Annotated in this window: 58 protein-coding genes and 2 pseudogenes (2 of these 60 only partly in view); 30 read left to right on the top strand and 30 right to left on the bottom strand. The window is 66.9% G+C overall.

The window, feature by feature from the left end:
- Window positions 1-322 carry the 5' portion of an SDR family NAD(P)-dependent oxidoreductase gene (locus tag BST28_RS09345; protein WP_019736491.1) on the bottom strand. It extends 503 nt beyond the left edge of the window, so 322 of the gene's 825 nt are visible here — the first part of the coding sequence; it begins with the start codon at window positions 320-322; the stop codon falls past the left edge of the window.
- A 113-nt stretch (window positions 323-435) separates the two neighbouring features.
- Window positions 436-1,356, bottom strand: coding sequence for a TIGR03619 family F420-dependent LLM class oxidoreductase (locus BST28_RS09340; RefSeq protein WP_083080761.1), 921 nt, complete (start codon window positions 1,354-1,356; stop codon window positions 436-438).
- A gap of 52 nt (window positions 1,357-1,408) precedes the next feature.
- Here BST28_RS09340 and BST28_RS09335 point away from each other — a divergent pair, with 52 nt between their 5' ends.
- From BST28_RS09335 to BST28_RS09325, 3 genes are read left to right on the top strand one after another with little or no spacing between them, the layout of a single operon-like run.
- On the top strand, window positions 1,409-2,020 hold the full coding sequence (locus tag BST28_RS09335; RefSeq protein ID WP_019736493.1) for a TetR/AcrR family transcriptional regulator: 612 nt from the start codon (window positions 1,409-1,411) through the stop codon (window positions 2,018-2,020).
- 36 nt (window positions 2,021-2,056) lie between these two features.
- The gene (locus BST28_RS09330; RefSeq protein WP_029249090.1) at window positions 2,057-3,541 is read left to right on the top strand and encodes an aldehyde dehydrogenase family protein; all 1,485 of its coding nucleotides are present in this window, start codon (window positions 2,057-2,059) and stop codon (window positions 3,539-3,541) included.
- Window positions 3,538-3,972 carry a nuclear transport factor 2 family protein gene (locus BST28_RS09325; protein ID WP_019736495.1) on the top strand — a complete coding sequence of 145 codons (435 nt, stop codon included), beginning with the start codon at window positions 3,538-3,540 and terminating at the stop codon, window positions 3,970-3,972. Before BST28_RS09330 ends, BST28_RS09325 begins: the two co-directional genes overlap by 4 nt.
- 182 nt (window positions 3,973-4,154) lie before the next feature.
- Here BST28_RS09325 and BST28_RS09320 read toward each other — a convergent pair whose 3' ends face one another.
- The 9 genes from BST28_RS09320 to BST28_RS09280 are packed head-to-tail and all read right to left on the bottom strand — an operon-like array spanning window position 4,155 to window position 14,047.
- On the bottom strand, window positions 4,155-4,979 hold the full coding sequence (locus tag BST28_RS09320) for an alpha/beta fold hydrolase (RefSeq protein WP_019736496.1): 825 nt from the start codon (window positions 4,977-4,979) through the stop codon (window positions 4,155-4,157).
- A gap of 11 nt (window positions 4,980-4,990) precedes the next feature.
- A complete protein-coding gene (locus tag BST28_RS09315) occupies window positions 4,991-5,749 on the bottom strand; it encodes an alpha/beta fold hydrolase (RefSeq protein ID WP_019736497.1) in 759 nt (252 codons plus the stop codon).
- 20 nt (window positions 5,750-5,769) lie between these two features.
- The gene (locus BST28_RS09310; protein WP_019736498.1) at window positions 5,770-6,759 is read right to left on the bottom strand and encodes a cyclase family protein; all 990 of its coding nucleotides are present in this window, start codon (window positions 6,757-6,759) and stop codon (window positions 5,770-5,772) included.
- Entirely contained in the window at window positions 6,747-7,577 is an 831-nt protein-coding gene (locus BST28_RS09305) for a coniferyl-alcohol dehydrogenase (protein ID WP_019736499.1), read from the bottom strand. The genes BST28_RS09310 and BST28_RS09305 overlap by 13 nt, the downstream gene beginning before the upstream one ends.
- Window positions 7,574-8,884, bottom strand: coding sequence for an LLM class flavin-dependent oxidoreductase (locus BST28_RS09300; RefSeq protein WP_019736500.1), 1,311 nt, complete (start codon window positions 8,882-8,884; stop codon window positions 7,574-7,576). The genes BST28_RS09305 and BST28_RS09300 overlap by 4 nt, the downstream gene beginning before the upstream one ends.
- Entirely contained in the window at window positions 8,881-10,617 is a 1,737-nt protein-coding gene (locus BST28_RS09295) for an FAD-binding protein (RefSeq protein WP_019736501.1), read from the bottom strand. Before BST28_RS09295 ends, BST28_RS09300 begins: the two co-directional genes overlap by 4 nt.
- The gene (locus BST28_RS09290) at window positions 10,614-11,564 is read right to left on the bottom strand and encodes a 3-carboxyethylcatechol 2,3-dioxygenase (protein ID WP_043336169.1); all 951 of its coding nucleotides are present in this window, start codon (window positions 11,562-11,564) and stop codon (window positions 10,614-10,616) included. The genes BST28_RS09295 and BST28_RS09290 overlap by 4 nt, the downstream gene beginning before the upstream one ends.
- Entirely contained in the window at window positions 11,500-13,182 is a 1,683-nt protein-coding gene (locus tag BST28_RS09285) for a bifunctional 3-(3-hydroxy-phenyl)propionate/3-hydroxycinnamic acid hydroxylase (protein ID WP_019736503.1), read from the bottom strand. Before BST28_RS09285 ends, BST28_RS09290 begins: the two co-directional genes overlap by 65 nt.
- A gap of 1 nt (window position 13,183) precedes the next feature.
- A complete protein-coding gene (locus BST28_RS09280; RefSeq protein ID WP_019736504.1) occupies window positions 13,184-14,047 on the bottom strand; it encodes an alpha/beta fold hydrolase in 864 nt (287 codons plus the stop codon).
- A gap of 136 nt (window positions 14,048-14,183) precedes the next feature.
- Between BST28_RS09280 and BST28_RS09275 the strand changes: the two genes are divergently transcribed.
- The 5 genes from BST28_RS09275 to BST28_RS09255 all read left to right on the top strand — a co-directional run bounded on the left by BST28_RS09275 (window position 14,184) and on the right by BST28_RS09255 (window position 18,681).
- Window positions 14,184-14,885, top strand: a complete 702-nt coding sequence (locus BST28_RS09275) for an IclR family transcriptional regulator (protein WP_043336171.1) — start codon at window positions 14,184-14,186, stop codon at window positions 14,883-14,885.
- Between the two features lie 29 nt (window positions 14,886-14,914).
- Entirely contained in the window at window positions 14,915-16,537 is a 1,623-nt protein-coding gene (locus BST28_RS09270) for an FAD-dependent oxidoreductase (protein ID WP_083080758.1), read from the top strand.
- A gap of 217 nt (window positions 16,538-16,754) precedes the next feature.
- Window positions 16,755-17,180 carry an Rv2576c family protein gene (locus tag BST28_RS09265; protein WP_043335536.1) on the top strand — a complete coding sequence of 142 codons (426 nt, stop codon included), beginning with the start codon at window positions 16,755-16,757 and terminating at the stop codon, window positions 17,178-17,180.
- A gap of 86 nt (window positions 17,181-17,266) precedes the next feature.
- Window positions 17,267-18,055 (top strand): Rv1363c family protein, encoded by a 789-nt coding sequence (locus BST28_RS09260; RefSeq protein ID WP_019735737.1) that lies wholly within the window; start codon window positions 17,267-17,269, stop codon window positions 18,053-18,055.
- Window positions 18,052-18,681, top strand: coding sequence for a hypothetical protein (locus BST28_RS09255; RefSeq protein ID WP_019735738.1), 630 nt, complete (start codon window positions 18,052-18,054; stop codon window positions 18,679-18,681). The genes BST28_RS09260 and BST28_RS09255 overlap by 4 nt, the downstream gene beginning before the upstream one ends.
- A gap of 4 nt (window positions 18,682-18,685) precedes the next feature.
- Here BST28_RS09255 and BST28_RS09250 read toward each other — a convergent pair whose 3' ends face one another.
- The 12 genes and pseudogenes from BST28_RS09250 to BST28_RS09195 all read right to left on the bottom strand — a co-directional run bounded on the left by BST28_RS09250 (window position 18,686) and on the right by BST28_RS09195 (window position 30,786).
- On the bottom strand, window positions 18,686-19,153 hold the full coding sequence (locus BST28_RS09250) for a hypothetical protein (RefSeq protein WP_019735739.1): 468 nt from the start codon (window positions 19,151-19,153) through the stop codon (window positions 18,686-18,688).
- Between the two features lie 37 nt (window positions 19,154-19,190).
- Entirely contained in the window at window positions 19,191-19,601 is a 411-nt protein-coding gene (locus BST28_RS09245) for a hypothetical protein (protein ID WP_020425464.1), read from the bottom strand.
- Between the two features lie 16 nt (window positions 19,602-19,617).
- Complete coding sequence (locus BST28_RS09240; protein WP_019735741.1) at window positions 19,618-20,124, bottom strand: Rv2253/PknI dimerization domain-containing protein; 507 nt, start codon at window positions 20,122-20,124, stop codon at window positions 19,618-19,620.
- 17 nt (window positions 20,125-20,141) lie between these two features.
- Window positions 20,142-21,686 carry an MCE family protein gene (locus BST28_RS09235; protein WP_019735742.1) on the bottom strand — a complete coding sequence of 515 codons (1,545 nt, stop codon included), beginning with the start codon at window positions 21,684-21,686 and terminating at the stop codon, window positions 20,142-20,144.
- Window positions 21,687-22,850, bottom strand: coding sequence for an MCE family protein (locus BST28_RS09230; RefSeq protein ID WP_019735743.1), 1,164 nt, complete (start codon window positions 22,848-22,850; stop codon window positions 21,687-21,689).
- Window positions 22,847-24,301, bottom strand: a complete 1,455-nt coding sequence (locus tag BST28_RS09225; RefSeq protein ID WP_019735744.1) for an MCE family protein — start codon at window positions 24,299-24,301, stop codon at window positions 22,847-22,849. The genes BST28_RS09230 and BST28_RS09225 overlap by 4 nt, the downstream gene beginning before the upstream one ends.
- The gene (locus tag BST28_RS09220) at window positions 24,298-25,392 is read right to left on the bottom strand and encodes an MCE family protein (protein WP_019735745.1); all 1,095 of its coding nucleotides are present in this window, start codon (window positions 25,390-25,392) and stop codon (window positions 24,298-24,300) included. Before BST28_RS09220 ends, BST28_RS09225 begins: the two co-directional genes overlap by 4 nt.
- Window positions 25,393-25,438: 46 nt before the next feature.
- Window positions 25,439-26,467: an MCE family protein gene (locus BST28_RS09215; RefSeq protein WP_019735746.1), complete on the bottom strand. Its 1,029-nt coding sequence runs from the start codon at window positions 26,465-26,467 to the stop codon at window positions 25,439-25,441.
- The gene (locus BST28_RS09210; RefSeq protein ID WP_019735747.1) at window positions 26,464-27,765 is read right to left on the bottom strand and encodes an MCE family protein; all 1,302 of its coding nucleotides are present in this window, start codon (window positions 27,763-27,765) and stop codon (window positions 26,464-26,466) included. The genes BST28_RS09215 and BST28_RS09210 overlap by 4 nt, the downstream gene beginning before the upstream one ends.
- A gap of 21 nt (window positions 27,766-27,786) precedes the next feature.
- Window positions 27,787-28,056 (bottom strand): annotated as a pseudogene (locus BST28_RS09205) (thiolase C-terminal domain-containing protein); the annotation flags it as partial.
- 25 nt (window positions 28,057-28,081) lie between these two features.
- Window positions 28,082-29,287 carry a CaiB/BaiF CoA transferase family protein gene (locus tag BST28_RS09200; protein ID WP_019735749.1) on the bottom strand — a complete coding sequence of 402 codons (1,206 nt, stop codon included), beginning with the start codon at window positions 29,285-29,287 and terminating at the stop codon, window positions 28,082-28,084.
- On the bottom strand, window positions 29,284-30,786 hold the full coding sequence (locus BST28_RS09195; RefSeq protein ID WP_019735750.1) for an aldehyde dehydrogenase family protein: 1,503 nt from the start codon (window positions 30,784-30,786) through the stop codon (window positions 29,284-29,286). The genes BST28_RS09200 and BST28_RS09195 overlap by 4 nt, the downstream gene beginning before the upstream one ends.
- A gap of 237 nt (window positions 30,787-31,023) precedes the next feature.
- On the opposite strand from BST28_RS09195, the gene BST28_RS09190 reads away from it, so the two are divergent.
- The 4 genes and pseudogenes from BST28_RS09190 (at window position 31,024) to BST28_RS09175 (ending at window position 34,256) form a co-directional block, all read left to right on the top strand.
- A complete protein-coding gene (locus tag BST28_RS09190; RefSeq protein ID WP_029248924.1) occupies window positions 31,024-31,725 on the top strand; it encodes an SDR family NAD(P)-dependent oxidoreductase in 702 nt (233 codons plus the stop codon).
- Window positions 31,726-31,765: 40 nt separating this feature from the next.
- A complete protein-coding gene (locus BST28_RS09185; protein WP_019735752.1) occupies window positions 31,766-32,626 on the top strand; it encodes a mycofactocin-coupled SDR family oxidoreductase in 861 nt (286 codons plus the stop codon).
- Between the two features lie 41 nt (window positions 32,627-32,667).
- A pseudogene (locus BST28_RS09180) lies at window positions 32,668-32,853 on the top strand (ferredoxin); the annotation flags it as partial.
- 62 nt (window positions 32,854-32,915) lie between these two features.
- Window positions 32,916-34,256, top strand: coding sequence for a cytochrome P450 (locus tag BST28_RS09175; protein WP_019735754.1), 1,341 nt, complete (start codon window positions 32,916-32,918; stop codon window positions 34,254-34,256).
- A gap of 83 nt (window positions 34,257-34,339) precedes the next feature.
- Here BST28_RS09175 and BST28_RS09170 read toward each other — a convergent pair whose 3' ends face one another.
- Together BST28_RS09170 and BST28_RS09165 are read right to left on the bottom strand one after the other, a co-directional pair.
- A complete protein-coding gene (locus BST28_RS09170) occupies window positions 34,340-35,515 on the bottom strand; it encodes an acyl-CoA dehydrogenase family protein (RefSeq protein ID WP_019735755.1) in 1,176 nt (391 codons plus the stop codon).
- Window positions 35,499-36,506 (bottom strand): acyl-CoA dehydrogenase family protein, encoded by a 1,008-nt coding sequence (locus BST28_RS09165; RefSeq protein ID WP_083080756.1) that lies wholly within the window; start codon window positions 36,504-36,506, stop codon window positions 35,499-35,501. Before BST28_RS09165 ends, BST28_RS09170 begins: the two co-directional genes overlap by 17 nt.
- A 280-nt stretch (window positions 36,507-36,786) precedes the next feature.
- Here BST28_RS09165 and BST28_RS09160 point away from each other — a divergent pair, with 280 nt between their 5' ends.
- From BST28_RS09160 to BST28_RS09145, 4 genes are read left to right on the top strand one after another with little or no spacing between them, the layout of a single operon-like run.
- Window positions 36,787-37,884, top strand: a complete 1,098-nt coding sequence (locus BST28_RS09160; protein ID WP_019739092.1) for an amidohydrolase family protein — start codon at window positions 36,787-36,789, stop codon at window positions 37,882-37,884.
- 27 nt (window positions 37,885-37,911) lie between these two features.
- Window positions 37,912-39,054 carry an amidohydrolase family protein gene (locus BST28_RS09155; RefSeq protein ID WP_019739093.1) on the top strand — a complete coding sequence of 381 codons (1,143 nt, stop codon included), beginning with the start codon at window positions 37,912-37,914 and terminating at the stop codon, window positions 39,052-39,054.
- Window positions 39,055-39,056: 2 nt separating this feature from the next.
- The gene (locus BST28_RS09150) at window positions 39,057-39,449 is read left to right on the top strand and encodes a Rieske (2Fe-2S) protein (RefSeq protein WP_019739094.1); all 393 of its coding nucleotides are present in this window, start codon (window positions 39,057-39,059) and stop codon (window positions 39,447-39,449) included.
- A gap of 16 nt (window positions 39,450-39,465) precedes the next feature.
- Window positions 39,466-40,332 carry an alpha/beta fold hydrolase gene (locus tag BST28_RS09145; protein ID WP_019739095.1) on the top strand — a complete coding sequence of 289 codons (867 nt, stop codon included), beginning with the start codon at window positions 39,466-39,468 and terminating at the stop codon, window positions 40,330-40,332.
- A 5-nt stretch (window positions 40,333-40,337) separates the two neighbouring features.
- Here BST28_RS09145 and BST28_RS09140 read toward each other — a convergent pair whose 3' ends face one another.
- Window positions 40,338-40,808: a hypothetical protein gene (locus BST28_RS09140; RefSeq protein ID WP_080575770.1), complete on the bottom strand. Its 471-nt coding sequence runs from the start codon at window positions 40,806-40,808 to the stop codon at window positions 40,338-40,340.
- Between the two features lie 29 nt (window positions 40,809-40,837).
- Here BST28_RS09140 and BST28_RS09135 point away from each other — a divergent pair, with 29 nt between their 5' ends.
- The 7 genes from BST28_RS09135 (at window position 40,838) to BST28_RS09105 (ending at window position 47,240) form a co-directional block, all read left to right on the top strand.
- Window positions 40,838-42,136 carry an NADH-ubiquinone oxidoreductase-F iron-sulfur binding region domain-containing protein gene (locus BST28_RS09135; RefSeq protein WP_083080753.1) on the top strand — a complete coding sequence of 433 codons (1,299 nt, stop codon included), beginning with the start codon at window positions 40,838-40,840 and terminating at the stop codon, window positions 42,134-42,136.
- Window positions 42,133-42,342: a ferredoxin gene (locus BST28_RS09130; RefSeq protein ID WP_019736372.1), complete on the top strand. Its 210-nt coding sequence runs from the start codon at window positions 42,133-42,135 to the stop codon at window positions 42,340-42,342. The genes BST28_RS09135 and BST28_RS09130 overlap by 4 nt, the downstream gene beginning before the upstream one ends.
- Entirely contained in the window at window positions 42,339-44,003 is a 1,665-nt protein-coding gene (locus tag BST28_RS09125; protein WP_019736373.1) for a thiolase C-terminal domain-containing protein, read from the top strand. The genes BST28_RS09130 and BST28_RS09125 overlap by 4 nt, the downstream gene beginning before the upstream one ends.
- Window positions 44,000-44,881, top strand: a complete 882-nt coding sequence (locus BST28_RS09120) for an alpha/beta hydrolase (protein ID WP_043336063.1) — start codon at window positions 44,000-44,002, stop codon at window positions 44,879-44,881. The genes BST28_RS09125 and BST28_RS09120 overlap by 4 nt, the downstream gene beginning before the upstream one ends.
- Window positions 44,881-45,699, top strand: a complete 819-nt coding sequence (locus tag BST28_RS09115; protein ID WP_029249068.1) for an NAD(P)-dependent oxidoreductase — start codon at window positions 44,881-44,883, stop codon at window positions 45,697-45,699. Before BST28_RS09120 ends, BST28_RS09115 begins: the two co-directional genes overlap by 1 nt.
- Window positions 45,700-45,816: 117 nt before the next feature.
- Window positions 45,817-47,019, top strand: coding sequence for a cytochrome P450 (locus BST28_RS09110; RefSeq protein ID WP_019736376.1), 1,203 nt, complete (start codon window positions 45,817-45,819; stop codon window positions 47,017-47,019).
- An 11-nt stretch (window positions 47,020-47,030) separates the two neighbouring features.
- Window positions 47,031-47,240 (top strand): ferredoxin, encoded by a 210-nt coding sequence (locus BST28_RS09105; RefSeq protein WP_019736377.1) that lies wholly within the window; start codon window positions 47,031-47,033, stop codon window positions 47,238-47,240.
- Here the strand turns inward: BST28_RS09105 and BST28_RS09100 are convergent.
- The 4 genes from BST28_RS09100 to BST28_RS09085 all read right to left on the bottom strand — a co-directional run bounded on the left by BST28_RS09100 (window position 47,237) and on the right by BST28_RS09085 (window position 50,440).
- Entirely contained in the window at window positions 47,237-47,545 is a 309-nt protein-coding gene (locus tag BST28_RS09100; RefSeq protein WP_019736378.1) for a DUF1330 domain-containing protein, read from the bottom strand. The genes BST28_RS09105 and BST28_RS09100 overlap by 4 nt on opposite strands.
- Window positions 47,545-47,754, bottom strand: a complete 210-nt coding sequence (locus tag BST28_RS09095; RefSeq protein WP_019736379.1) for a ferredoxin — start codon at window positions 47,752-47,754, stop codon at window positions 47,545-47,547. The genes BST28_RS09100 and BST28_RS09095 overlap by 1 nt, the downstream gene beginning before the upstream one ends.
- Window positions 47,751-49,046, bottom strand: a complete 1,296-nt coding sequence (locus BST28_RS09090; protein ID WP_083080750.1) for a cytochrome P450 — start codon at window positions 49,044-49,046, stop codon at window positions 47,751-47,753. Before BST28_RS09090 ends, BST28_RS09095 begins: the two co-directional genes overlap by 4 nt.
- Window positions 49,047-49,159: 113 nt before the next feature.
- The gene (locus tag BST28_RS09085) at window positions 49,160-50,440 is read right to left on the bottom strand and encodes an amidohydrolase family protein (protein WP_029249069.1); all 1,281 of its coding nucleotides are present in this window, start codon (window positions 50,438-50,440) and stop codon (window positions 49,160-49,162) included.
- 262 nt (window positions 50,441-50,702) lie between these two features.
- Between BST28_RS09085 and BST28_RS09080 the strand changes: the two genes are divergently transcribed.
- The 7 genes in view from BST28_RS09080 to BST28_RS09050 are tightly spaced (at most 4 nt apart) and all read left to right on the top strand, a layout consistent with a single transcriptional unit that may run on beyond the window.
- Window positions 50,703-51,248: a carboxymuconolactone decarboxylase family protein gene (locus BST28_RS09080; protein WP_029249070.1), complete on the top strand. Its 546-nt coding sequence runs from the start codon at window positions 50,703-50,705 to the stop codon at window positions 51,246-51,248.
- A gap of 4 nt (window positions 51,249-51,252) precedes the next feature.
- Window positions 51,253-52,542 carry an aromatic ring-hydroxylating oxygenase subunit alpha gene (locus BST28_RS09075; RefSeq protein WP_083080747.1) on the top strand — a complete coding sequence of 430 codons (1,290 nt, stop codon included), beginning with the start codon at window positions 51,253-51,255 and terminating at the stop codon, window positions 52,540-52,542.
- On the top strand, window positions 52,526-52,849 hold the full coding sequence (locus BST28_RS09070; RefSeq protein WP_019736384.1) for a hypothetical protein: 324 nt from the start codon (window positions 52,526-52,528) through the stop codon (window positions 52,847-52,849). Before BST28_RS09075 ends, BST28_RS09070 begins: the two co-directional genes overlap by 17 nt.
- A 2-nt stretch (window positions 52,850-52,851) precedes the next feature.
- Window positions 52,852-54,072: a metal-dependent hydrolase family protein gene (locus BST28_RS09065; protein WP_083080744.1), complete on the top strand. Its 1,221-nt coding sequence runs from the start codon at window positions 52,852-52,854 to the stop codon at window positions 54,070-54,072.
- Window positions 54,056-54,478, top strand: coding sequence for a nuclear transport factor 2 family protein (locus BST28_RS09060; RefSeq protein WP_083080741.1), 423 nt, complete (start codon window positions 54,056-54,058; stop codon window positions 54,476-54,478). The genes BST28_RS09065 and BST28_RS09060 overlap by 17 nt, the downstream gene beginning before the upstream one ends.
- Window positions 54,475-55,563 (top strand): acyl-CoA dehydrogenase family protein, encoded by a 1,089-nt coding sequence (locus BST28_RS09055; protein WP_083080739.1) that lies wholly within the window; start codon window positions 54,475-54,477, stop codon window positions 55,561-55,563. The genes BST28_RS09060 and BST28_RS09055 overlap by 4 nt, the downstream gene beginning before the upstream one ends.
- Window positions 55,560-55,777: the start of an acyl-CoA dehydrogenase family protein gene (locus BST28_RS09050; RefSeq protein ID WP_019736388.1), read on the top strand. The gene runs 595 nt beyond the window's last position; only the first 218 of its 813 coding nucleotides appear in the window; its start codon is at window positions 55,560-55,562; the stop codon falls past the right edge of the window. Before BST28_RS09055 ends, BST28_RS09050 begins: the two co-directional genes overlap by 4 nt.

The raw sequence follows: 55,777 nt of genomic DNA, 5'->3' as shown, positions 1-55,777 counted from the left end.
GGAAATCGGCCAGGTCGTCGTCGAGGAAGCGGTTGTGCATGGTTCCCGAGACACCGGCGTTGTTGACCATGATGTCCAGCCCGCCGAACGTTTCGACGGCGAACTCGACCAGCGCGCCGGCCTGTTGCGGGTCGGCGACATCGGCGGCCCGGAACGTCGCCTCGGCACCGAGCTCCGCCGCGAGCGCCTCGCCGCGCTCGGGATCCAGATCGGCGATGACCACTCGTGCCCCCTCGGCGAGAAAACGTTCCGCGATGCCGCGGCCGAGACCCGATGCTCCCCCGGTGACGATCGCCGTCTTGCCCGCCAGCTCGTTGCCCATCGACCACCCTCCGCCCGGAACATCACAGCGGTTCGACTCAACCCGCTTCAGCTCGCTCAGTCAAGCGACTGAATTAATTCGGGACTCGCCTAACGGTTTGAGCGCTGGCGCCATCACCGGACGTTCGGTTTGATCTCCTCGATCACCCACTGGGCATAGTCGAGGTATTCGTCGACGCCGCGCACCGCCGGCAGCGGTACCGAACTCACCGTGACCCCCTGCTCGCCCAGCCAACTCAGCCGGTCGATGATCTCCTGGCCGCTCATGCCGGAGCGGGCGTGCGGGTCGTGGCGGCGGACGTGGCCTTCGCCGACGCGCGTGGTCGCCATTCCGTGCACCACGTCGAAGGCGCGCCCGTCGTACTCCGGCTGGGATTTGATGAAGTCCACCCGCTCGGCGATCTGCTCCGGCGGCGTCAGGAAACTCCACCACCCCGAGGCGAACTTGGCGGCCCGGCGCAACGCCGCATCGGCGTCGCCGCCGATCCAAATCGGAAGATGGGGCCGCTGCACCGGTTTCGGCTCGAACGCCACGTCGCTGAAGGAGACGTAGCGACCCTCGAACCGCGGCGACTCGCAGGTCCACAGCTCGATGATCGCCGCCAGATACTCATCGGCGATTCGTCCGCGCTCACCGAATGGCACGCCGAGTACCTCGAATTCGCGTTGGAGCCATCCCACCCCGAACGTCACCATCATCCGGCCGCCGCTGAGCCAGTCGGCGGTTGCGAGTGCTTTGGCGAGCACGATCGGCTGGTGCAGCGGCAGCACCGTGACGCAGGAGTTGAGCATGATCCGCTCGGTGGCACCGGCCAGGTAGGCCTGGGCGATCGTCGACTGGAAGTAGTGCGGCCCGGAGAGCTCGACGTGCTCGGCCGGGATGACGATGTGCTCGGGGACCGCGATCATGTCGTAGCCCAACTCATCGGCGCGCTTGGCCATCCGGGTCTGCTCGGCTCCGGTGACCCCGGCCTCCCAGGGCTGCATCATCGCTTTCAACCGCAGCATGTGGGGCAGGCCGAACACCAGCTTCATTCGCGCGACTCTACAACAGTAGAGAAGGCTGCAGACTAGACTCGGTCGAACCATGCGACGAAAGCCCAATCCAGATCAGCGCCGGCGGGAACTCTGCGACGCCGCCATCCGGCTGCTTGCCGATGACGGCGTGAAAGGGGTCAGCCATCTCAAGGTCGACCGCAAGGCCGGTGTTCCGGACGGGACCACCTCGTTCTACTTCCGCACCCGGTCAGCACTGCTGCAGGCGGTCGCGGTCAGGGTTTCCGAGCTGGACCTCAAAGACCTGACCGCGGCGACCCGGTCCCAGCCGTCCGCCGACACCGGCGAACCGTCCGGGTTGGCCACCCTGGTGATGCGCTCGACAACCGGTGTGCGGCTGATCCGCACCAAGGCCCGCCATGAACTCGCGCTGCAGGCCGTGCGTGATCCCTTGCTCGACGAGGCATTCCGCAGCTATGGCGACCAGTTCCACGCTCTGATCCGCGACGTGGTGCTGCGATTGCAGCCCGGCGAGCCGGACGACGCACTGGCCGACCGGCAGGCCTATGTCGTGATGATGTTCATCAGTGGCGTGCTGCAGGCGTTCGCCAGCGGGGATCGCAGGATCGGCAGCGCCGAGGAACTGGACGGGCTCATCTCGGGCATTGTCGCCGGAATCGGCTCTTCCTTCTCTCTACATTAATAGAGTAGCGTTACCCGGCATACGGAAGGATCTGCTATGACTGCGGTGCAAGGAGATTCGGGGGTGCTGGCCGGCGAGTCCCGCATGCTGGTCGACGGCGAGCTCGCCGGAACCAGCAGCGGAGCGACGTTCGACGTCGTGCATCCGGCCAGCGAAGAGGTGGTCGGAACCGCCGCCGACGGCACGGTCGACGACATGGCGCGCGCAGTCGGCGCGGCCCGGCGCGCGTTCGACACCAGCGACTGGTCCCGCGATGTGGAGTTCCGCCACCACTGCCTGATGCAGCTGCACGCCGCACTCGAGGACGAGAAGGAGCGGCTGCGCCGCATCCTGATCACCGAGGTGGGCTGCCCGGTCACCGTCACCGGCAGCCAGATCGAGAGTCCGATCGCCGAGGTGAAACACTGGGCCGATCACGCCCGCGCCTTCGACTACCTGGTGGACACCGGGCTGCACGACACCCCGCTGGGCCCGGCGCGCCGCAAGCTGCACTACGAGCCGCTCGGCGTGGTCGGCGCGATCACCCCGTGGAATGTGCCGCTGTATCTCAACATCGCCGAGACCGTGCCGGCGTTGATGGCCGGTAACACCGTCGTGCTCAAGCCGGCCCAGCTCACCCCGTGGTCGGGCAGCGAATTGGGCCGGATCGTGGCCGAACGTACCGATATTCCCGCCGGGGTGTTCAACGTCGTCACCTCGAACGCCAACGAAGTCGGTGCGGCGTTGTCGGCGGATCCCCGCGTCGACATGATCACCTTCACCGGTTCCACCGCGACCGGCCGGGCCATCCTGGCCGCGAGCGCACCGACGGTGAAGAAGACGCTGTTGGAGCTCGGCGGTAAATCCGCACACATCGTGCTCGACGACGCCGACTTCAATTCGGCGCTGCCGATGGCCGCGATGATGGCTTGTGTGATGTCGGGCCAGAGCTGTGTCCTGCCGTCGCGGATCCTGTTGCCCCGCAGCCGCTATGAGGAGGGCCTGGCGGTGCTGAAGGCGTCGATGGAGAACTTCCCGATGGGCGACCCGTGGACGCCCGGCAATATGCAGGGCCCACAGATCAGCCAGACGCAGCGGCGCAAGGTGCTGGGGCTGATCGCCTCCGGCCTGGATTCGGGCGCACGGCTGGTCACCGGCGGCGGCGTCCCGGAGCAGCTGCCCACCGGTTACTACGTGCAGCCGACCCTGCTGGCCGACGTCGATCCGGACAGCAAGATCGCGCAGGAGGAGATCTTCGGCCCGGTACTGACCGTCACGCCGTATGACACCGACGACGACGCGGTCGCGATCGCCAACAACTCGATCTACGGGCTCTCCGGTGAGGTCAGCAGCGCCGACGTGGACCGGGCGATGGCGGTGGCGACCCGGATGCGCACCGGCAACGTCAGCATCAACGGCAAGAGCCACTTCGGTATCGACAGCCCGTTCGGCGGCACCAAGCAGAGCGGCCTGGGATACCGCAACGGCACAGTCGGTTTCACCGAATACCTGCACATCAAGACCATCGGGATGCCGGCATGACGGTGCCGATCGAGGATCAGCTGGAGATCTCCGCGCTGCTGTATCGCTACGCCCGCGCCGTCGACACCAAGGACTGGGCGCTGTACCGGTCGGTGTTCACCGACGATGCCCTGATCGACTACACCTCGGCCGGCGCCATCTGCGGCACCCGCGACGAAGTGACCGATTGGTTGGCCGTCGGCTTTACCGCGATCCCGATGTCGATGCACTACATCACCAACATCGAGATCCTGGAACACGCCGGTGATTCGGCGACCGTGCGGGCCATGTTCTACAACCCGATGCAGCTGCCGAGCATGGCCGACTTGAGCTGCTGCGGCGGCTATTACCACCACGAGCTGGTGCGCACGGCCGAGGGCTGGCGTAGCCGCAACCTGCGCGAGGAGAACGTCTGGTTCACCAATCCGCCGGGCCGCCAAGCCGTCGGTTGACCAACGGCGCTGAATACCCGACCACCCAAGCGACCCCCACCTGCGGTCGAGCCCTGCCCCGGCCCCACCGGCGAACTCACCGAACACCACCGAACACCAACTAAGTGCAATGTTTCGATCGCATTGCCTGCGACAATCGGATCGAGCAAATCTACGGTCCGGCACGCACCGACGGGGGCCGGTCAACCGGCTAGGAAGTCCAGCAGTAATCCGTTGACCTGCTCGGCCTGCTCGATCTGCGGGCAGTGCCCGGCGTCGTCGACGACGACCGCCCGGCCACCCGGAATCCGGTCGGCGATCTGTTTCGCCCAGCCCCGCGGTAGCAGCTTGTCGCAGCCGCCCTCGATCACCAGCGCCGGCACCGAAATCCGGTCGTAGCGCCGGTCGCTCGACGCGGGCGGGGGCGGCTCGGCGCCAGGCCGGCGAAACCTCGCTGCGGCAACCGCCTCCCAGGCGCCGGGCGCGGTGCTGCAGGCATACCGGCGCTGCACATAGTCCTCGTCGGCGGGATAGGCCGGGTCGTGGAACAGCGCCTCGACGATGCGGCGCATCGCGGCCGGCGTGGCGTCATAGTCGTAGAGCGCGGCCATGTGCTGGTTCTGCTGGATCTCGCCGCCGCCGCAGATGGCGACCAGTCGGCGCACCGGCAACAGCGGCGCCGCCGAAGTGGTGTCGACCAGCAGCATGATCGCACCCATGGAATTGCCCACGAAGTCCGCCGATTCGACGCCGAGGGTGGCGCAGAACCGCGCGACGTGGCGGATCCGCATACCTCGGCCGTCGTTGAAGTCGATGACCTTGGCCGACTCCCCGAATCCGAGCAGGTCCGGCGCGAGCACCCGATAGCGCTGCGCCAGTGCGGTGATATTGCGTTCCCAACCGATTTCGGCGCCGGCGCCGAACTCTCCGCCGTGCAGCAGGACCACGGCAGGCCGAGCCGGATCGCCGGCTTCGAGGTAGGAGGTGCTCAGCCCGTCCACCAGGACGGTCTTGCGCGCGACCAGCAACGTCGGCTCCTTTAGTTCGGGATCAGCGGGCCGATCGGGCGGGTGGTGGTGGCGTGCACCAGCAGCTCGGCCAGTTCGGCGGGTCGGCTCAGAAACGGCGAGTGTGACGCGTCGATGGTCAGCGGTTCCACACCGAGCCGCCGGCAGACCAGGTCGGCCAGCCAGCGCGGATAGGCGCGGTCCTGTTCGCAGCGGATGAAGCTGCGGCCGATGTCGGCCGCCCAGAAGTTGCGCACCGACACCGGCGCCACCGTGGTGTCGCCGAACCGTTCCGGCCCCAGCCGTTCGAAGGCCCACCGCACGGTGTCGTCATCGCAGTCGTGGTAGAAGTACTGCCGGGCACCGTCGATGTTCGCGAAGGTCATCGCGCCGTCGTCGGCGAAGTGCAGATGCGACAGCATGTCAGCGGCGGCGGTGTCGAAGAACTCGGCTCCCTCGCTGCCCATCGTCATCGCATCGGTGTAGCTGTGCCCCTCCCGGGGCAGGGCCGCCGCCAGGTAGACGATGTGGCTCGCCAGCTCCGGTGCGCTGTCGGCGCCCAGCGTCGCATCGAAACCACCGCCGGAGTGGCCCACCAGGACGTCGCCGTGCTGCAGCACCGCCGCCACCGCCTCCCTCCGGTTGGCCAGGGTCGATTCCTCGTCGAGCCGGGCGCCATGACCGGGGAGGTCGATCGCGATGCCGGTATGGCCGATCCTCTCCAGCTCGGCGACGGTCCGGCTCCAGCACCAACCGGCGTGAAACCCACCGTGGACAAATACGAATCGCATGATGAGCTCCTCGCCCGTGGCTACTTGATCGCGATCGGGTTCACCGGCGACCCCACCCCACCGGTCACCCGCAACGGTGGCGCCACCAATTGGAATTCGTAGACCCCGTCGGCGGCGCAATCGGCGGCCAGTGCGCCCAGATCCCAGTACTCCCCCAGCATCATTCCCATGTCCCGCAGGCACAGCATGTGCAGCGGCAGGAAGGTGCCCTCGACGCCGGACACCGGGTTCTCGACCATGAGGTTGTCGGCGGCCACCGCGGCGACGTCATGGGAGTGCAGCCACACCGCACACCGCCAATCCAGCCCGGCGCCCGGTTCAGCGCCGTCACCGGTTTGGGTAAACCGTGTCCACCACCCGGTTCGGACCAACACGATGTCGCCGGGGCCGACCGTGACCTGCTGGGCGCGTGCCACCTCGTCGAGCTCGTCGGGGGTGATCGGGGTGCCCAGCGGCAGGAAGGTGTCCACACCGCGGTGGGCGACCACGTCCAGCAGCACCCCGCGAGAGGCGATGCCCTTGCCGTCGACTTTGTCGATACCGCAGTGATAGGCGCCCAGGCTGGTCACCGAACTCGCCGGGAAGCCGTTGTAGAGCTTTTCGTCGTAGTAGACGTGCGACAGCGCGTCCCACTGGGTCGCCGCCTGCAGCGGCATGACGATCATGTCGTCGTTGAAGCGGAACGGGTTGTCAGTGAAGAATTCGCTCAACTGCTGCGCCACCACGTTGCGGTGCCAGTCCGGGCCGTAGCGCGCCAGCGTGCTCACATCGCCGCCATCGACGGTCATCACGTGAATCGGATTGTGCCGGAACTGGAAGGCGCCCTGCGGGCCCGACGAGCCGAAGTCCACCCCAAGCGGGAAGACTTTGCCGTGCCGCACCAGCGCGGCGGCCTCGGCGACCTTCTCCGGCGTGATCAGGTTCAGCGTGCCCAGCTCGTCGTCGTCGCCCCAGCGCCCCCAGTTGCGCACCGCCTCGCCGACGCGGCGGAACTCGGTCAGGCCGGCCACGGACACCCTCCGTTCGCAAACATGGCGGCCGTTCGGCCGGCGAGGTTACCGCCGTCGACCCAGAGCACCTGACCGGTGACGTAGCCGGCTGCCGAGCTGTTGAGAAACACCAGCGGTGCGGCCTGTTCGCCCGGGCTGGCCACCCGCCCCAGCGGTTTGGGAATCTCATCGAGATAGCCCTGACCGTAGCTGCTGCGCAATTGGTCGAGGATCGGTGTTTCGGTGACTCCCGGTGCGGTGCAGTTGATCCGGATACCGCGACTCGCCAGCCGATCGGCGGTGAGCATGACGTAGAGGATCACCGCCTCCTTCGAGAGCCGGTAGCCGCCGTCGGCGAGCGCGTCGGGATGCGCCCGGCACCACTGCAATCCGCCAGCCACGCCTGCGGAGTTCAACAGGCCGGCCGTAGTCTGGGCATTCTCCCGGTAGGCTGCGGCCGCCAGCGACGAGACGTTGGCGATGCCCGATCCTGCCGGCATCGCCGGCAACAGTGCCTCGGTGAGGTGGCGCATGCCGAGGAAGTTGATGGCCACCACGCGTTGCGGATCCCCGATGCCCGACGACACGCCGGCGACGTTGAACAGCGCATCGACGGGCGCCCGAATAGCCTCGACTGCCTGGTCGATCGATGACGGATCAGCCAGATCCAGCGGGTGGAACTCGTCGACGTGCACCGCGGGCTCGGTCTGGTCCAGGCCGGTAACGGTCGCCCCGAGCTCACCGAGCTGTCGCACCAGCTCGGCACCGATTCCCGACGCGCAGCCGGTGACCACGGCCCGTCGACCGTCGTAGCGCCACAGCCCGGGGGATGCGGTCATTGCTGACCGCGGTTCCGCTCTTCCTTCGCGCGCTGCGCGGCCTGGACCCGACCCTCATTGATTTCGGCCATGGCCTCGGGGATCTCGGTGGCGGTGAACTTGTCGCGGCCGGTCGGCAGACCACCGAACGAGTAACCCTCATCGAACTCGGGTGCGGTGGATTTCGGCCGCCGGGCCTCCAGCTTCTCCAGCACCGGCGCAAGCCTCTTGGCCTTGTCGGCCACCGCCTTCTCGTCGCGTTCGATGAACTCCGGCAAGACCTGCCTACCCATCAGTTCGATGGCCTCCATGGTCGCTTCGTGGCTGCGCGGATTCAGCAGCAGGATAATCTCGTCGACGCCGCTCTCCTCGTAGCCGCGCAGGAATTCCCGCACCATCTCCGGAGTACCGATCGCGCCGCGGCCGGGGCCGTAAGCCAGCGTCGGGTCCTTCTCGACTTCGTCTAGGTAGCGTTCCCACACCCCGGTCCGGCCGGGCGTGTGCTGACCGGTCATGTAGTAGTGCATGATCCCGAACGAGAAGAAGCCGCCGCCCTTCCCGAGCCGGTCGAGGGCCTGTGCTTCGGTGGGAGCCACCATCATCGACAGGTCACCGCCGATCGCCAGGATGTTGGGGTTCACCTGCGGGGTGACCGGGACACCGTTCTCTTCGAGTTCTTTGTAGTAGCCATTGACCCGCTCGGCCAGCGGGCCGGGCCCGGTGTAGGCGAAACTCAGGGCGCCGATGCACTTCTCGGCGGCCATCTGGATCGATGCCGGCCGGGTGCACGCCACCCAGACCGGCGGGTGCGGCCGCTGCAGCGGTTTGGGGACGACATTGCGGGCCGGCATCTGCACGTGTTCGCCGCGAAATCCGGTGAACGGCTCCTCCGTCATGCAGCGGATCGACACCTCGAGGGCTTCCTCCCATTGGGAGCGTTTGTCGGCGGGGTCGATGCCGAAGCCGCCGAGCTCGCCGACCGAGGACGACTCACCGGTGCCGAACTCGACGCGCCCGTTGGAGAGCAGATCCAGGGTGGCGACGCGCTCGGCCACCCGCGCCGGGTGGTTCACCACCGGCGGCAGGTGCATGATGCCGAAACCGAGTCGGATGTCCTTGGTCCGCTGACTGGCGGCGGCCAGGAAGATCTCCGGCGCAGTGGAGTGGCAGTACTCCTCGAGGAAATGATGCTCGGTCAGCCACACCGTCGAGAACCCGGCCTTGTCGGCCGCCTCCACCTCGTCGAGGCCGTCCTGGAACAGCACATGCTCGTCGTCATCGGACCACGGACGCGGCAGCGCGAATTCGTAGAACAGTGAGATCTTCACGGGTTACCTCCTGATTGGTTGGGAGTCTGCGCGCCGAGCGTTCGACGACTGTCTGAAATATGTTGGACTGCCACATAACCGAAGGTCATCGCCGGGCCGATAGTGGCTCCGGCTCCGGCGTAGCTGCGGCCCATCACCGGCGACGCGGTGTTGCCCACCGCGTAGAGGCCCTCGATCACCGAGTCGTCGGCACGCAGCACCCGGGCGTGCTCATCGGTGCGCAGGCCACCGGAGGTACCGAGGTCGCCGAGGATGATCTGGAACGCGTAGTAGGGCGGCTTGCCCAGCGGATACAGGTTGGGGTTGGGCAGGGTGGGATCGCCGTAGTAGTTGTCATAGACGCTGTCGCCGCGGTTGAAGTCGTCGTCGTGGCCGGCTTCCGCGAACTCGTTGAACCGTTCCGCGGTGCGCCGCAGCCGCTCGGGTGGCACCCCGATCGCAGTGGCCAGCTCCTCGAAGGTGTTCGCCGCCTTGACCACACCGGAGTCCAGCCAGGACTGCGGCACCCGGCGCCCGGTCGGCACCGGCGCGCCGGGCACCTTCGGGATCGGCAGGTGCCCGGCCACCACATAGCGGTGGAAGGATCGTTGGTCGGTGATCAGCCAGCACGGGATGTGGGTGGTGCCGGATTGCTGGCCGGCGATCATGGCGTGCGCGAAGTCCATGTAGGGCGCCGCCTCGTTGATGAACCGCTCCCCGTTGCCGTTGACGATGAACTGCGACGGCATCATGCGTTCGTTGAGCATGAACTGCAGGCGGCCGTCGGGCCAGCACAGCGCGGGGAACCACCACGCCTCGTCGAGCAGCTCGGTGGCGGCTCCGACACGCTCGCCGGCGCGGATGCCGTCACCGGTAGCCAGCGGGTTGCCGAAGCTCCAATCATGTTCCAGCACCGGTTGATACTGCTTGCGCCAGGCCATGTCATGGTCGAACCCGCCGCTGGCCAGGATGACACCGTGACGGGCGGTGATGCGCTGTGATGCCCTGTGGCGTTGCACCACGGCCCCGGTGACCGCACCCGAGCCGTCGGTGACGAGTTCGGTCATCGGGGTGTCGAGCCACAGTGGGATGTCGCGTTCGAGCATGGCCAGCCGCAGCCGCGCCGCCAGTGATTGGCCGATGGCGGCCATCCGGTCCCCGAACACCCTGGCGCGGAACATCCGCCACAACAGTTTGACCAGCACGCCTTTGCCGCGCCACGACTGGCGCACCTGGTAGAAGAGCCGGAGGTCCTTGGGCCCCAGCCAGATTCCTTTGGGCGCCAACGCCAGCGGGGCCAGCAGGTGCTGCTCCTCGTCGCCGAGTTTGCGCAGGTCGATGGCCGGGACGTTGATGGTGCTACCCAGCTCCGACCCGCCCGGAAGTTCCGGGTAGTAGTCGGCGTAGCCGGGTTTCCAGACGAATTCGAACCAGTTACTGGTCTGCTCCAGGAACTCCATCATCCGCGGTGCGGCATCGACGTATTGACGCAAGCGCGCCTCATCGACCAGGCCGTCGGTGATGGCGCGCAGGTAGGTGACGACACCCTCGGGGTCCGGGGCGTAGCCCTCGCGGCGCTGCGCCGGCGCACCGGGCACCCAGATACCGCCGCCGGACAAGGCGGTTGATCCGCCGAAGTACGCCGACTTCTCCACCACCAGGGTGTCCAGCCCGCGGGCGTCGGCGGCCAGCGCTGCGGTCATACCGCCGCCGCCGGATCCGATCACCAGCACGTCGACGAGGTGATCGGTCATCGGCTGACCCCCGCAGGTATTGCGGTGCGGATGGCGAAGCCCGCGATCAGCTCCGGGGCCGGGCGGTAGTAACGGTCGACCGTGCGGTAGCCGCCCTGGGCCGCCAAGGCGGCGAACGCTGCTGTCCAGGTTCGGATTTCGTGCGCCGAGCCCCCGCCCGATTCGGTGATGAACGAGTTCGACCAGCCGCAGAGGTCATCGAGCCGGCCGCTGTCCAGGATCGACAGGAACCGTTGGTCGAAGTCCGGGTTCAGCGGGGCCAGCTCGTTCACGCCGGCCGCGAAGTCGCGCGCCGCCGCGATGACCGTGTCCTGGCGGGCCTGCCGCTGCTCGGCGCTCATCGCAGTGCCGTGCACAAGCCGGTCTCGGATCGCCGGCGGCGCAGTCGCCAGCGTGGGGATCGGCGGATCATGCGACAGCCCACCGGATCCCAACACCAGCACCCGCAGATCCAGGCTGGCCAGGAATTCACCGACCGCGGTCCCCAGGGCGCGGGCACGGCGGATCGGCCCCAGCGGGGCGGCGACGGCGTTGATGAAGATCGGGATTACCGGGCATGCGGTGGCATCACCGAACAGCCGCTCCAGTGGCTGCACCATGGCGTGATCGACCTCCATACCGGCCGACACGGCCACGTCCACGCCGCGGTCCAGCACCGCCGCTGCGCAGTCGGCGGAAAGATCGGCGGCGACGTTCAGCGGGCCGGAATACGTGCCGTAGTCCCCGACCCCCCGCGCGGAGGTGCCGATGCAGAACGGCGGCATCAGCCGCAGGAAGAAGCCGTTGTAGTGGTCCGGCGCGAACACCACCGTCAGCTGGGGGTCGAAGCCGGCGACGAACGCCGCGGCCTGAGCGATCGCGGCCTCGACGTCGTCCATCAACTCAGGGGGCGGTCCCGGCAGATTCAGCAGCGGGCTGTGGGACATGCAGCACAGGGCCAGTGCCATCGCGGTGATCACCCCCTTCCGCGATGAGACCCAGAACGTCGAAGAGCCGGGCACTGACCTCCGCTGCGCGCTGGGCGATGCACGCCGCGGCGATGCAGCGGTCTGGGCGCAGGAACAGCACCGACTCGCTGTGTCGGTCGAACCAGGACTTCAGCTCCCCGGTGCGGTCACCGACGATGGTGACCTCGGGGTCGTCTTCGCTGCCGGGCGGGGTCCAGTGCAGCTGGGTCGATGGCCGAACGGCGATGAAGCTGGCGCCCAGCGCTTTCCACCGCCCGAAGGCGGCTTCCCCGAGCAGGACCCGGGGGTTGTTGTTCCAGGCCAGCACGGCGAATCCGGTGCCGATCACGTCGTCGAGGAGCAGCTCGGTCCCGGTGCGGGTGTCGACGCGGGGCTGAATGAACAGCGTTCCCACCGGCGAGTCCGGCCGGCGGGGCTGGTCGTGGACAACCGCGCCGTGGTCGTAGCGCGGCATCGGCTTGAACCGCATTTCCAGCACGTAGCGCTTGAGCGTGGGCACCGCCGAGGCGGCACGGATCGCCCGGTCGCGCATGGCGGCGACGCGGCGATTGGTCGGGGAGATCACCCGGCCCACCATCGTGGACAGGTCGATCATGGCTCGGGCATGCTTGCGCCGTTCGCTGTCATAGCTGTCCAGCAAACTCGGCTGCGCCTGCCCGCCGACCACGGCGGCGAGCTTCCACCCGAGGTTCATCGCATCGCGGATCCCACTGTTGTAGCCCTGCCCCTGCCAGACCGGCATCAGATGTGCGGCGTCGCCGGCCAGCAGCAGCCGGCCGCGGCGAAATGCGCCGGCGATCCGGGAATGGTGGGTGTAGACCCGGTGCCGGATCACATCGACGTCGTGCGGATGCGGCACGAAGGGGGCCAGCATCGCCGCGACGAATTCCGGGTCTTCGGCCTGCTCGTCGGTTTCGTCGGCGTGGATCATGAACTCGAAGCGCCGGATCCCGTGTGCGATCGAGATGGAGGCGTACGGGCGCGCCGGGTCGGCTCCGACCTCGCTGTTGGGGTGCCCGAGCGGATCGTTGGCGACATCGACGACCAGCCAACGGGTCGAGGACGTGGTGCCCTCGAAGGACACGCCCATCAACCGGCGGGTGGCGCTGCGTCCCCCGTCGCACCCGACCAGATAGCGCGCATTCACCTCAGCACTGCCCAGCTGCACCGTGACGCCGTCCGGTTTCTCAGTGCACCCGGTCATCGGACGCCCCCACAGCACCCGAACATGGTCGAAGCGCTCCAGGCCGCGCAGCAGTTCGGCGTCGACCAGCGGTTGCACGAAGCCGTTGCGCTTGGGCCAGCCGAAACAGGCGTCGGCGGGTGCCATCTCGGCCAGCAACCGTCGCCTGCCGTCGAAGAACCGCAGGATCTGATTCGGAACCGTATGCGGCAGAACGGCATCGATCAGGCCGATCGCCTGGAATGTACGCAATGACTCGTCGTCGAGCCCGACCCCCCGGGGATAGTCGATGAGTGTGTCGCGTTCCTCGATGACCAGGGTGCGGATCCCTTGCAGCCCGAGGATATTGGCCAGGGTCAGGCCGACCGGACCGGCCCCGACCACGACGACGTCGACATCATTGAGCGCAGTCACCTCAGCGCCCCAGCAGGAAATCCAGGTGCAGGCGGTTGAAGGTCGCGGGGTCCTCGTACTGGGGCCAGTGGCCGCAGCCGGGCATCAGCTCGAACCGGGCGCCGGGGATCATCGAAGCGATCCGCTTGCCCTCCTCGACGTCGGCCGTCGGGTCGTCACTGGTCCAGACCACCAGCGTCGGCGCGGTGATCTTGCCGTATTCCTCGGGTCCCAGCAGGTTGCGGGCCCGGATCTGCGGATCCTGCAGCGCCATGATGTCGCGCATCGCGTCGACGAATCCGGGCAGGCGGTAGATCCGCTGCCGGCTTGCCACGATGTCGTCGTAGTCCTTGGACTTGTCGGCCATCAGCCACTTGATGCGGGCCTGGACGGTGTCCCAACTGGGGTCCTCCACGGCGGCCATCGACAAGGTGATGATCCGCTTCATCACCTCCGGGTCGGCCTGGGAGCCGCCGGCGGTGTTGAGCACCAGGCGATCGACCCGGTCCGGGTGGTCGATCGCGGCACGCGCGGCCACCCAGCCGCCGAGCGATTCGCCGCTGATGCTGGCCTGATCGGCGCCGATCGTGTCCAGTACGGCGGTCAGGTGCGCGACGTAGTGCGGGATCTCCAGTGGATGGCCGGGCTTGGCGGTGTAGCCGTGACCGAGCATGTCGATCGAGAAGGTCCAGAAGTGCTCGGCGTGCGCGGCCAGATTGCGGACGTAGGCCTCGGCGTGGCCGCCGGAGCCGTGCAGCAGCACCAGCACCGGCTTGGCCGGATCACCGGCCCGGAGGTAGCGGGTGCGGACACCGCCCGCATCGAGATAGCCCTGCTCGAACGCAACGCCCTGGAGATCGCTCCAGATGCTCTCGAACTCCGGCACCGGCCACCTCTTCCCTACAGCGCGGAAATACGATTCTCATTTTTCAGCATATTTAACGTGCTTTTATCGCACATCGATGTACGTTATATTGAAGAGCATCACTCTCGGATGGGTGGATGTCAAGGAGGCCGTGGGGATGACCAAGCCGAAGCCCGGCGCTGCCGCCGACACCGCGCCCGGGTCGCAAACTCTGGCCCGCGGCCTGGCCGCACTGCAGGCGGTGGCCGCCACGCCCGAGGGCTTGACGATCCAGCAGATCGCCGACCAGATCGGTGTGCACCGGACCATCGCCTACCGCTTGTTGAACACGCTGACCAGCTACCGGCTGGTGGCCAAGGGCGAAGACGGCCGGTTCCGCTCGGCAGCCGCCCTGGCCGTCCTGGGCGCCTCGTTCGACAACAATCTGCGCCAGCTGGCCCTGCCGACCCTGCGGGTGCTCGCCGACGAACTCGGGACCACGGTCTCGCTGCTGGTGGCCGAGGGCGACGAGCAGGTGGCCGTCGCGGTCATCGTGCCCACCCAGGTCGGCTACCAACTGGCGTTCCACGAGGGCAGTCGTCATCCGCTCAGCCTCGGCGCGGCTGGGATCGCACTGCTGGCCGCCATGCCGCGACGCCCGGACGAACGCGACATCGTTCCGCAGACCCGAGAGCGCGGCTGGGTGATCACCCACGGCGAGATCGAGCCCGGGACCTTCGGGCTGGCGGTACCGGTCCGCCGCCGCCCGCCTGCACCGCCCACCTGCATCAACTTGATCTCGCACCGCGAGGACGTCGTGCTGCGGGGCCGCGATGCCGTACTGGCGGCGGCCGACCGGCTGTCCGGGATCCTCAGCTGAAATCTCCTGCCCCCGAAAGGAAGACGTCAATGCCGGCCGGTGCGCGAGTCTGGGACGACACTGTCGACGTGGTAGTGCTGGGCACCGGCGCCGCCGGGCTCACCGCGGCGCTCACCGCGGCGGTCAACGGCGCGTCGGTCGCCGTGTATGAGAAGGCTGCGACCGTGGGAGGCACCACCGCGGTCTCCGGCGGTATCGCCTGGATCCCCGCGCACAACCGGGTTCCCGGCTTGACCGTCGACGCCGCGCTGGACTATCTGCGGGCGCAGTCGTTCGGCGCGATGGACGACGAACTGGTCGCGACTTTCGTGCGAACCGGCCAGGAGATGGTCGACTTCGTCGAAAAGCACAGCGACGTCCGCTTCGAGGTGGCCTCGGGCTTCCCGGACTACAAGCCGGAGCTGCCCGGCGGGCGGCCGTCTGGGGGACGCTCGCTGAGCCCGCTGCCCTATGACCTGACCCGGCTGGGTGACTGGGCGGACCGGATCACTGCGTTCCCGGCCGACTACAGCAACGTGGGTTTCGACGCCGAGACCCGCGCCCGGCTGCACGCCGACATCGAGGACGCCGCCGACGGCGATCTGTGCGTGGCCGGCACCGCGCTCATCGCCGGGCTGCTCAAGGGGCTGCTGGATGCCGGCGTGACGCCGGCGACGAGCTGTCGCGGCGTCGAACTGCTGGCCGGCGAACACGGCATCGCCGGTGTGCGGGTCGACGGTGGCGGGACCTCGCGCCGGGTGTGTGCCCGGCGGGGCGTGATCCTGGCCAATGGCGGGTTCGAATGGGACACCGCCCTGGTGGAGGCGTTTCTGCGCGGCCCCATGCACGGCGCGGTGTCACCGCCGACCAACACCGGCGACGCCCTGCGCATGGCGATGGCGCACGGCGCCGACCTGGCCAACATGGGCGAAGCGTGGTGGGTACCGATCGTCCGGATCCCCGGTGACACCATCGATGGCGAACAGCGCAGCCGCAGTGTGCGATTGGAGCGCACCCGGCCACGCAGCATCATCGTCAACCGGTCCGGGCGCCGGTTCGTCAACGAGGCCTGTGACTACAACTCGATGGCCGGCGCCTTCCACTACCTGGAGCCGCGCGGCGGCTACGTCAACGATCCCGCGTGGATCGTCTTCGACTCGGTGCACCTCAAGCGCTACGGATTCCTCGGCGTCGAACCCGGCGGCAGCGCACCGGACTGGTTCTGCGAATCGCCCGACCTGCCCAGCCTGGCCGCCAGGACCGGCATCGATGCCGGCGGTCTGCAACGGACGGTTGCGGCCTGGAAGCGCGATGTGGCCGCGGGTGCGGACCCGGAGTTCGGGCGGGGCGCCAGCGCCTACGACGGCTACTGGGGCGACGAACACGCCGACACCCCGGCCGGTCGCACCCTCGGCCCGCTCGACGCCGCCCCGTACTACGCCGTGCCGCTGTCGGTGGGGGCGATGGGCACCAAGGGCGGCCCGCGCACCGACCACGACGGCCGCGTTCTGCACGTCAGCGGGGGGCCGATCGCGGGTTTGTTCGCCGCGGGCAATGCGATGGCCGGGGCGACCGGCCGTGCTTACGGCGGGGCGGGCGGCACCATCGGCCCGGCGATGGTCTTCGGGTTCCGCGCCGGACGTGCGGCGGCCACCAGGGCTCCGGAGATCTGAGCAACGGCGCCGGCACGGCTGCGCCCAACGTGCACGCACGGCGATTTTTCCCGCGATTTTTCGCACTGACTACACGCTCGGCGCGGCCCGGAAGGCTGATTCGCCGCCGGCGCTGCGCTCGTCCAGCGCCAAACCGACGGAAATGTTATTCTTCCTGGCAAAGAATTCGAATCTTTGGCAGTGCCGCTCCGGCCGGCGCGCAGCAGTGGAGGAGTCCGTGAGAACCCTGTTGACGCAGTCGTTGCTGGGTGGCGTTGCGCTCGTGGCTGCGCTGGCGACAGCGACGCCGGCGGCCGCCGACGATCCGGCACCGCACCGGGTCCGTTACTTGGTCAGTGCGACACAAACCGCGCAGGCGCTGGTCTACTACCGCGAGGTTCAGCCGCCCAACTTCGGCGAGTACAGCCACAATCCGTACCAGTACAGCCCGCGTGCCGATGTCACCGTCGGACCGAACCAGCCGTGGATATTCGAGACGACGCTGGCCGACCCGCAGGACTGGGCGATGGTGGTGGTGTCGCTGCCCGGGATGCATCCCGAGCTGGCCTCGCCCGGGTTCGTCTGTGAACTGCGCGTCGACGACGTCGTCGTTGCCACCGACGCGGGCACCAAGGGCGCGCTCTGCTCGCTGCGCACCTGGTGAGGGGCCCTGGTGCTACCGTTTCGAAGCGGTCTTGCGAGGGTGCCTGACCTCGTGGGAGCTGGATGGGACATCGGACAGGAGGGCGTATGCCGTCGCGTGATCCGGCGAAACCGGACGGCCGCGGAAAGCACGCCGCCAAGGGCGCCTCGAAGGATGCGCTGACGCTGGCGGAAGCCGAGGCGAAAGCCGCCGAGGCGGCAGCGGAGTTGGCCCGCGCCCGCGCGGAGCTGCTCAAGGCGCAGCAGGGGTCCGAGCCGGAATCCACCCGAACGGTCGAGCTGGAAACCGCACCGGACGTCAAGGCGTCCGAGGCTGCCGAGCCGGACTCCGGCGTCGACGAGGGTGCCGTCGAGGAACCGGCTGAGCAGCCACGCAAGTCCATCGGCATCTGGAGACGACTGCGGTGGGTGGCGGCGACACTGGCCGTGCTCGCCATCGGCGGGTTCCTCGCCGTTGATGTGCTGGTGGTGTCCCACCACCGCGATGTCGCACAGCGCCAGCATCAATTGGGCGAGTACGCCGCAGCCGCTCGGCAGGGCGTGGTGACGCTGATGTCGTTGAACTACGAGACCGTCGACGACGACGTCAAGGCGATCCTGGACAACTCGACCGGTGAATTCAAGAAGGACTTCGAAGCCCATGCCGGCGACTTCACGAAGGTGGCCCGCGAGTCCAAAACCGTCACCACTATCGACACGGCGGTCGCGGGCGTGGAGTCGATGTCAGACAACGAGGCGGTGGTGCTGGTGGCGGCCACCACCAAGGTCACCAATACCGCCGGAGCCAAAGAGGAACCCCGCAGTTGGCGCCTGACGGTGCACCTGGCCCGCGAGGGCGACCAGGTCAAGATGTCGAAGGTGGACTTCGCGGCATGAGCGAACCCGACGGGGACGACGTGACACCCGAAGCGGTCGAGGACGAGTCCGTGACCACCGAGGCCGACGAGGCCCCAGAACCTGTCGAGCCGCCGGCGGAAGTGTCTCCTGCCGAGCAATCCCAAGCCGGCCCGACGGTCTCGACGTCGCGCTGGGTCGCCGCCACGCTCGCCGTTCTGTTCGCGGCATCGGCAGCTTTAGCCGGCTGGCTGTACTTTGGTGTGCTCCGGGCAGATCAGCAACTCGGACCCGCGGCCGAGCAGGCCGTGATGGCGGCTGCCGCCGACGGCGCGGTCGCCGTGTTGACCTACGCGCCGAAGACGATGGAGCAGGATTTCGCCGCTGCCGAGAGCCACCTCACCGGTGATTTCCTTTCGCATTACACCGATTTCACCCAGAAAGTCGTCACCCCGGCGGTCAAAGAGAAGGAAGTGCAGACGATCGCCGCAGTGGTGCGCAAGGGCATCGTCTCGTTGCGTCCCGGCTTCGCCGAAGTGCTGATCTACCTCAACCAGACCACGATCAGCAAGACCAACCCCGACGGCTCCTACTCGATGAGCAGCGTCAAGGTCGGCTTGGAGAAGCACGGCGGCCGCTGGCTGATCTCCTCGTTCGATCCGATCTAGCCGGCTACATGCGGACCAGCGCGAACGTCCAGGTGTTCACCCCGCCCGGACCATTCATACAACCCACCTCGAAATGTGATTCGACGACGCCGGCCAGCGTGTTGGCATCCCAGGTGTAGGTGTCGCGGGTCGGCATCGATGGGCCGAACGGGCAGGTGAGACCGTTGGGGTAATCCGAGGTGAACGAGTACTGACCGTCTACCAGTTTGGCGGTGCCGCCGTAGTATCCGCGGCCGAAGAAGTGCGGTCGGTCGATCGCGCTCACCTGAACACATCCGGCCGGTAGGTCGTCAAACTTGCCCATGGTCTCGCAGGGGTAGGCCGCCCATACCCACGTGGCGTCGGTCCACCGGTTGGTCAGCACCTCGTAATTGCCGTAGCGCATCTCGGCCGCGGCGGTCGGTGCCACGACGGTGGCGATGGACGCAGCGGCCAGCGCGCCGATCGCTGCGCCGACAGCGGTTCGTATCATGGGCGAACTCCCTCAACGTGCCAGGATTGTTGTGCGGCTAAAGGTCTCCGCGACGCCACCGGGACTCGCCGTCGGCGACACAGGTCAAGAAAAGCCCGTCGGGGGCCTGCGCTACCTCGCCGGAATATTCGTCGCATTTACTGTTCTCCTCCTTGACGCCGTGCATCTCCGGGGAGCGGAACCAGCGGGGCTCGTAGCGGCGCGGCGACGCGCAGTAGACCAGCCTGCCCGGCAGGGTCGAGGGCCCCGCGACAGCGGACCCGAAGACGAAGTAGGTGGTGTTGGAGCACGGCGCACCCAGCACGACATCCGGCGCGATTCCGGGTGTGCACGCCGGAACGTCGCACATCGGCACGTACGGATCGGCAGTCGACGGCGCTGCCGCGGCGACCGCGCCCCCTGCGAGCACAGCGGCGGCGAGCACCAGCGTTATGCGAGTGGTCTGCATCGTCTCTTCCCTATCCCTACAGCCGCTGTACGCTCAGCGGCATGGTGATCACCGTGGGCTGGTTGCGTCCACATGCACCCGAGACACCGATCGTTCTGTCGTAGCCGACCAGCAGGTCGATGTTGCGTTTGTCGTACTGGCCGTTGAGGTCGCTGCCCTGGAACTGGTAGCGCTGCCGGCCCGGCGAGGTGGTGCCGTCCGGGCAGGTCTGCCAGTTCTCGTGGAAGCGGTCGACGATCCACCGCGAGGTGCGGAATTCCAACGGCGCGGTCCAGCCCTGATCGCTGCTCACCTGGCCGGTGCAGACGTGCGCGTTCTCGCAACTGGAACTGAACGTCCACACCGAGGAGACGGTGGCCTCGTCCATGAAGACCTCGTTGGTCTTGGCCCAGTCCCCCTTCGAGATGACTCGGTAGGGGCCGTTGAGTTCGAAGCCCAGGGCAGCTTGCGCCGGCGGCGCCGGGGCATTTCCGACAACAATCCCGAACGCCGCTGCGACGACGGCCAATTCACGTACGCGCATGGTATGTCCTCCTTCTGCTAGGACGGCATCAGGTCGGTCCACGTCTTGGGCCCGGAACCGGGCACCAGGTTCGTCTGCTGCTCGTAGCGCCCGTCGGGGGTCATGTACCTGCCCGTGTTCGGGTCATAGGGCAGCACCGCCACCGGTGGCCGCTGTTCAGCACTCCCGTCGTGCCCGGCGAACGGCGGTGGCGGCGCCGGCACCTCGGGCCGGGGGGCATCCGGTGATGTCCCCGACGGCGTGGCCCACGGCGGCAGCGGGGTACCCCCGACGGGAGCGAAGAGCCGGTCGCTGAAGTCGACCCGGTCATCAACCGGGATGCCCTGCTTGAGCAGGTTCGGGTCGAACGCTCCGGGGCCGGTGAGATGCTGACGCATCGCGATCGGAACGAATCCCTTCGGGTCGTCGCAGAGTTCGACGGTCGGCGCGCGCTTGCCCGGATGCTCGATACACGGGAAGTTGCGAGCGCCGCGCACCGATACCGGTGAATCCTGCGGCAGTTTGCAGTACAAACCGTCGGGGGTGTCGATGGTGGTGGTATCGGCCGGAGAACGCCACGACGACGGCGGCAGGAACCCCACGGTGCACGGGTTGGGGTCACCGAAGGTAAGGGTGAAGTCGCCCTGCGGCAGACCGGTCGGGTTGTTCTTGGGCAGACCGAACGACTGCTGGGCCGCAATGTACCCGGGCAGCAGCACCATCAACTGCTCCAACGACGGGTTATAGACCATCAGCACCTGCCCGAGGGTGTTCAGGTTCGCCAGCAGAATAGGCAGCGTGGGCTTGAGATCCTGCATCAGACCCGACACTTCGTCGGCGAACCCGGGTCCGCGTTGCAGGATGGCCCGCACCTGCGGGTCGTTGGCGGCGACCTGTTCGGAGATCCCGGCCACGCTGCGCGCCCAGGTCCGGATCGCATCGGTGCTTTTCTCCTGGGAGTCCAGCAGCGGCGCACCGTCATCGACCAGCTTGCGCACCTTGTCCGAGACCCGGTTGGCGTCACCGCTGATGGTGGTCGCCGAATCCAGCAGTGATTGGAAGTCGTAACCGGCGCCGTCGAAAGCCTGGAAGGTCTCGTCGAGCAGATTGCCGAGTTGATCCTTGGGAATCGAGTCGACCAACGCACTGACCTGATCGAGCATCGGACCGACCTGTTGGGGGACTTGGGTGTCCGCCGCCGCGATCACCGATCCGTTGTGCAGGTACGGGCCGCCGTCGCTGCGCGGCAGCAGGTCGACGTACTGCTCGCCGATGGCTGACACGCTGCGCACCGCAGCCACCAGATCGGCAGGCACCTTAGGTGAGCGATCCAACGACAACGTGGCGCGCACACCGTTGGGCGTCAGCTCCACCTTGGTCACTGTGCCGATCTGCACGCCGTTGTAGGTGACGTTGGAGAACCGGTAGAGCCCGCCGGTCTCCGGCAGGTCCAGCTTGACCGTGACCCGGCCGATTCCGAGCAGAGTCGGCACCTGCATGTAGCCGAAGAGCATGGCCCCGACGCCGATCACCGAAGCCACCAGGAACAGGATCAGCTGAATCCGCACGAAGCGTGTCAGCATCTAGCCACCGCCTCCCGAGCCAACCGCCCCCGGCGGTAAGTCCTGGCTCGACGACCGCAGAATCGGTTCTTGCAGCGGGTCGTAGGAATAGTTCAAGTACCACGGGTCACCGGGCGCGGGAACGAGTTTCGCGTCTTCGTCGCCCCACTGCGTACCGGCGAACATGGCCCGCTTGAGTCGGGGTTTGGTGAGGTCGAAGACTGCGAACAGGTTCAAGAAGTCGCCCCGCACGGCGCGCTCGATCGCATTGGGCCCGTACGGGAAGGCCGAGGCGTAGGCCACTGCCGAGTTGAGTTCCGGACCGATATCGGCCAGCGAACGCAACGCCGGTTCGATGTGGATGAGATCGGAGACCAGTTGGTGCCCGGAGTCGTTGACCAGGCCGGCCGACAGGTCGCCGAACTGGCCCAGCTTGGTCATCGCGGTGACGAACTTGGGACGCTCTTTGATCAAGACGTCGATGGCCGGAGGAATCTTGTCCAGCGCGCGGCGGATGGTGTCGCGCTGCCCGGCGAAGATCGTGGCCGTCCGGTTCATCTCTTCGATGGCCTCGACGATGTTGTTGCGTTGCCGGTCCAGTGCACCGGTGAAGTGGTCCAGCCGGACGATCAGGTCGCGGATGTCGCTCTCCCGCCCCGCCATGGAGGCGCTGAAGTTGTGGATGATGTCACCGATCTGACCGAGTCCGCCCCCGTTGACCAACACCGCCAGCGACGACAGGGTCTGCTCGGTGGACGGGTAGGTTGAGGAGTCGCTCAGAGGGATGGTGGCCCCCGACCTCAGGCGTCCCGTCGGCTCCTGCCCGATCGGGGGATTGAGCGCCAGGTGCATGGAACCGAGCAGGCTGGTCTGCCCGACGGTCGCCACCGCATTCGCCGGCACCTCGACGCCGGGGTTGACCGCGATGTCGACGTTGGCGTGCCAGTTGCTGACGGTCATCTTGCCGACGCTGCCGATCACCACGTCGGAGAGCAGTACCGGCGAATTGGATTCCAGTGTCCCGACATTGGCCAGCTGCACGGTGAAATGCTGCGCCCCGGACCCGCGGCCCTGGACACCGGGCAACGCCACCGAGTTCAGCCCGCCGAAGGCGCAGCCGGTCGTGGTGACGGCGATCAAAGCCGCGACCGCCGCGCTGCGCCGCAGAGAACGAAGACTGATCATGGCGAGGGTGTCCCTTCCGCCGGCAACGGACCAGGCAATCCAGGCGGCGGGCCCGGAGGCGGCGGGCCGGGCAGCAGCATCCCGTCGAAGGTGGTCGGGCTGGGCAGCGGTGCTCCGGGAATCAGCGGCGGTGTCGCTGCGGCGGGCAGCCCGTCCGGTACGTAGGAACCCCGTGGTTGCAACGGATCCGTCCAGCCCGGCGGTGGGGGGACATCGCCATGCAGCCCGGTGTAGGCCGAGATCGACGGCTGCTGTTCCGGCAGGTTTCCCGGATGCTCGGCGTGCGGCATCAACGCAGGGTCGGTGTAGATCAACTTCTCCGGGCTGGCTGCCTTGGTCAGATACGGGGATATCGGCAACGGGAGCCCGTTGAAATTCAGCAGCCGCATGGCCGGCCCGAGGTACTGCTCGCACAGCTTGCCGGTCTCCGTCGACGTCACGTTGCCGACCGCGCCGGTCATCGTGCAGATCGCCTGAACCGGGTTGCTGAAGTTGGCAAAAGCGAACGAGCCCACCGGGGTTCCGCTGGTCACGTTGTACATATTGAGTGTGTTGGCGATCGCGTTCGGGGTGATGTGCAGGATATTGCGGATCGCATTCTTCGAATCGACCAGCGTCTGGCTGACAGTGGCCACGCCCCGCAGCGCCTCGGCGGTTTCGGCGCGGCTCCCCGCCACGAACTCCCGCACCGTGTCGATCGCGCCGGCGAAGTCGGTGAGAGCCGCATCCAAGTTGGATCGACTGTCGTTGACCACACTGGTCAGGGTGGCGAGCCGCGACTCGAACACCACGATCTGCTGGTCACTGTCGCGCAGCGCGGTCACAAAGGTCTGCAGACCCGAGATGATATCGACGATGTTGCCGCTGCCCTCGGCGAAGATCCGGGCCACGCCGGAGAGCTGCTTCAGCGTCTCGCGCAGTTTGGCGCCGTTGCCGTCCATCGCATTGGCCGCGCTGTCGATGAAGCGCGACGCCGACGTTCCCGAAACACCGCTGCGCGGACCCAATTCGGCGGCAAGCCGGTTCAATTGGGTCTTGACCTCGTCCCACTCGACCGGGACCGCGGTGTGCTCGCGCGGGATCACCGCGCCGTCAGCCATCCTCGGTCCGTCGCCGCGATGGTAGGCGGGGGTCAGTTGGACGAACCGCGCCGCCACCAGGTTGGGTGCGACGATGACAGCTTTCGCCTCGGCCGGAATCGGCACCTTGCGGTCGACGCGCATAGTGAGCTTGGCCTGGGTGCCCTGCGGTTCGATGCGGTCGATGGTGCCGACCTTCACCCCGGCGACCCGGACCTCGTCACCGGGATAGATCGCGGTTGCGGTGGAGAAGTACGCGGTGATCCGGGTCGGTTTCAGTACGGTCTGGCGGATCAGGAGGCCCGCGCCCGCCAGTAGCAGCAGCGCCGCCAGGGCGGCCGCCGCGATCTGCAGTGGTCTACGACTCTTCATCGGGGCGGCAGATCTCCTGGTTGCGGGATCCCATTGATCGGGAACGGCAGTTCGGCACGCGGCCCGGCATTGTCCGGCGGCTGTCCGGCGTCGACGCCGCGCCGGAAGCCGAAGATGTAGTCGAGGAACGGCTGGAGCAGCTGCGGCAGGAACAGGTTTGGAACATAGGCGCTGTAGTAGGCCCCGTTGGACACCGTCTCGCCTTGAGTGAGTTCGTATTTCGCCAGACCTGGCAGCGCTTTGGCGAGGTTGTCCCGGTTCTTCTCCAGGATCTTGTTCAACTCGATGATCTTCGCCAGCGTCGGTTTGAGCTGTTCGTTGTTCTGGGCGACGAGTTCGGAAAGCTGCCGCGACACTGCCGACGTGCTGGCCAGCAGGTTGACGATCGCCTGCCGCCGGGTGTTGAGTACGTCGACGAGACTGTCGACGTCCAGGATCAGCGAGTTGATCTGCTGGCCGCGTTCGGAGAGCACACCGGTGAGCTCGGCGGCCGACTTCAGCAGGTCGGCAAGGCCTTCGTTCCGGCTGTTCACCGCACGGGACAGTCTGCTCAGGCCGTCGAACGTCGGTCCCAGCTGCGGAGCGATCTGGTCGATGGTGTCCGAAAGGGTGTCCAGCGACCGGTTCAGCGACTCGGTGTCGGTACCCGCGGTGTTGGAGGTGAGCTCGCCGACCACGTCGGTCAACGAATACGGCGACGAGGTGCGGGTGAGCGGGATGACCTCCAGCGGGCGCAGCTTGCCGCTGCCCGCCGGCTCCACCGTCAGTACCCGCTCGCCGAGCAACGACCCGGTGCGGATGTGCGCGGTGGTCTGCGAGCCGAGCGGATATTTACCGGCCAGAGTGAACGTCACCAGGGCGTCGCCGTTGTCGAGTGCGACATCGGTGACCGAGCCGACCTTGATCCCCGACAGCGTGACGTCGGCACCGGTGCTCAGCCCACCGGCTTCGGCGAACCGGGCTTGGTAACGCACGCAGGTGGCCCACTGGATCAGTTGCTCGGGCTGCAGCCCGATCGCGACAACGAACGCTACGACCACAATGCCGATCAGGCCCATCCTGCTCAGCTGGCTGCCGCGGTATTTCAGCATCGGCGCGCCCCCCGCCGTACCGGCGCGGCGGTGGGCAGCACACCGCTCAGTCGGTGTCGCTGCATCGCCCCTCCTCCGCTTTGATCCAGGGGAACACCGCGGTACGGCCCTGGGTATCGCTGACCCGGATCTGGACAGCGCAGAGGTAGTACTGGATGAATCCGCCGTAAGCGCCGAGCCGGATGGCCTTGCGGTAGTTCTCCGGCGCCTTCTGCAACGACATGTCCAGGCCGGCCAGGTCGGCGTTGATGGCGGTGGTCAACCGATCAACCTGAGTGATGGTGTTGGTCAACGGATCCCGCGCATTGCCGAGCAGATCCGCCAGCGATGCGGTGCCGCGGTCCAGGGCCGACACCGCGGTCCCGATCGGGTCGCGGTCGGCCGCCAAGCCGGCGACCAGCTTGCCCAGTCGATCGATCGCTCCGGAAAATCGCTTGTCGCCGTTGGACAGGGTGGCCAGCGTGGTGCGCAATTGGTCGATCAGGGACTCGATCACCTGGTTGTTGTCGGCCAGGGAGTTCGAGAACGACGACGTCCGAGACATCAGTGAGTCGATGGTGCCGCCTTGGCCCTGCATGATCTGGATCAGCGAGGCGGTCAGCGAGTTGACGTCGGTGGGGTTCAGTCCGCGGATCACCGGCTTGAGGCCGTTGAGCAACAGGTCCAGATCCAGTGCGGGCGCGGTCCGCTCCAGTGGGATCTCCGAGCCGGCCGGCAACAGCCGGGTCGAGCCCGGTCCGTCCGTCAGTTCCAGGTAGCGGTCGCCGACCAGATTCAAGTAGCGCACCGAGGCCTGCGTCCCGGTGGTGAGCGAAATGTTGCGGTCGGCCTGGAATTTCACCAGCACCGTGCCGTCTTTGCGTAGGGACACGCCTCCCACCGTGCCGACGCGGACGCCGGCCACCCGCACGCTGTCCCCGGATTTCAGCCGGGAGGCGTCGGAGAACACCGCCTGGTAGCCCACCGTCGGACCGGTGCGGACCTCGGCGAAGATCGCGAACAGAAATATCGTCGCCAGCACCATCACCGCGGCGTAGATACCGAACTTGACCAGGGGCCCCAAGGCGCGTGTCATCCCGGCATCCCCACCTGGGCGCTGTTGCGCGGCGGCCCGCCGATCGGTCCGAACAGCGCCTGCTTGAGGCCATCGGAGTTGAGCAGGATGCCTTGGTTGCCGTATTCGTACGGGTTGGCTCCGGTATCGGCGATCAGCGCGGGCACCCGGTATTCCGGCGGCACGTCGGGCAGACCCAGTTCCGTGCAGTAGGAGCGGTCGGAGCGGGCCGCCACCTTCGGTAGGTGGTCGGGGTAACGGTAGCGTTCCTTGGCCAACGTGAAGCTGGCGGTGATGATGATGCCGGGGACGTCGAACGGCGGCGAATTGGCGAAGGGCACCAAGCCGCCGATCGAACAGCCGAGTTCCTCATGATATTTGTCCAGCAGCGCAGCAGTGGGCTCCAGCACATGCGTCAGGTCGGTCAGGACCTGCCGGTTGTCGCCCAGCACCTCGTTGCCGGTGTCGGCAAGACCGATCGCACTGAGCAAGAAGGTGTCCAGGCTCTCGCGCTCGGTCACGATGCTCTCGCTCATGGTGGTGGTGGCGTTGAGCGCAGCGGTGAGATCCGGCGCCGCATCGGCGTAAGACCGGAACACCGGCGGCATCGTGGCGGCTTCATGTTCGAGCGTGTTCAGGCTGGGCTCCATCTCGGCCAGCAGCTTGTCGAAGTCGGTGAGCGCCTGCCCGATCTTGTGCCCGCGACCGTTGAACGCCGTCGAGACCGCGCTCAGCGTTTCGTTCAGCTTCTTCGGGTCGATCTTGTCCAAGACCCGGACGAGTTGCTGGAACACCGTGTTGATCTCGACGGTGACGTGTTCGCCGGCCAGCACCTGACCGGCGTGCAATCTGGTCGCCTCCGGGTCCGGCGGCGCCACCAGCTCGACGGATTTGGCCCCGAACACCGTCGTGGAGGCGATCCTGGCGCTGACGTTGGCCGGAATCAACCGCAGTTGGTCCGGTTGCATCTCCAGCCGCAGAGCCGCGGTGCCGTCCGGCAGCGGATCGATGGCCCCGACCTTGCCCACCTGAACGCCGCGCAGCTTGACCTTGGCGTCGGGGTACATCACCAGACCGGCTCGCTGGGACAGCACCGTCACCGGCACCGTACGGGTGAAGCCGCCACGAAACAGCGCGATCGGCAGCCAAACGAGAGCCGCGATCGTCGCCACGGTCACCAGCCCGACCAGTGGCCGCAGGTAGGGGGGCTGCTCATGCCGCTGACCGCCGGGCCGGGGTCGGCCCGCGGTTGAGCGCCGCTGGTCCTGATCGTCGACTTCCCGTCCCAACGGTGGATCTGCGGTCGCCCCGAGAACCATTACCCCGCCGCCACCCGGACGTCAACGTGAGCCATCGCCGCCGCCCCCTTCCACGATGGTGACCGCTGACACCGCAGTCAGCCCCCCGATGTTGTGCGCCAAGCCAATCCGGGCGCCATCGACCTGATTGACCGCCATACCGCGCACCTGCTCGAAGCGTTCTACGCACTGTGCCACACCGGTGGCACAGTACGGGCGGCCTTTGCGCTTCGCGGTCAACTCAACCTCGCCGCCACCTGCCCGCCGGCGGGGGTTTGCCCAGCATGGCAGGTAGGTGCCAATCGAAGCTACGTGCGGCATCGCGATCCCGGCCTTCTCAGGTGACCGCGCCGACGGTCTTCAGCTCGATGATCCGGTCCCAGTCCAGGCCCAGACCGGTCAGGATCTCATCGGTCTGCTCGGCGAAACCAGGAGCCGGCCCGGTGTCAGGCGCCGTGACGTCGAACTGGACCGGGTTGGCGACCAACTCGAGTTCGCCGGCCTGCACGATGTAGTCGTTGGCGCGGATCTGCGCGTCCTGGGCCGCCTGCAGGGTGTCCTGGACCGGCGCCCACGGTCCGGACAGCGTCGCGAAGCGTTCGGTCCACTCGGTCAGGGGGCGCTTGGCCATCGCGGCTGACAACAGCTCTACGGCCGTCGCGGTGTTGTTCGCGATGTCCTCCGCGGTGGCGAACCGTGGGTCGTCGATGAGGTCCTCGAGATCCATGTGGCGGCACACGTCGGCCCAGAACTTCGTCGGCTGCATCATCACGAACGAGATGTAGCGGCCGTCGGAGGTGGCGTACAGGCCGGTCAGCGGGTTGACCGGTGAACCGTGCACACCCGGCACGGGCGCCTCCAGCCGCTGACCCAGGTGGCGGGTGAGCGCCACGGTGTGGCCCATCGCCCATAGTCCGCTGCCCAGCAGCGAGACGTCGACGACCGACGGCTGGCCGGTGCGCTCCCGCTTCAGCAACGCCGCCGCGATCCCACCGGCCAGGTTGGTGCCGGAGATGGTGTCGCCGTAGGCGGGCCCGGGCGGTGCGATCATGCCCTCGGTGCCGGGCGGGGTGATGGTGGCCGCGGTGCCGGCACGACACCAGAACGCCGTCATGTCATAGCCGCCCTTTTCCGCTTCGGCACCGCGCGGCCCCAGCGCACTTCCGCGCGCATAGACGACCTTCGGGTTGATCGCCCGGATGTCGTCGACGTCGATGCCGAACTTGCGCCGGTGAGCGGGAAGGAAACTCGTCAGAAAAACATCGGCGCGGCGGGCCAACTCGTAGAGCACCTCCCGGCCTTCCGGTACCGACATGTCCAGGCCGATACTGCGCTTGCCCCGGTTGGCGTGCTCGATGTTGGGATTCGGGTCGCCCTCGACCTTGAGTTGGCCGGTCTGCCGCAGCCCGCGTTGCGGGTCTCCGGTCACCGCGTGCTCGACCTTGATGACCTCAGCGCCCCACTCGGCCAGTACCGCGCCGGCCGACGGGACGAAGCCGTACATCGCGACCTCCAGCACCCGGATGCCCTCCAGCGGCCTCATCCGGCCGCTCCCACGGGCGTGGCGAAGGTCTTGCTCTCCAGGAATTCCTCCAGCCCCGCCACGCCCATCTCCCGGCCGATGCCGGATTGCTTGTACCCCCCGAACGGGGCGTCCGGGCTGAAGTAGTTGCCGCCGTTGATGGAGAACGTTCCGGTCCGGATCCGCCGGGCCATGGCCAGCGCCCTCTCCTGGTCGCCGAAGATCGCGCCGGACAGCCCGTAGATCGAGTTGTTGGCGATCCGCACCGCGTCGTCGTCATCGTCGTAGCCGATCACCGTCAGCACCGGCCCGAAGACCTCTTCCTGGGCGATCTCGCTGTCCGGGTCGACGTTGGTGAGCAGCGTGGGGGTGTAGAAGAAGCCGGGATCGACCTTTTCGCCGCCGGTCACAAGGGTGGCCCCGGCGGCCACCGCGCGCTGCACCATGCCGTCGACCTTGTCGCGCTGCTTGGCACTGATCAGCGGGCCCATGTAGGTCTTCGGGTCATTCGGGTCGCCGTAGCGCACGTGGGAGAAGTTGGTCTGGATCAACTCGACGATCTCGTCGTGACGACTGTTGGGTACCAGTAGCCGTGAGGTCAGCGCGCAGCCCTGGCCGGCGTGGGTGACCATCGAGAACGAGGCGAACACCGCGGCCATGTTGAAGTCGGCGTCGTCGAGCACGATCGCCGCGGACTTGCCACCCAGCTCCAAAAAGACCCGTTTGAGCGTCTCGCTGGCGGCGGCCATGATCGCTCGCCCGGTCGGGGTGGAGCCGGTGAAGGTGACCATGTCGACGTTGGGATCGGTGGTCAGCACCGCACCGACCGCGGGGTCCGACGAACTGAGCACATTGACCACCCCGGGCGGGATATCGGTGTGGTCGGCGATCAGCTCACCGAGCGCCAGTGTGATCAGCGGGGTGTCCGGAGCGGCTTTGAGCACCACCGTGCACCCGGCGGCCAGCGCGGGAGCCAGCTTGGCCAGGGCCAGCTGGTTGGGGTAGTTGTAGGCGATGATCGCGCCGACGACGCCGGCAGCCTCCTTCTCCACCCACCGGTGGTGCAGCATGCCGCGGCTCTCGATGTTGCCGAGGTCCTCGGTCAGGGGGTAGTCCTTGAGCAGATCGGCGTAGTAGCGCACGATCGCGATCGGCTGGTCCAACTGCGCGCCCTGGGTCAGCGCCGGGGTGGCGCCGACCTCGGCGATGGTGAGCTCGGCCAGTTCGTCGCGGTGATCGACCAGCGCCTGGTGCAGCTGATCCAGGCAGCGGACCCGCAGCGCGACGTCGGTGGCCCAGTCGCCGGTGTCGAATGCCCGCCGCGCCGCCGCGACTGCGGCGGTGGCCTGCTCGACGCTGGCCTCGGGGGCATAACCCAGGATTTCTCCGGTGGCGGGGTTCAGCGACGGGTAGGTCCGGTCCGCTCCCACCAGCTTGCCGTCGATCAGCAGTTGCCGGGCGGCCGCCTGCTCAGCGGCCTCCGCACCGCCGGAACCCGCCGCCGTGTCCTGCGAACCCATCCAAGCCTCCCGCCCAGGTAACTACATTCTCATGTGCGGCGAATCATACATCTCAAACGCGAGAATTCAAGCGGCCACTGAATGGCCTCCGCGACCCGCTTCAGCCGAACGAATTGCCGTCGGTCCAGCATTTTCGCTGCTGGGAGCGGGTTCGCTCGAGCCTTGCCAGAAACACTTGTACGAGAGTACGATTCTCGCACTTGGGAAGGGAGATTCTTTGTGAGCGAGACGGGCCTCGTGCGGACCGCAGTCGTGACCGGGGGCGCCTCGGGAATCGGCGCGGCGATCGTCGACCGGTTACGCGCCGACGGCCGCCGCGTGGCGATCATCGATCTCAAACCGGGCGACCAAGAGCTTGCCTTCCCCGCCGATGTGACCGATCGCGCACAGGTCGACGTCGCGCTGGCCGAGATCCGGAATCAGTTGGGGCCGGTCACCATCCTGGTCAACGCCGCGGGCCGCGACGGCTTCAAGAAGTTTCACCACATCAGCTTCGAGGACTGGCAACAGATCATCGACATCAACCTCAACGGCGTCTTTCACACCATCCAGGCGGTGCTGCCCGACATGGTGGAGGCCGGCTGGGGCCGCATCGTCAACATCTCGTCGTCCAGCACGCACTCCGGCACTCCCTATATGGCGCACTATGTCGCGGCCAAATCCGCCGTCAACGGGCTCACCAAGACGCTGGCGCTGGAGTACGGGCCGAAGGGGATCACGGTCAACGCAGTGCCGCCGGGTTTCATCGACACCCCGATGCTGCGCAACGCCGCGAGTCACGGCTTCCTCGGCGATATCGACGACAACATCGCCCGGACCCCGGTGCGCCGGATGGGTAAACCCGAAGACATCGCGGCGGCGTGCGCCTTCCTGACTTCCGATGAGGCCGACTACATCACCGGCCAGATCCTGGGCGTCAACGGCGGTCGCAACACCTAACACTCGCCACACCCCAACCGGGCAAACGAAAGGAACAACTGTGGGACGCGTTGCCGGAAAGGTCGCATTTATCACCGGGGCAGCCCGCGGGCAGGGGCGCAGCCACGCATTGCGGCTGGCCGAGGAAGGCGCGGACATCATCGCGGTCGACCTGTGCCGGGACATCGAGACGATCGGCTACCCGATGGCGCGGCCGGAGGACCTCGAGGAGACCGCCAAGCTGGTCGAGAAGACCGGCCGCGGCATCGTCACCGCGCAGGCCGATGTCCGCGACGCGGCGGCGCTGAAGACCGCACTGGACGCCGGGCTCGCCGAATTCGGCAAGCTCGACATCGTCGTCGCGCAGGCCGGGGTCGCAGGCATGAAGGGCAACCCTCCGCTGCAGGCTTGGATCGATGTCATCAACACCAACCTGGTCGGCACCATCAACGGCATTCAGGTCGCCCTGCCCCACCTGGGTGAGGGCGCGTCGATCATCGCCACCTCCTCGGCGGCGGCGCTGATGGACGCCCACCAGAAGGCCAATCCCGGAAACGACCCGGGCGGCATGGCCTATATGACCTCCAAACGCCTTATCGCTCAGTATGTTCACGACCTGGCTACCGAACTGGCGGTACGCGGCATCCGCGCCAACGTCATCCATCCGACGAACTGCAACACCGACATGCTGCAGAGCGAGCCGATGTACCGCTCCTTCCGCCCGGACCTGGAGCACCCGACGCGTGCCGACGCCGAGCCGGTGTTCTATGTGCAGCAGGCGATGAAGGTTCCGTTCATCGAGCCCGAAGACATCTCTAACGCGGTGCTCTGGCTCGCCTCCGAAGAGGCCCGGTACGTCACCGGCATGCAGTTGCGGGTCGACGCCGGCGGATACCTGAAGTGGTACGACTACCACGTCTGAGGACGTGAAGCACGGAGATCGGCACGTTCGATAGGAGCAGCATGAAAGTTTGGGTTGACCCGGAGCGCTGTCAGGGCCACGGCCTGTGCAAGATGATCGCGCCGGATTCCTTCGACCTCGACGACATCGACGGTCACTCCACGGCAGTCAGTGAGGACGTCGTGGCCGGACAAGAGGAAGTGGTGATCGAGGCCATGCGGTCGTGTCCCGAACGCGCGATCTTCGTCGACGGAAAGGACTCCACCGGCCAGGTTGCAACCGGTGCGGGGCAACCGGATTGGACCGCGCAGTGAACGAGCAGAAAAAGCAGCGCTACTACCATTTCGACCGCCACGCGCCGGAATACCGTGACCGGTTCCTGGACATCACCGATGAGATGCAGGCCAAGTGTCCGATGGCCTGGACCGACACCTACGACGGCCATTGGGTGGCGGCCGGCGCCGCGGAGGTTTTCGAGCTGGCCCGATGCCCGCACGTCTCCAACGACCACGACATCAACAACGAGCGTCGCGGCTACAAGGGCATCTCCATCCCTCCCGCGAAGCGCGCCCAGAACCGGGGTGGCGTGCTCGAAATGGACGGCGAGGAACAGCAGTTCTACCGCGACCTGCTGAACCCGTACATGTCACCGGCCGCCATCAAACGGTGGATACCCCTTATCGACGAGATCACCCGTGCCGCGATCAACGAGAAGATCGAGGACGGCCACATCGACTTCGTCGATGACTTGGCTAATGTCGTTCCGGCCGTCTTCACGCTGGCGATCCTCGGCATCCCGCTGAAGAATTGGACGATCTACTGCGAACCGGTGCACGCCGCGGTGTACACCCCCGAGAACGACCCGGACTCGGTTCGCGTCGCCGAGATGCACCGGCAGATGGGCTTGGATCTGGCGACCAACTACTTTGAGGTCAAACAGAATCCGCGGCCTGGAATCGTCAACGCTCTGGCCCAGGCCAAGCGCAACGGCGAACCGATTCCCGACCTCGACGGGCTCTCGATGGTGGGCGTGGTGATCGGAGGTGGCTTCGACACCACCACCGCGCTGACCGCCCACAGCCTGGAGTGGCTCGGCGAGCACCCGGATGAACGGGAGCGGCTCAGTCGCGAGCGGGACAAATTGTTCAACCACGCCACCGAGGAGTTCCTGCGGTACTTCACGCCGGCCCCCGGTGACGGTCGCACCTTCTCCGAGGACGTCGAAGTGGCCGGGGTGCAGGTCAAAGAGGGGGAGCGACTGTGGCTGTCGTGGGCGATGGCCAACCGCGACCCGTCGGTGTTCGATGACCCCAACCGGCTCATCATGGACCGGAAGGGCAACCGGCACTTCAGCTTCGGCCTGGGCGTGCACCGCTGCATCGGTTCGCACGTCGCCCGTGCGGTGTTCCGATCGATGATGCTCGCAGTACTCGACCGGATGCCGGACTACCGTTGTGATCCCGCCGGCGCGGTGCACTACGACACCATCGGTGTCATCCAGGGCATGCGGCATCTGCCGGCCACCTTCACGGCCGGCAAGCGCGTCGGCCCCGGGCTCGACGAGACCCTGGAGAAGCTGCAACGGATCTGCGACGAGCAGGAGTGCGCCCGCCCGATCACCGAGCGCAAGGAATCGGTCGTCATCGACTGAGGTTCATGCCGCCACTGTGCGGTTTCGTGCGCGACACACCGGTGCCTACGAGACCGCACAGTGAGCGGAACACTCGGCGAGCTTCAGCCGCGCGGCAGGCCCAGCACCTGTTGGGCGATGACGTTGCGGTGGATCTCCGATGTTCCCCCCGCGATGGTCCCCGAGAAGCTGCGGGCGTGGCGCTCGAACCAGCTGGCGAAGTAACTGTCCAGGTTCATCGGCTCATACCGCCCCGAATCGCCCGGGTGCACCAGCCCCGCTGCGCCCGCCGCGTCCAGCGCATAACCCGAGGCGAACATCTCCGCCTCCGAACCGAGCAGTTTGAGCACCGAGAGCGCAGGGACATCCTCCTCGCCACGGGCCGCCCGGGCCAGTGCCCTGGAGCCCAGTAGCCGCAGCGCCTGGTAATCCATGGCGGCCGTGGCGAATTGGTCACGCTGCAAGGCACCCTCGGGGTGGAAGTCGGCGAGGATGTTGTCCAGCCGGTCGGCGAATCCCAGCCACATCATGGTGCGTTCGTGACCCAGCGACCCGTTGGCCACCCGCCAACCACCGTTGAGCGGGCCGACGAGGTTCTCCCCCGGCACCCGCACATCGGTGAAGAACACCTCGTTGAAGTCTTTATCGTCGATTCCACAGATGGTGGGGAACGGCCGGCACACCACCCCCGGCGTGTCGGTGGGGATCAGCAATACGCTGATGCCCTTGTGCTTCGGCGCCTCGGGATCGGTGCGTACGAACGTCAGCAGCACATCGGCGTCGTGGGCACCCGAGGTCCACACCTTCTGGCCATTGACGATGAAGTCATCTCCGTCGCGGTCCGCCCTGGTGCGCAGCGACGCCAGGTCCGAGCCGGCACTCGGTTCGCTCATCCCCAGTGACGCGGTGATCTCGGCGCGCAGGATGGGCACCGCCCAGCGCCTTTTCTGCTCATCCGTGCCGAACGAAAGCAGGGACGCCGCAATGATGTTCACACCCTGGGGATTGAAGCTGTGATAGATCCGCCGCCGGCACAACTCTTCGAGGTGCACGAACTGCTGCAGCAGCGTGGCGTTGCGGCCGCCGAACTCCGGCGGATTCCCGGGCAGCAGCCAGCCGTTGTCGAACAGCAGTCGCTGCCAACGGCGCGCCCAGGCCGGCATGTGCGAGACCGAGCGGGGACGCTCCAGCGTGTCGGCCTCGTCAGGAAGATTCGCGTCGAGGAAGGCGGCGAACTCCGCCCGGAAGTCCTCGACCGCGGCGTCAAACGTGAGCTGCAAGATACTCCTCGGTGATGGCCGCGCGGTGTTCCGCAGCGCCGCCCAGCATCAGCTCGCCGGCCTTGGCCCGCTTGAGCGCGAACTGCAGGTCGTTCTCCCAGGTGAACCCCATTGCGCCGAACAACTGCAGCCCGTGCCGGAACACCACCGACTGGCATTCTCCGGCCGAGGCCTTCGCCATCGCCGATGCCATCCGCCTCCGAGGGTCGTCGGCAGCGATGGTCAGCGCCGCGAAATACGCCAGCGCACGGGCACGTTCGATCGCCACGTGCATGTCGGCCGCTTTGTGCTGGACGGCCTGGAACGAGCCGATCGGTACGCCGAACTGCTGACGACTGCGCACGTGCTCGAGGGCCAGATCGAGGATCCGCTGGCAAGCGCCCACCATGGTCATCGCCATGCCGGTGAGTGCGACATGGTGCGCCCGGTCGACGTCGACGCGCATCCGCGCGGTGTCGGGCACCTCGACCCCGGCGAAGGATACGTCGGCGACATGCAGCGTCGGGTCGAACACCGAGGCCTTGCGCGTCGTCACCGCCGCGGCGTCCACCAGGAACACCCCGGCCTCGGCGACCACCGCCAGCCGGTCGGCGCGGTCGCCGTCCAGCACGTTCAGCGCGGTCCCCTCCAGCACCCAGCCGGCGGCATTGCGGTGCGCGGAGACGCCGCTGAAGACCGCCGCCCCGGTGGAGCCGTCCGTACGGTGCTGCTCACCGACCAGCGGGGCGAACTGCGTCATGGTCGCCAAGAACGGTGTGGGGTCGGTGGCGCGGCCCAGTTCCTCGAGGACGATCGCCAGTTCCACCGCGGTCTCCGGCTCGTGCAACTCGGTCCAGCCCAGATCGACATAGACCTTCCACAATGAGTCGATCGCGTCGCCCGAGCCGGCCTCGGCGACACTGCGCACCAGTGAGGGCGTGCACTGCTTGCCCACCACGTCGCGCACTGTGCCCTGCCACAGTCGCTGGTCCTCGTCGAACTCCAACAGCATTGCGTCACCTCCTCCACACGTCGACCGAGAATAACATTCTCGTTAGCGAATGTAACGATCTCCCCGCGAGATATCGTGCTGCCCCACCGTATCGCGGGGGCATGCCGGTCACGGGGTCGCCGGCCTGCGGCGGCCGCTTCACCCGGGTATGAGAATCCAGTTCTTGCGAACAAAGAACACAGCTATACAATGGCCTCACTGGGGTCGGCTTCCCGGAGACTCCCCCGCGGCGCGCTCCGAGCGGGTCAGGGGTCCGGCGACACGGCGAAGGGCAGCGTTGATGATCGAACACCCGGACGGCACTCGTACGCCCGTCATCGACGCCAGCGTGCACATCTTCGCGGCGTCCAACTCCGACCTGCGCGGTTTCCTGCGGGAGCCCTACCGCAGCCGCGGCTTCCCGGACTACGAGATGGACTGGTACGGCGCGCCGGGCGGTGAGTACGCACCCGGCACCGAAGGTCCGGCCGGCCAATACCCGGGCTCGGACCCCGACGTGGTCGCCGCACACCTGTTCGCCGATCGGGGTGTCGACGTGGCGGTGCTGCATCCGATGACGCGCGGCATCATGCCGGATCGGCATCTGGGTTCGGCGATCGCCGCAGCGCACAACGAGATCCTGGTGTCACGCTGGCTGGACCACCCCGATCACGGCGAGCGCTTCCGCGGCACCATCCGGGTCAACCCCGACGACCTCGCCGGGGCGCTCAAAGAGATCGAACGGTGGAAGGACCACCCCCGGGTGGTGCAGATCGGTGTCCCCCTGCAATCCCGCGAGCTGTTCGGCAAACCGCAGTTCTGGCCGCTGTGGGAGGCAGCCATCGACGCCGGCCTGCCGGTAGCGGCGCACATCGAGGTGGGGTCGGGCATCGCCGCCTCGCCGACGCCGTCGGGAGGCACCCGGACCTACGAACAGTACGTCAGCTTCATGGCATGCAACTACCTGTATCACCTGATGAACATGATCGCCGAGGGCGTCTTCGAGCGGATGCCGTCGCTGAAGTTCGTCTGGGCCGACGGCGGCGCAGATCTGCTCACCCCGTTCATTTGGCGGATGGACACCTTCGGCAGGCCGCACCTGGAACAGACGCCGTGGGCACCCGAGATGCCCAGCGACTACCTGCCCGACCACGTGTACTTCGTCCAGGGCGCCATGGACGGCCCCGGGGACACCGAGTTCGCCGGCGAGTGGTTCGGATTCACCGGCAAGGACGACATGGTGATGTACGGGTCGAGCTATCCGCACTGGCAGTGCAACGAATTGTCCGTACCGAGCACCTTGAGCGCCGAACAACGCGACAAGCTGTGCTGGCGCAACGCCGGCCGGCTCTACGGCATAGAAGTCCCGGCTGTTCCGGCCGCCGCGGGCGCACACTAGAGGACAGCTGGATCAAGGGAGATCACCATGACCGTGACAGCCACAGAGCGCAAGCCGGCGGCCGAGCGCGTCGCCGTGCGATGTGTGGACTCCGACGTCCATCCGGTACCGCGGCGCGGTGAGCTCACGCAGTACATCCCCGAGCCGTGGCGCAGCAAGTATTTTCTGGCCCGCCGGATCGGCGAACAGATCTATTACGACGCCCCCGACTATGCCCACGCCTTCGCCATGCGGGTGGACGCCTTTCCCGCTGACGGCGAGTTTCCCGGCAGCAGCCCGGAATTGGCCTTCAAACAACTGATCATGGAGGCGGGCGCCGACTACGCGATCCTGGAGCCCGCTGCCTACCCGGCGCGGACGATCGAAGCGCAGCACGCGATGTCGTGCGCACTCAACGACTGGCAGGCCAACCACTGGCTGGACAGTCACAACAACTGGCATCAGCGGTGGCGCGGGTCGATCTGCGTCGCGATCGAGGACCCGTTCGGCGCCGCCGCGGAGATCGAGAGGTGGGCCGGTCACCCGTACATGGCGCAGGTCCTGATCAAGGCCGAGCCGCGGCCGTCGTGGGGTGATCCCAAGTACGACCCGCTCTGGACTGCCGCCACCAAACACGACATCACCGTCAGCTGCCACCTGTCCCGCAGCCACCACGAAGAGCTGCCGATGCCGCCGGTGGGAATGCCCAGCTACAACCACGACTTCATGGTCACCTATTCACTGCTCGCGGCGAACCAGGTGATGAGCCTGGTGTTCGACGGTGTCTTCGACCGTTTCCCGACGCTGCGCATCGTGCTCGTCGAGCACGCCTTCACCTGGATCCTGCCGCTGATGTGGCGCATGGACGCCATCTACGCGGCGCGGAAGCCGTGGCTGGACATCAAGCGCAAACCCAGCGAATACGTCAAGGAACACATCAAGTTCACCACCCAGCCGCTGGACTACCCGGAAGACAAGACCGAGCTGACCCGCGCGTTGGAATGGATGGAGTGCGAGAAGATCCTGCTGTACTCATCCGACTATCCGCATTGGACGTTCGACGACCCGCGATGGTTGGTCAAACATCTGCCCAAGGCAGCTCGGGAAGCGGTGATGTTCAAGAACGGTCTCGCCACCTACCACCTTCCCGACACGGTTCCGGCCCTCGAGGGTCAGGTTCGGGTGTTTTAAGGATGAGCCACGACGACCAGCGGCCCCGGCTGGCCCAGGGCCGAGAGCATATCGTTGCCACGGTAGATGAAATCCCTCCCGGCACACACAAGCTCGTGCCGATCGGACACCACGGCGTCGGCGTCTACAACATCAACGGCACGTTCTACGCGATCGCGAACTTCTGTCCGCATCAGGGCGGGCCACTGTGCGCCGGACGGCTGCGCGGCCGCACCGTCGTCGACGAGACCGCGCCCGGCGACGCCACCATGGTCCGGGACCTGGAATACATCTACTGCCCCTGGCATCAATGGGGTTTCGAACTGGCCACCGGCACCACCGCGGTCAAGCCCGAGTGGAGCATCCGAACCTACCCGGTGCGGGTCGTCGGAAACGACGTCCTGGTCCAGGCCTAACAGACAGGAGTACCCGGTGCCCTCTGTCGAAGTCAACGGCGGAAACGTCGTTTACGAGATCCTCGGAGATGCAGGCGATCTGATCGTCCTGACGCCCGGGGGCCGGTTTTCCAAGGAGATCCCTGGATTGCGCCCACTGGCCGACAAACTGGTCGAGGGCGGCTACCGGGTGCTGCTGTGGGACCGTCCCAACTGCGGGGCGTCGGACGTGCAGTTCTACGGCCAGTCCGAATCGCATATGCGCGCCGAAACGCTGCACGGGCTGCTCGCCGCCCTCGACACCGGGCCGTGCATCATCGCCGGCGGGTCGGGCGGAGCGCGGGACTCCATCCTGACCACCATGCTCTACCCCGAGCTGGTCACAAAGCTGGTGCTGTGGAACATCGTCGGCGGCGTGTACGGCACCTTCGTATTGGGCTCCTACTACGTGGTGCCCAATATTCTGGCGGTTCGCGGCGGCGGCACCCAGGCGCTGCTGGGCCTGCGCGAATGGCAGGAGCGGATCGAGGAGAACCCGGCGAACAAGCAGCGGCTGCTCGACCTGGACCGTGACGACTTCCTCAAGGTGATGTTGCGCTGGCTCAACGCCTTCGTCTCCAAGCCGGGACAGACGATTCCCGGTGTCGAAGACGAAATGTTCGACCGCATCACGGTTCCCACACTGATCATCCGCGGCGGCGAGAACGACTGGGACCACCCGAAGCGCACCTCGCTGGAGGTGAGCTGTCTGATCAAGGGGTCCGAGGTGATCGACCCGCCGTGGCCGGAGGACGCCTGGGAGCGGGCGGGCGAGGAGCGCGCCGCCGGAAAGGTGAGTCACTTCAACATGTTCGACACGTGGGTGCAGGCCGCCCCGGCCATTCTGGAATTCCTGGGCCGCTGATGGGGTCAGCGGGTGTGGATATGGACCTCGCAGTTCAGCGACGCCTCCAGCGCTGTGTGAACCCGGCTCTCACCGACCCGTTGCAGATCCGGCTCGGCCAGCGTCACGTGGACGACGTCCAGACCATCTGCTCCCGGTGCGCGGACGATCTCACCCGTCAACCCCAGCCCGGCCAGTACGCCGTGCACGTCATCGTCGGTGCCCCTACTCACGTAGGTCACCACCCCGGGCACCGGCGTCGTGTCGAACGCCTTGGCGCACAATCGTGTTCCGATGTCGATGATCTCCGTTTCGGCCCCGGTGATCAGCAGCCGGACCTGACGCCGGCCCACCGGCATGGCCGCAAGGTCGGTCTCCACCAGCTCGACGCCCGCCTGTCCGGCCAGCTCACGCAGCGTCGCCAGTCCGGCGGTCAATTGCTCGCGGGTCAATTGACCGGCTGGGTCCACATCGACGCGCACCACCGCTGTTCTCACGTCCGCGAGCCTAATCAAACGAGGTGGCAATGACGACAACTGCCGCGACGCCGGATATCACTGTCGCCGCCTGGCCGGGTTGTGCACCCCGCCTGCTGTGCGACGGTGTCGAGGACGGCGCGGGCTACCTCGCCGGGGGCGGCTACGGTGCGCTTCCCGACGCCGACGCGTTCCTCGACGAGGTGGAACGCAGCGGGCTGCTCGGACGTGGTGGAGCGGCGTTCCCGCTGGCCGTCAAGTTGCGGTCGGTGCGCACCGCCGCCGCCCGGCACCGCCGCGAGGCCGTCGTCGTCGCCAACGGCGAGGAGGGTGAACCGGCCTCGATCAAGGACCGCTGGCTGCTACGCCACCGCCCGCACCTGGTCCTCGACGGGTTGCGGCTGGCCGCCACCGCCGTGGCCGCCACCCGCGCCTACGTCTACGTCTCCGATCCGGCAGCTGCCCGCAGTGTCGAGAACGCGCTCTCCGAGATCGACACGGAAGTCTTTGGCGGGCCGCCGATCAGCGTGTTCACCGTCGATGCGGGATATGTGGCCGGTGAGGAGACCGCAGCGGTGCGGGCGATCAACGGCGGCCCGGCCAAACCCACCGACAAACCGCCCCGTCCCTACCAGCGGGGGGTTGCGCAGCGCCCGACGCTGGTCTCCAATGTCGAGACGTTGGCCAATCTGCCGTACCTGCAGCAGCACGGCGCGGCGGCATTCCGCTCGGCCGGAACCGCGTTGTCCCCGGGCACCTTCCTGGCCACGGTGAGCGGCGGCGGCGTGCCGCCCGTCCTCTACGAGCTGCCCCACGGCGTCGCAGTCTCCGAACTGCTGGATTTGCACGGGATTCCGCTCGATCAGGTGCGCGGGATGCTGATGGGCGGCTACTTCGCCGGTCTGCTCAACCGCGAAGCCCTGGAGGCCACCCTGGATCACGAGACCCTGCGCGCGGGCGGCAGCGGCCTGGGTTGCGGGGCGATGGCGGTGCTCACCGACGACTGCCCGGTAGCGGTGGCGGCCTCGGTGCTGGCCTACTTCGGCCGGGAGAACGCGGGACAGTGCGGATCGTGTTTCAACGGCACCGCGGCGATGGCGGCGGTGGCCGAGGCGCTGCGGGACGGGTCCGCGACCGCCCAGGAGGTCGAGCGGCTGCAGCGGTGGGCCGGGGTACTGCCCGGCCGCGGCGCCTGCGGCACGCTGGACGGCGCCACCAATGTCGCGGCGAGCCTCTTGATCCGGTTCCCGGAGTCGGTGGCCGACCACCTGGCCGACGCCTGTGCGACCTGCCGTGGCGGCGCCTTCCGGGCCGAACGTCCCTACGCGGTCGAGGAGGTCCCGGCATGAAGATCCGTCTGGATCGCACCATGTGCGACGGGTTCGGCTTCTGCGCCAAACACGCACCGAAGTACTTCTCCCTGGACGACTGGGGATATGCGTCCCTGACCGGCGACGGCACGGTAGACGCGGAAGACGAACGTGACGTCATGCGTGCCCTGCTGGACTGTCCGGTGCACGCCATCATCGAGATCACCGAGGACGATGCCGAATGAGCGCACCGGGCCGACCGCTGCCGGCGATCACCATCGAGAACGAGTTCTTCTGGACCGCAGGTGCCGACGGCGTGCTGCGAATTCAGGAGTGCCGGGACTGCGCCGCGCTCATTCATCCACCGCAACCGGTGTGCCGGTACTGCCACGGCACCAAGATGGGCGTGCGCGACGTCTCGGGGCGGGCCACCCTGGCCGGGTTCACGATCAACCACCGGTTCAGCCTGCCGGGCATGCCGGCGCCCTACGTGGTGGCGCAGGTGGCTATCGACGAGGATCCGCGAGTTCGCCTGACCACCAACATCATCGACTGCGATCCGGACCGGCTGGAGCTCGGCCAGCAGGTGGAGGTTGTCTTCGACAACATCGAGGATGTGTGGCTGCCGCTGTTCCGGCCGGTGGCCCAGAACGGAGAACACGCCGCACCCAAGCCGCTGCCCGCCGACGAGATCGCACCCGAGGACTTCGCGCAGCACGTGCGCCCGATGGCCAGCGCCGACAAATTCGAGGACAAGTCGGCTATCACCGGGATCGGCGCATCACGTCTGGGCCGCCGGCTCATGGTCGCGCCGCTGGCGCTGACCGTGGAGGCCTGCCGGGCGGCCGTCGCCGACGCCGGGCTGACTTTCGATGACATCGACGGGCTCTCAACCTATCCGAGCCTCGACGTCGCGGGCATGGGCGAAGGCGGCGTCACGGCGCTGGAAGGCGCGTTGGGATTGCGCCCCACCTGGATCAACGGCGGTATGGACACCTTCGGCCCCGGCGGCTCCGTCATCGCCGCGGTGATGGCCGTGGCCACCGGACTGGCACGCCACGTGTTGTGTTTCCGAACCGTGTGGGAATCGACGTTCAACGAGCTGATGAAGGCGGGCAAAGCCTCACCACCGGGCGGAAGGCGTTCCAACAGCTGGCAGATTCCGTTCGGGGCCACCTCGGCGGCGCACACCTTGGCACTCAATGCCCAACGGCACTTTCACCGCTACGGCACCACCCGCGAGACGCTGGGCTGGATCGCGCTGAACCAGCGAGCCAACGCCGCGCTCAACCCGACCGCGATCTACCGCGACCCGATGAGCATGGACGACTACCTGTCCGCCCGCACGATCACCACCCCGTTCGGGCTCTATGACTGTGACGTCCCCTGCGACGGCGCCGTGGCGGTGATCGTCTCCGCGATCGACGCAGCCCGCGATCTGGCCAAACCACCGGTCCTGGTGGAGGCGGTCGGCACCCAGATCATCGAGCGCACCGACTGGGACCAGAGCACCCTGACCCATGAACCCCAGGTCCTCGGCCAGGCCGCCCACCTATGGTCACGCACCACCCTGCGGCCGACTGATGTCGACGTCGCCGAGCTCTACGACGGATTCAGCTTCAACTGCCTGTCGTGGATCGAAGCCCTCGGTTTCTGCGGTATCGGCGAGGCCAAGAGTTTCCTGGACGGCGGCACCAACATCGCCCGCGACGGACTGATTCCACTGAACACCCACGGCGGACAGCTCTCCCACGGCCGCACCCATGGAATGGGACTGATCCACGAAGCCGTCACCCAGCTACGCGGCGAAGCCGGCGAACGCCAAGTGCCCGGCGCCCGCGTCGCGGTGGCCAGCAGCGGGGGGCTGACGCCCAGCGGAGTGATGCTGCTACGGGCCGACATATGAGCTCCGCCGTTCGCCCACGAATGGTGAACGCCGGCGGGGTACCGATGTCGGCTCTGCTGGCCGAAGTCGCCGAGCCGCGGGCCGTGGTGGTCGCCCTGCACGGCGGCGGGACCACGTCGGCCTATTTCGACTGCCCGGGCCAACCCCATCTTTCCCTGTTGAGAACCGGTGCCGCACTTGGCTACACCGTGATCGGCCTGGACCGGCCCGGGTATGGCGCTTCGGCGCTGTATCCGGAGGCGATGGAGGATCCGGAGCAGCGCGTGCGGCTGGCCTACCTGGCTGTCGACCGGATCCTCGGTGACCGGGACCGGGGCGCCGGCCTGTTCGTCGTGGGCCACTCCAACGGCTGTGAGCTGGGGCTGCGGATGGCGGCCGACGACCGGGGCGCCGAGTTGCTCGGGCTCGAACTGGCCGGCACCGGCCTGCACTACCAGCCCGCCGCGCAAAACGTCTTGAGCGCGGCCCGGCCCGACCAGCGGCCGGTCGGCCTGCGCGAACTACTCTGGGAGCCGGCATCGCTATATCCCGACGGCGTGCGCGGAATCACCAACGCATCCCCGGGGGCGACGTACGAGGCCGCCATGGTCACCGGCTGGCCGCAACGTGACTTCCCGGCGCTGGCCGGCCGCGTCCGCGTTCCGGTGCGCTTCAGCTTCGCCGAACACGAGAAGATCTGGCAGTCCGACTCGGCGGCCCGGCGCGAGATCCGCGAGATCTTCACCGCCGCCCCGAGCTTCACCAGCAACGAGGAACCGGGGTCTGGGCACAATCTCAGCGTCGGTTTCGGTGCGGAGCGCTATCACCGATCAGTGCTGTCATTCGTCGAGGAGTGCGCCGCAACCGCCGGCGCCGCACAGGATTCGGAGGTCGGCTGATGCGCGTCGGTTTCATCGGATTGGGCAGCCAGGGCGGGCCGATGGCGCGCCGCATCGTCGAGGGTGGGTATACCACGACGCTGTGGGCCCGCCGGCCCAAGACGCTCGAACCGTTCGCCGACACCGCGGCCGGCATCGCCGAGAGCCCGGCGGAGCTGGGCCGGACCAGTGATCTGGTCTGCCTGTGCGTGGTCGGTGATGCCGACGTCGACGAAGTGGTGTGCGGCGAGAACGGTGTGCTGGCCGGACTGCAGCCCGGCGGCATCATCGCGATTCACAGCACGGTGCATCCCGACACCTGCCGACAGTTGAACGAACACTGTGCCGATCGGGGCGTTTCGGTGATCGACGCGCCGGTCAGCGGTGGCGGTCCGGCCGCTGAAGCCGGAACGCTGCTGGTGATGGTCGGCGGTAACGAGGACGCGGTGCAGCGCTGCCGCCCGGTGTTCGACACCTACGCCGACCCCGTCGTGCACCTGGGGGGAGTCGGGTCGGGACAGCTGACCAAGTTGCTCAACAACCTGCTGTTCACCGCCAATCTGGGTACCGCCGCCACCGCCCTGGCGCTGGGCGAGCAGCTCGGGATCTCGACGGAGCGACTCGCCGAGGTGGTGTGCCGCGGCAGTTCGAACAGCTTTGCGCTCAACAGCATCCGGGGATCCGGAGGCACCCTGGACCGCCTCGCCGGAATGGCGGGGGCGCTGTTGCAGAAAGACGTCCGCCTGATCGCTGATCTCGCACAGAAGGCGGCGGCGACACCGGGTGCGGTGCTCGACGCAGCCGATGCCGCACTGGCGCTGATGGACCATCCACGATGACGCCGCGAGTTTCCCAATACCCTCCCGGCCTCGACCCGTCTGACTTACAGTTGGACATACGGTCTAATGCCCGGTCGCCACGATTTTCAGCCGCGTCCCGCCGCTGAGGAGGATTCAATGACCAAGCCGAAACTCGTCTTCGACCCGTTCTCGGAAGAATATTTCAACGACCCTTTCGACATCTATCGGCGAATGCGCGTGGAGGCTCCCCTCTACTACGACGAGAAGGAGGACTTCTACGCGCTGAGCCGCCACGAGGATGTGGCGGCAGCCCTCAAGGACTTCGAGACCTACTCATCGTCCCGCGGTTGCGACCTGGCGATGGTGCGCGCCGGCGAACCACCGCAGAAGTCGATCATCTTCATGGACCCGCCCGAGCACCGACACCTGCGCAGCCTGCTCAACAAAGCATTCACCCCCCGGGCGATCCAAGCCCAGCGCGAGACCATCGTCGAACAGGTCGAGCGTTTCCTCGGCGCCGCCGACCCGGACCACTTCGACGTGGTGCAGGACTTCTCCGGGCCGTTCCCGGTGGAAGTGATCACCCGAATGGTCGGTGTTCCCGACGAGTACCACCAGCAGGTGCGGCACTGGATCGACACCTCGCTGCACCGCGAGCCCGGACAGATCGAGACCTCCGATGCGGGTATGCAGGCCAACATCGAGACCGCGATGTACTACTACGGTTTGGTCCAGGAGCGGCGCTCCAACCCGCAAGACGACATGCTCTCCAGGCTGATCGCCGCGGAGATTCCCGGCGAAAACGGCCAGATGCGCCGGCTGGACGACATCGAGATCACTGCATTCGCAACGCTACTGGGCGGCGCCGGCGCCGAGACCGTCACCAAGCTGGTCGGTAGCGCCGCGGTGACTTTCGCCCGCAACCCCGAGCAGTGGCAGAAGTTGCTCGACGACCGCAGCAAGGTGCCGGCCGCCGTGGAGGAACTGCTGCGCTATGAGGGGCCGGTGCAGTACAACGTCCGCTACACCCTCAAAGACGCCCGCGTCAGCGGCGGCACCATTCCGGCGGGCAAGCCGGTGTTTCTGCTCAACGCCGCGGCGAACCGGGACCCTGAGGCGTTCACCGACGCCGACACCTTCGATATCGACCGGGATCAGACCGAGGCGCAGCACCTCGGCCTGGGGTACGGCATCCACAGCTGCCTCGGTGCGGCGCTGGCCCGGATGGAGAGCGCCATCGCGCTGGAGAAGCTGCTGGACTTCATGCCGCGCTATGAAGTGGATTGGGAAGGGCTGCAACGCGTCCAGATGCAGAACGTCTCAGGCTGGCTCAACGTCCCGGTGCGCGTGGTCCGGTAGGGAGTCCGCGGATGACGACACGAAAGGTTGCAGTCGATTACGGGTTGTGCGAGGCCAATGCGGTCTGCATGGGTATCAACCCCGAGGTGTTCGACGTCGATGACGAGGATAATCTGCACATCCTCAAGCCGGAGATCACCCCGGAAACCGAACGCGATGTCCTCGAAGCGATCCGGCGATGCCCCCGGCAGGCGCTGTCGATCGTCGAGGAAGACGACTAGCGCGCCGGAAACCCGGAGAGGATGACCGCGTTGCAGTCCGCGGCCGCCTGCCGCAGCTTCGCCGCCTGCTGATAACCCTCGGAGTGATACCAGGCCCGGGCGGCTTCTACCGATTCGAACTCCAGGACCACGGTCTGGTTGCCGTGCCAGTCGCCTTCGAGCACCTCGGGCCGGGTCTCGACAGCAAGGATCGTCGCGCCGCCCGAAGCCATCGTCGGCTGAGCCGCCTTACCGTAGGCGAGCATGCCGTCCGGATCCTTGATGGCCTCGGTCAGAATGACATATCCCTTGGGCCCGTTGGACATCAGTTCTCCTCTTGCGAATCGGTGACATCATCGATGGCATGTTCGGGGCACTGCTTGATGGCATCGCGCACCGCGTCCTCGAACTGCGGTGGCACCTCGTCGACGGTGACCTCCGAATACCCGTCGTCGTTGATGGCGAACACCTCGGGGCAGATCGTGGTGCAGATACCGTGGCCCGCACAGCGGTCCGGGTCAACCCATGCCTTCATCGCGCTGCCTGCCCGGCCAGTGTGAATTCCAGGTTCAGGTCGATCAGGCCACGCAGGATGTAGGTCGGTATGTAGGCGAACCGCCGGGCGCCGGCGGGCCCGTGCCGCTCCTCGGAGATCCTGATCTCGGCCGTGCGATCCAGCAGCCGCTCGATCGCAATCCGGGTCTCGGCCCGTGCGAGCGGCGCGCCGGGGCAGCTGTGAATGCCGCGCCCGAAGGTGATGTGCTGGCGTGCGTTGGCGCGGGAGGGATCGAAGATGTCGGGATCGGTGAAGCGGCGTGGATCCCGATTCGCGCCGGCGCTGATCACCATCAGCGTTGTGCCGGCTGGGATCTCGACTCCGCCCACCTCGGTGTCCACCCGGGAGAGCCGGAAGTCACCCTTGACCGGGCTCTCGAAACGCAGCACCTCCTCGATGAAGTTCGGGATCAGGCTGCGGTCATCGCGAAGGCGCTGCTGGATGTCGGGCTGCTCGCCGATGATCTTCAGCGCGGACCCGAGCAGGCGCACCGTGGTCTCCTGCCCCGCCGAATAGACGTTGGCGGCCACCCGGGCCACATCCATCGGGTCCGGAATGGAGCCGTCGGGGAACGTCGCCTGGGCCATGCCGGTGAGCACATCATCGCGAGGCGTGCTGCGGCGATCAGCGATGTAGCCGGCGAAGGTGGCGTAGAGGAATTCCAGCGGACTGTGCGCCAGCGCCTTGGCATCGGTACTGCCGACCCCACCGCCGACGTTGTGGTGCATGTTCTTGACGAACTCGTCACGGTCCTCGGGCGGCACCCCCAGCAGGTCGGCGATGACGAGCAGGGTGAAAGGCGCCGCGAAGCCGCTGATGAATTCACCGGCGCCGGACGCGAGGAACCCGTCGAGCACCGCATCGGCGAGCTCCCACATGGCGTCCTCGTTCTCCTTGAGGCGCTTGGGGGTGAGCAGCCGCATCAGCAGCGCGCGGTGGTTGGTGTGCGTCGGGGGGTCCAGTGTCGGCAGCTGGTCGCTGAATGGCAGTTCATCACGGTGCTTGTCGATCAGACCGGCGACGGTCTCACCGCCCAGGTCACCGTCGAGCGGAACCGGGAAGCCTGGAAACGGGCCGGTGACCGCGATACACGAGGAGAACACCTCGGCATTGCCGGCCACCGCGCACGCCTCGTCCCAACCGGTCACCATCATCACTCCGTGGTGCGGTTCCCGGGTGACCGGCGAGCGCTCCCGCAGCGCGCGCAGGTAGGGATACGGGTCGGCCACTACGGCGGGGTCCTGAAAGAAGTCAATCGCGTCCGGATCCATCACCAACCGTCTCGCTCCCTTCAGCAACGATCTCACATTCGAGAATGACATTCTCGTATGTGCTAAACAGCCTTACATACCGGCGGGGCCGCGTCAACGCCCGCGAGGTGAGATCAGCTGTTAGCCCGCGCGGCTTCGGCCAGCGCGTTCGCCTGCCGTTCCCCGTGCTTGTGTTGGCTCAGTGCGCGGATGGAGACGTCGTGGCCCGCCGCGGCGGCCCGCAGGGCGCCCACGGTTGCCTGCTCGCGGGGGACGTGAGCGAACGGGTCGAACGAATACCACTCCATGGCGTTGCGGTGGGTGATCTTGTCGATCTCGTCGTCGGGGACGTCGTTGGCGCTCAGCACGTCCCAGAGTTCCTCGGGAGCCCCGGGCCACATCGAATCGCTGTGTGGATAGTCGGCTTCCCAGGCGATGTTGTCCACGCCGATGTCGTGACGCAGCTTCACCCCGACCGGGTCGGAGATGAAGCAGGTCAGGAAGTGCTCACGGAAGATCTCCGAGGGCAGCTTGCCGCCGAAATCCTGGCCGGTCCAGACCGAATGCATGTCATAGGTCCGATCCGCCCGCTCCAGAAAATACGGGATCCACCCGGTGCCGCCCTCGGACAGTGCGATCTTGAGATCGGGATACTCCTTGATCGGCCGGGACCACAGCAAATCCGCCGCAGCCTGGACGATGTTCATCGGCTGCAGGGTGATCATCACGTCCATCGGCGCGTCGGGCGCGGTGATCACCAGCTTGCCCGACGACCCGATGTGCACGTTGAGCACCATGTCGGTGTCACACAGCGCCTGCCACAATGGGTTCCAGTACTCGTTGTGAAAGCTCGGGTACCCCATCGCCGCCGGATTCTCGGTGAAGGTCAGGGCGTGCACGCCCTTCTTCGCGACCCGCCGCACTTCGGCCGCGCACTTCTCGGCATCCCAGATCACCGGGAGCGCCATCGGGATGAACCGTCCGGGATAGGCCCCACACCACTCGTCGATGTGCCAGTCGTTGTAGGCCTGCACCAGTGCGACGGAGAAGTCCGGGTCCTCGGTGGCGAACAGTCGGCCGGCGAAGCCGGGGAATGACGGGAAGCAGATCGAGCCCAGGATGCCGCCGGCATTCATGTCCTTGATCCGCTCGTCGACGTTGTAGCAACCGGGCCGGATCTCGTCGAGGCCCTGGGGCTCGAGCCCGTACTCCTCCTTGGGACGTCCGGCGACCGCGTTGAGCGCGACATTGGGGATCACCACGTCGCGGAATTGCCAGGTGTCGGAGCCATCGGGATTGTGCACCAGGCGCGGCGCGTCATCGAGGTACTTGCGCGGTAGGTGGTTGGCGAACATGTCCGGCGGCTCAACGGTGTGGTCGTCGACGCTGATGAGAATCATCTCGTCCTTGTTCACGGCCATCCTCCGATCCGGGCCGGCAGCGACACCGGTCCCCGTGACGCTTCTGTCGTCTCCCATGGAAACTAGCTTCCCGTTTTCCGAGAATCAACCTTCTGGCGATCCACCGGTGGGAGACCCCCCGACCCCTCCGGCGACGCCTAGGCCGGGCCGGCGTCTGCTCTACCTGCGCTGACGACCCAGTATTGACCAAACGCCGGAAACATGGAAATCTATTATCAAATATGAGAATATGATTCTCGCAATCGAGGAGGAGCAGATGCGCCTGACCCCGCTGTCGGAGTCCCGGTGGGACGATGAGGCGGTCCAGCGTGCGCTCGCTCAGGTCTTGACCGCGGATCGACGCAACCCGCGCGACGCCGGCTCCGCGATGACCATGCTGGTGCACCACCCGAAACTGGCCCGGGCATTCCTGAAGTTCAACGTCGAACTGCTCTACCGCGGAACGCTGCCCGACAAGCTGCGCGAGCTCGCCATCCTGCGGACCGCCCACCGCCGCGGCTGCGAATACGAGTGGGTCCACCACATCACGATCGGCAAAGAGGCCGGGCTCACCGACTCCGACATCGAAGACCTGCAACACGGCGCGGGACGCGACGAGCTCCACCAGGCCGTGGTGAACGCGGCCGACGAACTCGACGAGGCTTCCCGGCTCTCCCCCGCCACCGAAGTGATCCTCACCAAGCACCTGAACGAGACGCAGTTGATGGAACTCGTCTTCACGGTCGGCTGCTACTGCATGTTGGCCATGGCCTTCAACACCTTTGGCGTTGAACTCGATGAAGAACCCGAATCAGGGAGGTAGTACCGTGCCCCATTTCCCCAAGCCGGCAGCAGGTAGCTGGACGCAGGCTTATCCCGAGCTCGGCACCGAACCGGTCGATTACAGCGACTCGTTCGACCCGGCGCATTTCGCCGACGAGCAGGAGGCGATCTTCAAGCGCACCTGGCTCAACGTCGGTCGCATCGAGCGGCTCCCCAAGGTCGGCAGCTACTTCACCCGGGAGTTGCCCTCGGTATGCAAGGGCACCTCGATCATCGTCGTCAAGGGCAAGGACGGTGTGGTGCGGGCCTTCCACAACATCTGCCGGCACCGCGGAAACAAGCTGGTGTGGAACGACTTTCCCAATGAGGAAACCGAAGGCACGTGCCGCCAGTTCACCTGCAAGTATCACGCCTGGCGCTACAGCCTGGACGGGGATCTCACCTTCATCCAGCAGGAGGGCGAGTTCTTCGACGTCGACAAGAGCCAGTACGGGCTGGTGCCGGTGCGCTGCGAGGTCTGGGAAGGTTTCATCTTCGTCAACTTCGACGACAACGCCGGACCGCTCAACGAATACCTCGGCCCGCTGGCCAAGGGCATCGAGGGCTACCCGTTCGGCGAGATGACCGAGGTCTACTCCTACAAGTCCGATATCGGCAGCAACTGGAAGCTGTTCCTCGACGCGTTCGTGGAGTTCTACCACGCGCCGATCCTGCACCAGGGCCAGTACACCAAGGAAGAAGCCGCCAAAATCCAGAAGTTCGGCTACGAAGCGCTGCATTACGAGCTGGCCGGGCCGCACAGCCTGCAATCGACGTGGGGTGGTCAGTCGCCGCCGGCGGACCTCAACATGGTCAAGCCGTTGGACCGGGCGCTGCGCAGCGGACTGTTCGGCCCCTGGGACAAGCCGGATGTCATTGCCGACCTCAAGGAATTGCCGCCGTCGGTGAACATCAAACGGGTACCGCAGTGGGGCATCGACTCGTTCGTGTTCTTCCCCAACTTCATGATTCTGATCTGGGAGCCGGGTTGGTACCTGACCTACCAGTACTGGCCGACCGCCGCCGACAAGCACACCTTCGAAGCGAGCCTGTACTTCGTGCCGCCGCGCAATGCCCGGGAGCGTCTGGCCCAGGAACTGGCCGCGGTGACCTTCAAGGAATACGCGCTGCAGGACGCCAACACCCTGGAAGCCACCCAGACCATGATCGGCACCAAGGTCGTGGACGGCTTCCTGCTGTGCGACCAGGAGGTCCTGATTCGACACCTGCACAAGACCGCCCGTGACTACGTATCCGAATACAAGAAGGAGCACGCGAATGGCGCTACCGTCTGACTTCGCCGACCTGGAACCCTACGCCGACTGGGATCTGGCTACCGAGCCCGAGCGCTATGCCAAGCGGCTGGCCTCGACCATGGGCGAGATGCAGGAGTTCTACGACGCCGCGTTCGGGCGGCTGGAGGACGCCATCACCTACCTGGACAAGTTCGACCTGGATGATCTGCCCGATGATGCGCGCTCGCTGATGCACGTCTTGCAGTCTTTGGTGATGGTGTCGTTCCCGATCGAAGCGTGGAAACAGCCCCGAGTGCCCGACAGCGGCGCCGCCTGGATCGACTGCATCAAGGAACCGGTCGTCTAAAGGTGCTGACGCTCAAGGCGGCCGGGCTGCTCGACGTCGACTCCGGTGAGATCATCCGGCCCGGTGTCATCCGGGTCGAAGGCGATCGGATCGTCGGGGTCGGCGGTTCAGCAGACCCTTCGGCGGAGACGCTGGATCTGGGCGACCTGATCCTGCTGCCCGGCTTGATGGACATGGAGGTCAACCTGCTGATGGGCGGCCGGGGCGAGAACCCCGGCCTGTCTCAGGTGCAGGATGATCCGCCGACCCGGGTGCTGCGGGCGGTGGGCAATGCGCGGCGCACCCTGCGAGCCGGCTTCACCACCGTGCGCAACCTCGGTTTGTTCGTCAAGACCGGCGGCTATCTGCTCGATGTCGCACTGGGCAAGGCGATCGACGCCGGCTGGATCGAGGGGCCCCGGGTGGTGCCGGCCGGTCACGCGATCACCCCGACCGGCGGTCATCTGGATCCGACGATGTTCGCGGCGTTCATGCCCGGCGTGCTGGAGCTGACTGTCGAGGAGGGCATCGCCAACGGCGTCGACGAGATCCGCAAGGCGGTCCGCTATCAGATCAAGCACGGGGCGCAGCTGATCAAGGTGTGCTGCTCGGGCGGCGTCATGTCGCTGACCGGAGAGGCCGGCGCCCAACACTATTCGGATGAAGAGCTGCGTGTCATCGTCGACGAGGCGCACCGGCGCGGGCTGCGGGTGGCCGCCCACACCCACGGCGCCGAAGCGGTCAAACACGCGGTGGCATGCGGAATCGACTGCATCGAACACGGGTTTTTGATGGACGACGAGGCGATAGCGATGCTCGTCGAGCACGACCGCTTCCTGGTCACCACCCGGCGCCTGGCCGAGGCGATGGATGTGTCCAAGGCGCCGCCCGTACTTCAGGCCAAGGCAGCCGAGATGTTCCCCAAGGCCCGCACCTCGATCAAGGCCGCCTACGAGGCCGGGGTCAAGATCGCCGTGGGCACCGACGCACCCGCGATCCCGCACGGCCGCAACGCCGACGAGCTGGTCACCCTGGTCGATTGGGGCATGCCGCCGACGGCGGTGCTGCGGGCCGCGACGGTGACTGCGGCCGAACTGATCAACGCCACCGACCGCGGCCGACTGGCCGAGGGCCTACTCGCAGACATCATCGGTGTGCCGGGAGATCCGTTGTCCGACATCACCGTTACTCAAAACGTAAAGTTCGTCATGAAAGGCGGTCAGGTGTATGTCAACAAGAACTGACGAGCTGGTCGAAATCCAGCAACTGCTCGCGCGTTACGCGGTGACGATCACCCAGGGCGACATCGACGGACTGGTGGCGGTGTTCACCCCGGATGGAACCTACAGCGCATTCGGCGAAACCTATTCGCTGGACCGGTTTCCGGTGCTGGTGGACGCCGCCCCCAAGGGCTTGTTCATGACCGGAAACCCGGTGATCGAGCTGGAGGGTGACACCGCTACCGGCACCCAACCGCTGTGCTTCATCGACCACGCCAGCCACGACATGCGGATCGGCTACTACAACGACACCTATGTGCGGACCGCGGACGGGTGGCGGCTCAAGACCCGGGCGATGACGTTCATCCGCCGCAGTGGTGCACATGACTCGGGCCGTCCGCACGCGATCGGTCGCCCCTCAGCGAAATGAATGTTTCTGAATTCCACGCGGATCTGCGCGCCTGGCTCGACGAGAACGACCTGACCCCCGGCCCGGATCACTCCCTGGAGGGCCACGTCAAGCAGTTCGGCCGGGTTTGCGCCGCGCTGTACGAGGCCGACTGGATGCGCTACGGCTGGCCGGTCGAGGCCGGTGGCTTGGGCGGTCCGGCGATGCTGCGGGCGGTCGTCGGGGAAGAGGTCGTCGGCCGTGGGCTCGCCGAACCCGGCCCGTACTCGATGCTGGAAGTGCTGGCGCCGACCATGATCGACTACGCGCCGCCGGAACTCGCCGCGGAAATGGTTCCCCGGCTGCTGTCCGGTCGCGAACAGTGGTGCCAGGGCTTCTCCGAGCCGGGCTCCGGCAGCGATCTGGCATCGCTGTCCACCCGCGCCACTCCCGACGGCGACAACTGGATCATCAAGGGCCAGAAGGTCTGGACCAGCTTCGCTCAGTATTCGACGCGCTGCGTCCTGCTGACCCGCACCGCTCCCGGGCATGACGGGATCACCGCGTTCTTCGTCGACATGGACGCCCCCGGCATCACCGTTCGCCCGCTACGGACGATGCACGGCGTGGACGAATTCTGCGAGGTCTACTTCGACGACGTGGTGGTCCCCGGCGACCGCATGCTCGGCAAGCCCGGCGACGGCTGGCGGCTCGCCATGGATCTGCTGCCGTTCGAGCGCTCCACCTGCTTCTGGCAACGCATCGCCTACCTGTACTCCCGTCTGGATCGACTCATCGCCGAGACGACCGAGGTCGATGACGCCGATCTGGGCGAGGCCTACCTCGCATTGCATACGCTGCGCTGCCGATCCCGCGCCACCCAGCACCGCCTGGCCGGCGGAGTGCGGCTGGGCCCGGAAACCTCGATCGACAAGGTACTGCTGGCCACCGCCGAACAGAAGCTGTTCGACACGGTGCGCGACCTGCTGCCGGGAACCATTGAGCTCGATGATTCGTCCTGGCGCACCGAGTTTCTCTACTCCCGCGCGGCGACCATCTACGGCGGCACGTCGGAGATCCAGCGCAACATCATCGCCCGCCGACTGCTCGACCTGGGGAAGGAATGACGGTGACCACCGGAATGGATGCCACGTCGATCGCGCTGCTGGAAGACACCCTGCGCAAGACCATGGCGTCGCATTCCGGCCCCGAGCTGGACCAAGCCCTGGCCGAACTCGGTTGGGCGGAAATGCTTTCCGACGACCCGGACCTGGCGATCCCGCTAGTCTTCCGGCTGCTCGGAGAGACCGGGGCGCACGCGTCGGTGCTCAACGACGTGAT

It is taken from the genome of Mycolicibacter kumamotonensis, from assembly GCF_002086285.1.
GTDB lineage: Bacteria > Actinomycetota > Actinomycetes > Mycobacteriales > Mycobacteriaceae > Mycobacterium > Mycobacterium kumamotonense.
The sequence above is the reverse complement of the archived record's forward strand: the minus strand, read 5'-3'. Positions and strand labels throughout refer to the sequence as shown.

What these genes read in the sequence shown, in the direction of transcription:
- BST28_RS09340 (WP_083080761.1), bottom strand. Translation starts at nt 1,356, where the DNA reads ATGAAGCTGGTGTTCGGCCTGCCCCACATGCTGCGGTTGAAAGCGATG.
- BST28_RS09335 (WP_019736493.1), top strand. Translation starts at nt 1,409, where the DNA reads ATGCGACGAAAGCCCAATCCAGATCAGCGCCGGCGGGAACTCTGCGAC.
- BST28_RS09330 (WP_029249090.1), top strand. Translation starts at nt 2,057, where the DNA reads ATGACTGCGGTGCAAGGAGATTCGGGGGTGCTGGCCGGCGAGTCCCGC.
- BST28_RS09325 (WP_019736495.1), top strand. Translation starts at nt 3,538, where the DNA reads ATGACGGTGCCGATCGAGGATCAGCTGGAGATCTCCGCGCTGCTGTAT.
- BST28_RS09315 (WP_019736497.1), bottom strand. Translation starts at nt 5,749, where the DNA reads ATGCGATTCGTATTTGTCCACGGTGGGTTTCACGCCGGTTGGTGCTGG.
- BST28_RS09305 (WP_019736499.1), bottom strand. Translation starts at nt 7,577, where the DNA reads ATGACCGCATCCCCCGGGCTGTGGCGCTACGACGGTCGACGGGCCGTG.
- BST28_RS09295 (WP_019736501.1), bottom strand. Translation starts at nt 10,617, where the DNA reads ATGACCGATCACCTCGTCGACGTGCTGGTGATCGGATCCGGCGGCGGC.
- BST28_RS09290 (WP_043336169.1), bottom strand. Translation starts at nt 11,564, where the DNA reads ATGGCACTGGCCCTGTGCTGCATGTCCCACAGCCCGCTGCTGAATCTG.
- BST28_RS09275 (WP_043336171.1), top strand. Translation starts at nt 14,184, where the DNA reads ATGACCAAGCCGAAGCCCGGCGCTGCCGCCGACACCGCGCCCGGGTCG.
- BST28_RS09270 (WP_083080758.1), top strand. Translation starts at nt 14,915, where the DNA reads ATGCCGGCCGGTGCGCGAGTCTGGGACGACACTGTCGACGTGGTAGTG.
- BST28_RS09260 (WP_019735737.1), top strand. Translation starts at nt 17,267, where the DNA reads ATGCCGTCGCGTGATCCGGCGAAACCGGACGGCCGCGGAAAGCACGCC.
- BST28_RS09255 (WP_019735738.1), top strand. Translation starts at nt 18,052, where the DNA reads ATGAGCGAACCCGACGGGGACGACGTGACACCCGAAGCGGTCGAGGAC.
- BST28_RS09250 (WP_019735739.1), bottom strand. Translation starts at nt 19,153, where the DNA reads ATGATACGAACCGCTGTCGGCGCAGCGATCGGCGCGCTGGCCGCTGCG.
- BST28_RS09245 (WP_020425464.1), bottom strand. Translation starts at nt 19,601, where the DNA reads ATGCAGACCACTCGCATAACGCTGGTGCTCGCCGCCGCTGTGCTCGCA.
- BST28_RS09240 (WP_019735741.1), bottom strand. Translation starts at nt 20,124, where the DNA reads ATGCGCGTACGTGAATTGGCCGTCGTCGCAGCGGCGTTCGGGATTGTT.
- BST28_RS09235 (WP_019735742.1), bottom strand. Translation starts at nt 21,686, where the DNA reads ATGCTGACACGCTTCGTGCGGATTCAGCTGATCCTGTTCCTGGTGGCT.
- BST28_RS09230 (WP_019735743.1), bottom strand. Translation starts at nt 22,850, where the DNA reads ATGATCAGTCTTCGTTCTCTGCGGCGCAGCGCGGCGGTCGCGGCTTTG.
- BST28_RS09225 (WP_019735744.1), bottom strand. Translation starts at nt 24,301, where the DNA reads ATGAAGAGTCGTAGACCACTGCAGATCGCGGCGGCCGCCCTGGCGGCG.
- BST28_RS09220 (WP_019735745.1), bottom strand. Translation starts at nt 25,392, where the DNA reads ATGCTGAAATACCGCGGCAGCCAGCTGAGCAGGATGGGCCTGATCGGC.
- BST28_RS09215 (WP_019735746.1), bottom strand. Translation starts at nt 26,467, where the DNA reads ATGACACGCGCCTTGGGGCCCCTGGTCAAGTTCGGTATCTACGCCGCG.
- BST28_RS09210 (WP_019735747.1), bottom strand. Translation starts at nt 27,765, where the DNA reads ATGGTTCTCGGGGCGACCGCAGATCCACCGTTGGGACGGGAAGTCGAC.
- BST28_RS09200 (WP_019735749.1), bottom strand. Translation starts at nt 29,287, where the DNA reads ATGAGGCCGCTGGAGGGCATCCGGGTGCTGGAGGTCGCGATGTACGGC.
- BST28_RS09195 (WP_019735750.1), bottom strand. Translation starts at nt 30,786, where the DNA reads ATGGGTTCGCAGGACACGGCGGCGGGTTCCGGCGGTGCGGAGGCCGCT.
- BST28_RS09165 (WP_083080756.1), bottom strand. Translation starts at nt 36,506, where the DNA reads ATGCTGTTGGAGTTCGACGAGGACCAGCGACTGTGGCAGGGCACAGTG.
- BST28_RS09160 (WP_019739092.1), top strand. Translation starts at nt 36,787, where the DNA reads ATGATCGAACACCCGGACGGCACTCGTACGCCCGTCATCGACGCCAGC.
- BST28_RS09155 (WP_019739093.1), top strand. Translation starts at nt 37,912, where the DNA reads ATGACCGTGACAGCCACAGAGCGCAAGCCGGCGGCCGAGCGCGTCGCC.
- BST28_RS09150 (WP_019739094.1), top strand. Translation starts at nt 39,057, where the DNA reads ATGAGCCACGACGACCAGCGGCCCCGGCTGGCCCAGGGCCGAGAGCAT.
- BST28_RS09135 (WP_083080753.1), top strand. Translation starts at nt 40,838, where the DNA reads ATGACGACAACTGCCGCGACGCCGGATATCACTGTCGCCGCCTGGCCG.
- BST28_RS09130 (WP_019736372.1), top strand. Translation starts at nt 42,133, where the DNA reads ATGAAGATCCGTCTGGATCGCACCATGTGCGACGGGTTCGGCTTCTGC.
- BST28_RS09125 (WP_019736373.1), top strand. Translation starts at nt 42,339, where the DNA reads ATGAGCGCACCGGGCCGACCGCTGCCGGCGATCACCATCGAGAACGAG.
- BST28_RS09120 (WP_043336063.1), top strand. Translation starts at nt 44,000, where the DNA reads ATGAGCTCCGCCGTTCGCCCACGAATGGTGAACGCCGGCGGGGTACCG.
- BST28_RS09115 (WP_029249068.1), top strand. Translation starts at nt 44,881, where the DNA reads ATGCGCGTCGGTTTCATCGGATTGGGCAGCCAGGGCGGGCCGATGGCG.
- BST28_RS09110 (WP_019736376.1), top strand. Translation starts at nt 45,817, where the DNA reads ATGACCAAGCCGAAACTCGTCTTCGACCCGTTCTCGGAAGAATATTTC.
- BST28_RS09105 (WP_019736377.1), top strand. Translation starts at nt 47,031, where the DNA reads ATGACGACACGAAAGGTTGCAGTCGATTACGGGTTGTGCGAGGCCAAT.
- BST28_RS09100 (WP_019736378.1), bottom strand. Translation starts at nt 47,545, where the DNA reads ATGTCCAACGGGCCCAAGGGATATGTCATTCTGACCGAGGCCATCAAG.
- BST28_RS09095 (WP_019736379.1), bottom strand. Translation starts at nt 47,754, where the DNA reads ATGAAGGCATGGGTTGACCCGGACCGCTGTGCGGGCCACGGTATCTGC.
- BST28_RS09090 (WP_083080750.1), bottom strand. Translation starts at nt 49,046, where the DNA reads ATGGATCCGGACGCGATTGACTTCTTTCAGGACCCCGCCGTAGTGGCC.
- BST28_RS09080 (WP_029249070.1), top strand. Translation starts at nt 50,703, where the DNA reads ATGCGCCTGACCCCGCTGTCGGAGTCCCGGTGGGACGATGAGGCGGTC.
- BST28_RS09070 (WP_019736384.1), top strand. Translation starts at nt 52,526, where the DNA reads ATGGCGCTACCGTCTGACTTCGCCGACCTGGAACCCTACGCCGACTGG.
- BST28_RS09060 (WP_083080741.1), top strand. Translation starts at nt 54,056, where the DNA reads ATGTCAACAAGAACTGACGAGCTGGTCGAAATCCAGCAACTGCTCGCG.
- BST28_RS09055 (WP_083080739.1), top strand. Translation starts at nt 54,475, where the DNA reads ATGAATGTTTCTGAATTCCACGCGGATCTGCGCGCCTGGCTCGACGAG.